This is a genomic window from Streptomyces sp. NPDC058464 (genome assembly GCF_042721035.1).
Lineage (GTDB): Bacteria > Actinomycetota > Actinomycetes > Streptomycetales > Streptomycetaceae > Streptomyces.
The window spans coordinates 114858-169945 of record NZ_JBHXMA010000002.1 but is presented as its reverse complement, the minus strand read 5'-3'; the positions used below and the strand labels follow the sequence as shown (position 1 = coordinate 169945).

Annotated in this window: 54 protein-coding genes, 1 pseudogene and 1 riboswitch (1 of these 56 only partly in view); of the genes and pseudogenes, 20 read left to right on the top strand and 35 right to left on the bottom strand. The window is 72.3% G+C overall.

Annotation, left to right across the window (positions count from 1 at the left end):
• Together ACFWPQ_RS03730 and ACFWPQ_RS03725 are read right to left on the bottom strand one after the other, a co-directional pair.
• A protein-coding gene (locus ACFWPQ_RS03730; protein WP_384029582.1) for a metallophosphoesterase crosses the window boundary here: on the bottom strand, nt 1–779 show its 5' portion. It extends 547 nt beyond the left edge of the window; only the first 779 of its 1326 coding nucleotides appear in the window; it begins with the start codon at nt 777–779; the stop codon falls past the left edge of the window.
• A gap of 27 nt (nt 780–806) precedes the next feature.
• Nucleotides 807–1046 (bottom strand): SCO4848 family membrane protein, encoded by a 240-nt coding sequence (locus ACFWPQ_RS03725; protein ID WP_384029580.1) that lies wholly within the window; start codon nt 1044–1046, stop codon nt 807–809.
• A 205-nt stretch (nt 1047–1251) separates the two neighbouring features.
• On the opposite strand from ACFWPQ_RS03725, the gene ACFWPQ_RS03720 reads away from it, so the two are divergent.
• Nucleotides 1252–2514: a D-alanyl-D-alanine carboxypeptidase family protein gene (locus tag ACFWPQ_RS03720; RefSeq protein ID WP_384029578.1), complete on the top strand. Its 1263-nt coding sequence runs from the start codon at nt 1252–1254 to the stop codon at nt 2512–2514.
• Here ACFWPQ_RS03720 and ACFWPQ_RS03715 read toward each other — a convergent pair.
• The 4 genes from ACFWPQ_RS03715 to ACFWPQ_RS03700 are packed head-to-tail and all read right to left on the bottom strand — an operon-like array spanning nt 2462 to nt 5302.
• The gene (locus tag ACFWPQ_RS03715) at nt 2462–3367 is read right to left on the bottom strand and encodes a YihY/virulence factor BrkB family protein (protein ID WP_384029576.1); all 906 of its coding nucleotides are present in this window, start codon (nt 3365–3367) and stop codon (nt 2462–2464) included. The two genes, ACFWPQ_RS03720 and ACFWPQ_RS03715, sit on opposite strands and share 53 nt — an antisense overlap.
• Nucleotides 3355–3780 carry a GtrA family protein gene (locus tag ACFWPQ_RS03710; RefSeq protein WP_384029574.1) on the bottom strand — a complete coding sequence of 142 codons (426 nt, stop codon included), beginning with the start codon at nt 3778–3780 and terminating at the stop codon, nt 3355–3357. Before ACFWPQ_RS03710 ends, ACFWPQ_RS03715 begins: the two co-directional genes overlap by 13 nt.
• Nucleotides 3777–4775, bottom strand: coding sequence for a decaprenyl-phosphate phosphoribosyltransferase (locus ACFWPQ_RS03705; protein WP_384030066.1), 999 nt, complete (start codon nt 4773–4775; stop codon nt 3777–3779). Before ACFWPQ_RS03705 ends, ACFWPQ_RS03710 begins: the two co-directional genes overlap by 4 nt.
• A gap of 29 nt (nt 4776–4804) precedes the next feature.
• A complete protein-coding gene (locus ACFWPQ_RS03700; RefSeq protein WP_384029572.1) occupies nt 4805–5302 on the bottom strand; it encodes a phosphatase PAP2 family protein in 498 nt (165 codons plus the stop codon).
• A gap of 150 nt (nt 5303–5452) precedes the next feature.
• Here ACFWPQ_RS03700 and ACFWPQ_RS03695 point away from each other — a divergent pair, with 150 nt between their 5' ends.
• Complete coding sequence (locus ACFWPQ_RS03695) at nt 5453–6862, top strand: FAD-binding protein (RefSeq protein ID WP_384029570.1); 1410 nt, start codon at nt 5453–5455, stop codon at nt 6860–6862.
• 15 nt (nt 6863–6877) lie between these two features.
• Nucleotides 6878–7633: a decaprenylphospho-beta-D-erythro-pentofuranosid-2-ulose 2-reductase gene (locus ACFWPQ_RS03690; protein WP_384029568.1), complete on the top strand. Its 756-nt coding sequence runs from the start codon at nt 6878–6880 to the stop codon at nt 7631–7633.
• A 103-nt stretch (nt 7634–7736) separates the two neighbouring features.
• Here ACFWPQ_RS03690 and ACFWPQ_RS03685 read toward each other — a convergent pair whose 3' ends face one another.
• The 3 genes from ACFWPQ_RS03685 to ACFWPQ_RS03675 form a co-directional block, all read right to left on the bottom strand.
• Complete coding sequence (locus ACFWPQ_RS03685) at nt 7737–8315, bottom strand: 2'-5' RNA ligase family protein (RefSeq protein WP_384029566.1); 579 nt, start codon at nt 8313–8315, stop codon at nt 7737–7739.
• 130 nt (nt 8316–8445) lie between these two features.
• A complete protein-coding gene (trpS, locus tag ACFWPQ_RS03680; RefSeq protein ID WP_361283224.1) occupies nt 8446–9459 on the bottom strand; it encodes a tryptophan--tRNA ligase in 1014 nt (337 codons plus the stop codon).
• A 100-nt stretch (nt 9460–9559) separates the two neighbouring features.
• Entirely contained in the window at nt 9560–11014 is a 1455-nt protein-coding gene (locus ACFWPQ_RS03675; RefSeq protein ID WP_384029564.1) for a glycine hydroxymethyltransferase, read from the bottom strand.
• 32 nt (nt 11015–11046) lie between these two features.
• Nucleotides 11047–11137: riboswitch (ZMP/ZTP riboswitch) on the bottom strand.
• Nucleotides 11138–11241: 104 nt separating this feature from the next.
• Between ACFWPQ_RS03675 and rocD the strand changes: the two genes are divergently transcribed.
• The gene (gene rocD, locus ACFWPQ_RS03670) at nt 11242–12447 is read left to right on the top strand and encodes an ornithine--oxo-acid transaminase (RefSeq protein WP_384029562.1); all 1206 of its coding nucleotides are present in this window, start codon (nt 11242–11244) and stop codon (nt 12445–12447) included.
• A 75-nt stretch (nt 12448–12522) separates the two neighbouring features.
• Here rocD and ACFWPQ_RS03665 read toward each other — a convergent pair whose 3' ends face one another.
• The gene (locus ACFWPQ_RS03665; protein ID WP_384029560.1) at nt 12523–12924 is read right to left on the bottom strand and encodes a hypothetical protein; all 402 of its coding nucleotides are present in this window, start codon (nt 12922–12924) and stop codon (nt 12523–12525) included.
• Nucleotides 12921–13562 carry a TetR/AcrR family transcriptional regulator gene (locus ACFWPQ_RS03660; RefSeq protein ID WP_384029558.1) on the bottom strand — a complete coding sequence of 214 codons (642 nt, stop codon included), beginning with the start codon at nt 13560–13562 and terminating at the stop codon, nt 12921–12923. The genes ACFWPQ_RS03665 and ACFWPQ_RS03660 overlap by 4 nt, the downstream gene beginning before the upstream one ends.
• A gap of 378 nt (nt 13563–13940) precedes the next feature.
• Between ACFWPQ_RS03660 and ACFWPQ_RS03655 the strand changes: the two are divergent.
• Both ACFWPQ_RS03655 and ACFWPQ_RS03650 read left to right on the top strand, forming a co-directional pair.
• Nucleotides 13941–14879, top strand: a pseudogene (locus tag ACFWPQ_RS03655) (hydrolase); the annotation flags it as partial.
• A gap of 115 nt (nt 14880–14994) precedes the next feature.
• On the top strand, nt 14995–15822 hold the full coding sequence (locus ACFWPQ_RS03650; RefSeq protein ID WP_384030064.1) for a DMT family transporter: 828 nt from the start codon (nt 14995–14997) through the stop codon (nt 15820–15822).
• Between the two features lie 99 nt (nt 15823–15921).
• Here ACFWPQ_RS03650 and ACFWPQ_RS03645 read toward each other — a convergent pair whose 3' ends face one another.
• Complete coding sequence (locus ACFWPQ_RS03645; protein ID WP_384029556.1) at nt 15922–16446, bottom strand: CGNR zinc finger domain-containing protein; 525 nt, start codon at nt 16444–16446, stop codon at nt 15922–15924.
• 144 nt (nt 16447–16590) lie between these two features.
• Here ACFWPQ_RS03645 and ACFWPQ_RS03640 point away from each other — a divergent pair, with 144 nt between their 5' ends.
• On the top strand, nt 16591–17460 hold the full coding sequence (locus tag ACFWPQ_RS03640; protein WP_384029554.1) for an alpha/beta fold hydrolase: 870 nt from the start codon (nt 16591–16593) through the stop codon (nt 17458–17460).
• Between the two features lie 42 nt (nt 17461–17502).
• Here the strand turns inward: ACFWPQ_RS03640 and ACFWPQ_RS03635 are convergent, their stop codons facing one another.
• A complete protein-coding gene (locus ACFWPQ_RS03635) occupies nt 17503–18291 on the bottom strand; it encodes a DUF3050 domain-containing protein (RefSeq protein ID WP_384029552.1) in 789 nt (262 codons plus the stop codon).
• Nucleotides 18292–18500: 209 nt separating this feature from the next.
• Between ACFWPQ_RS03635 and ACFWPQ_RS03630 the strand changes: the two genes are divergently transcribed.
• Genes ACFWPQ_RS03630 through ACFWPQ_RS03605 form a run of 6 tightly spaced genes read left to right on the top strand, consistent with a single transcriptional unit; the run spans nt 18501 to nt 26416 of the window.
• Nucleotides 18501–19088, top strand: coding sequence for a hypothetical protein (locus ACFWPQ_RS03630; RefSeq protein ID WP_384029550.1), 588 nt, complete (start codon nt 18501–18503; stop codon nt 19086–19088).
• A gap of 30 nt (nt 19089–19118) precedes the next feature.
• Nucleotides 19119–21335 (top strand): aminodeoxychorismate synthase component I, encoded by a 2217-nt coding sequence (pabB, locus tag ACFWPQ_RS03625; protein ID WP_384029548.1) that lies wholly within the window; start codon nt 19119–19121, stop codon nt 21333–21335.
• Entirely contained in the window at nt 21332–22843 is a 1512-nt protein-coding gene (locus tag ACFWPQ_RS03620; RefSeq protein ID WP_384029546.1) for an AMP-binding protein, read from the top strand. Before pabB ends, ACFWPQ_RS03620 begins: the two co-directional genes overlap by 4 nt.
• Nucleotides 22844–22866: 23 nt before the next feature.
• Entirely contained in the window at nt 22867–24426 is a 1560-nt protein-coding gene (locus tag ACFWPQ_RS03615) for a class I adenylate-forming enzyme family protein (RefSeq protein ID WP_384029544.1), read from the top strand.
• Entirely contained in the window at nt 24423–25601 is a 1179-nt protein-coding gene (locus tag ACFWPQ_RS03610) for an FAD-dependent monooxygenase (RefSeq protein WP_384029542.1), read from the top strand. Before ACFWPQ_RS03615 ends, ACFWPQ_RS03610 begins: the two co-directional genes overlap by 4 nt.
• Nucleotides 25602–25630: 29 nt before the next feature.
• Nucleotides 25631–26416 (top strand): aminotransferase class IV, encoded by a 786-nt coding sequence (locus tag ACFWPQ_RS03605; protein ID WP_384029540.1) that lies wholly within the window; start codon nt 25631–25633, stop codon nt 26414–26416.
• Between the two features lie 146 nt (nt 26417–26562).
• Here ACFWPQ_RS03605 and ACFWPQ_RS03600 read toward each other — a convergent pair whose 3' ends face one another.
• On the bottom strand, nt 26563–27051 hold the full coding sequence (locus ACFWPQ_RS03600; protein WP_384029538.1) for a carboxymuconolactone decarboxylase family protein: 489 nt from the start codon (nt 27049–27051) through the stop codon (nt 26563–26565).
• Between the two features lie 64 nt (nt 27052–27115).
• Entirely contained in the window at nt 27116–28552 is a 1437-nt protein-coding gene (locus ACFWPQ_RS03595) for a PLP-dependent aminotransferase family protein (protein ID WP_384029536.1), read from the bottom strand.
• A 47-nt stretch (nt 28553–28599) separates the two neighbouring features.
• Here ACFWPQ_RS03595 and ACFWPQ_RS03590 point away from each other — a divergent pair, with 47 nt between their 5' ends.
• Nucleotides 28600–29097, top strand: coding sequence for a carboxymuconolactone decarboxylase family protein (locus tag ACFWPQ_RS03590; protein ID WP_384029534.1), 498 nt, complete (start codon nt 28600–28602; stop codon nt 29095–29097).
• Nucleotides 29094–29804, top strand: coding sequence for an isocitrate lyase/phosphoenolpyruvate mutase family protein (locus ACFWPQ_RS03585; protein WP_384029532.1), 711 nt, complete (start codon nt 29094–29096; stop codon nt 29802–29804). The genes ACFWPQ_RS03590 and ACFWPQ_RS03585 overlap by 4 nt, the downstream gene beginning before the upstream one ends.
• 33 nt (nt 29805–29837) lie before the next feature.
• Here the strand turns inward: ACFWPQ_RS03585 and ACFWPQ_RS03580 are convergent, their stop codons facing one another.
• From ACFWPQ_RS03580 to ACFWPQ_RS03550, 7 genes are all read right to left on the bottom strand, one after another.
• Nucleotides 29838–30527 (bottom strand): DUF2637 domain-containing protein, encoded by a 690-nt coding sequence (locus ACFWPQ_RS03580; RefSeq protein ID WP_384029530.1) that lies wholly within the window; start codon nt 30525–30527, stop codon nt 29838–29840.
• Nucleotides 30528–30549: 22 nt separating this feature from the next.
• Nucleotides 30550–30729, bottom strand: a complete 180-nt coding sequence (locus ACFWPQ_RS03575; RefSeq protein WP_361283186.1) for a hypothetical protein — start codon at nt 30727–30729, stop codon at nt 30550–30552.
• Nucleotides 30730–30943: 214 nt separating this feature from the next.
• The gene (locus ACFWPQ_RS03570; protein WP_384029528.1) at nt 30944–31765 is read right to left on the bottom strand and encodes a hypothetical protein; all 822 of its coding nucleotides are present in this window, start codon (nt 31763–31765) and stop codon (nt 30944–30946) included.
• A 337-nt stretch (nt 31766–32102) separates the two neighbouring features.
• On the bottom strand, nt 32103–32453 hold the full coding sequence (locus ACFWPQ_RS03565) for a hypothetical protein (RefSeq protein ID WP_384029526.1): 351 nt from the start codon (nt 32451–32453) through the stop codon (nt 32103–32105).
• Nucleotides 32443–34224, bottom strand: coding sequence for a hypothetical protein (locus ACFWPQ_RS03560; protein ID WP_384029524.1), 1782 nt, complete (start codon nt 34222–34224; stop codon nt 32443–32445). Before ACFWPQ_RS03560 ends, ACFWPQ_RS03565 begins: the two co-directional genes overlap by 11 nt.
• A 110-nt stretch (nt 34225–34334) precedes the next feature.
• Nucleotides 34335–34895 carry a DUF664 domain-containing protein gene (locus tag ACFWPQ_RS03555; RefSeq protein WP_384029522.1) on the bottom strand — a complete coding sequence of 187 codons (561 nt, stop codon included), beginning with the start codon at nt 34893–34895 and terminating at the stop codon, nt 34335–34337.
• A 10-nt stretch (nt 34896–34905) separates the two neighbouring features.
• Nucleotides 34906–35859, bottom strand: a complete 954-nt coding sequence (locus tag ACFWPQ_RS03550; RefSeq protein ID WP_384029520.1) for a LysR family transcriptional regulator — start codon at nt 35857–35859, stop codon at nt 34906–34908.
• Between the two features lie 95 nt (nt 35860–35954).
• On the opposite strand from ACFWPQ_RS03550, the gene ACFWPQ_RS03545 reads away from it, so the two are divergent.
• Entirely contained in the window at nt 35955–37358 is a 1404-nt protein-coding gene (locus tag ACFWPQ_RS03545) for an MFS transporter (protein ID WP_384029518.1), read from the top strand.
• A 40-nt stretch (nt 37359–37398) separates the two neighbouring features.
• Nucleotides 37399–38085 (top strand): siderophore-interacting protein, encoded by a 687-nt coding sequence (locus ACFWPQ_RS03540; RefSeq protein ID WP_384029516.1) that lies wholly within the window; start codon nt 37399–37401, stop codon nt 38083–38085.
• 69 nt (nt 38086–38154) lie between these two features.
• On the opposite strand, the gene ACFWPQ_RS03535 is transcribed toward ACFWPQ_RS03540, so the two are convergent.
• The 7 genes from ACFWPQ_RS03535 to ACFWPQ_RS03505 form a co-directional block, all read right to left on the bottom strand.
• Nucleotides 38155–39144 (bottom strand): malate dehydrogenase, encoded by a 990-nt coding sequence (locus ACFWPQ_RS03535; protein WP_362562976.1) that lies wholly within the window; start codon nt 39142–39144, stop codon nt 38155–38157.
• 342 nt (nt 39145–39486) lie between these two features.
• Nucleotides 39487–40524 carry a DUF2690 domain-containing protein gene (locus ACFWPQ_RS03530; RefSeq protein ID WP_384029514.1) on the bottom strand — a complete coding sequence of 346 codons (1038 nt, stop codon included), beginning with the start codon at nt 40522–40524 and terminating at the stop codon, nt 39487–39489.
• Between the two features lie 345 nt (nt 40525–40869).
• Entirely contained in the window at nt 40870–41340 is a 471-nt protein-coding gene (locus ACFWPQ_RS03525; protein WP_384029512.1) for a helix-turn-helix domain-containing protein, read from the bottom strand.
• Nucleotides 41341–41764: 424 nt separating this feature from the next.
• Nucleotides 41765–42448 carry a response regulator gene (locus ACFWPQ_RS03520; protein ID WP_384029510.1) on the bottom strand — a complete coding sequence of 228 codons (684 nt, stop codon included), beginning with the start codon at nt 42446–42448 and terminating at the stop codon, nt 41765–41767.
• On the bottom strand, nt 42445–43608 hold the full coding sequence (locus ACFWPQ_RS03515) for a sensor histidine kinase (RefSeq protein ID WP_384029508.1): 1164 nt from the start codon (nt 43606–43608) through the stop codon (nt 42445–42447). Before ACFWPQ_RS03515 ends, ACFWPQ_RS03520 begins: the two co-directional genes overlap by 4 nt.
• A gap of 261 nt (nt 43609–43869) precedes the next feature.
• Nucleotides 43870–44298, bottom strand: coding sequence for a DUF3017 domain-containing protein (locus ACFWPQ_RS03510; protein WP_384029506.1), 429 nt, complete (start codon nt 44296–44298; stop codon nt 43870–43872).
• Nucleotides 44288–45142, bottom strand: a complete 855-nt coding sequence (locus tag ACFWPQ_RS03505) for a bifunctional methylenetetrahydrofolate dehydrogenase/methenyltetrahydrofolate cyclohydrolase (RefSeq protein WP_089099330.1) — start codon at nt 45140–45142, stop codon at nt 44288–44290. Before ACFWPQ_RS03505 ends, ACFWPQ_RS03510 begins: the two co-directional genes overlap by 11 nt.
• 229 nt (nt 45143–45371) lie before the next feature.
• Between ACFWPQ_RS03505 and ACFWPQ_RS03500 the strand changes: the two genes are divergently transcribed.
• Nucleotides 45372–45959 carry an RDD family protein gene (locus ACFWPQ_RS03500; RefSeq protein ID WP_384029504.1) on the top strand — a complete coding sequence of 196 codons (588 nt, stop codon included), beginning with the start codon at nt 45372–45374 and terminating at the stop codon, nt 45957–45959.
• An 85-nt stretch (nt 45960–46044) separates the two neighbouring features.
• Here ACFWPQ_RS03500 and purH read toward each other — a convergent pair whose 3' ends face one another.
• Nucleotides 46045–47628, bottom strand: coding sequence for a bifunctional phosphoribosylaminoimidazolecarboxamide formyltransferase/IMP cyclohydrolase (purH, locus tag ACFWPQ_RS03495; RefSeq protein ID WP_384029502.1), 1584 nt, complete (start codon nt 47626–47628; stop codon nt 46045–46047).
• Complete coding sequence (gene purN / locus ACFWPQ_RS03490; RefSeq protein WP_384029500.1) at nt 47625–48254, bottom strand: phosphoribosylglycinamide formyltransferase; 630 nt, start codon at nt 48252–48254, stop codon at nt 47625–47627. Before purN ends, purH begins: the two co-directional genes overlap by 4 nt.
• Nucleotides 48255–48587: 333 nt before the next feature.
• Between purN and ACFWPQ_RS03485 the strand changes: the two genes are divergently transcribed.
• Nucleotides 48588–49343 (top strand): hypothetical protein, encoded by a 756-nt coding sequence (locus ACFWPQ_RS03485; RefSeq protein WP_384029498.1) that lies wholly within the window; start codon nt 48588–48590, stop codon nt 49341–49343.
• 58 nt (nt 49344–49401) lie between these two features.
• Here the strand turns inward: ACFWPQ_RS03485 and ACFWPQ_RS03480 are convergent, their stop codons facing one another.
• Entirely contained in the window at nt 49402–51120 is a 1719-nt protein-coding gene (locus ACFWPQ_RS03480; RefSeq protein WP_384029496.1) for a DUF6350 family protein, read from the bottom strand.
• A 96-nt stretch (nt 51121–51216) separates the two neighbouring features.
• Here ACFWPQ_RS03480 and ACFWPQ_RS03475 point away from each other — a divergent pair, with 96 nt between their 5' ends.
• Nucleotides 51217–52059: an RNA polymerase sigma factor gene (locus tag ACFWPQ_RS03475; RefSeq protein ID WP_384029494.1), complete on the top strand. Its 843-nt coding sequence runs from the start codon at nt 51217–51219 to the stop codon at nt 52057–52059.
• A 161-nt stretch (nt 52060–52220) separates the two neighbouring features.
• Here the strand turns inward: ACFWPQ_RS03475 and sucD are convergent, their stop codons facing one another.
• From sucD to ACFWPQ_RS03460, 3 genes are all read right to left on the bottom strand, one after another.
• A complete protein-coding gene (gene sucD / locus ACFWPQ_RS03470) occupies nt 52221–53105 on the bottom strand; it encodes a succinate--CoA ligase subunit alpha (RefSeq protein ID WP_089099337.1) in 885 nt (294 codons plus the stop codon).
• A 27-nt stretch (nt 53106–53132) separates the two neighbouring features.
• Nucleotides 53133–54314 carry an ADP-forming succinate--CoA ligase subunit beta gene (gene sucC, locus ACFWPQ_RS03465; protein WP_384029492.1) on the bottom strand — a complete coding sequence of 394 codons (1182 nt, stop codon included), beginning with the start codon at nt 54312–54314 and terminating at the stop codon, nt 53133–53135.
• A gap of 449 nt (nt 54315–54763) precedes the next feature.
• Nucleotides 54764–55087 carry a hypothetical protein gene (locus ACFWPQ_RS03460; RefSeq protein ID WP_384029490.1) on the bottom strand — a complete coding sequence of 108 codons (324 nt, stop codon included), beginning with the start codon at nt 55085–55087 and terminating at the stop codon, nt 54764–54766.
• Nucleotide 55088 lies beyond the last annotated feature (1 nt).

Sequence of the window (55088 nt, the reverse complement as noted above, 5' to 3'; positions counted from 1 at the left end):
AGGTCCCCGACCACCGCGATGAGGTCGGGCTGGGTGGCGTTGATCGTGTCGACGACCCGCTGCGCGAAGCCGCGGCCGAGGACGGGGCCGAGGTGGATGTCGCTCACGACGGCGATGCGGTAGCCGTGGGCGGCGCGCGGGAGTTTGGCCAGGGGGACGGTGACGCGTTTCACGCGCGGGCCGCGGAGGACGCCGTAGGTGCCGTAGCCGACGGTGGCCGTCGCTGCGGTGGCGGCTGCGCCGCCGACGACGCGGGAGACGAAGAGGCGGCGGGTCGGGGTGGGGGTGGGGAGAGCGGGACTTTCGGTGCGGGTGAGTTGTTGGAGGGGTACTTCTGTCTGTGGTGACAGTTGCTCGCCGTCGTGGCTGGTCGCGCCCACGCGGCGGTAGCCGCAAATCGAATACAGCCCCGCGCCCCTTTCGGGGCGCTCAGGTTCGGGGCGATCGAGTTCGGGGCCCTCCGTAGTGCGGCGTTTCAAGATACGGGTCAGCAGAGGCCGTACCGCCTCGCCCGCCACCACCGCCAGCAGCAGGTAAAGGGACAGGACCATCCACAGGAAGCCCGGCCAGGCGAGGGCGCGCTGGAGTACGAACGGCGCGTGGCCCACCTCTGCGAACAGGGCCGCGAACATCAGGACCGGGCCGACGACGAACAGGGTGGTGCCCAGTTGGCGCGGCAGACCCCACCCCGTGGTCGTGTCGCGCACCAGGCGGCGCCACAGGTACCAGTAGAGGGCCGTCACCACGGCCAGGGCGAGGAACCCGAAGACGATGATCACCCTGCCGTGCCTCTTCCTCTGCCGTTGCTATGACGTGCGGCGCAGTGCGCGTACTCCGCGCAACCCGATGACCCCGATGACCGTCCCCAATACGAAGGACACGACGGCCAGCGTCAGGTGGATCCAGAAGTACGCCGTGGGGTGGCCGTCGTCGAAGGCGAGTCCGCTGCCGTCCTTGACGAGGTTCTTGACGAAAGTGATCCAGATGAACCAGCTCCACACCCCGAACACGAGCAGGAACCAGGAGACCGGACGGCTGAGTTTCACAGGGACAGACCTTTCGTCACCACGCCGGGCGCCCACAGCCAACCGAACTGGCCGGGGGTCCGGCCCGTCGCGCAGCGACAGTAAGCCGCCGCGTCCCCCGGGTGAGCACAGCATGCGTTCAGTATCTCCGGGCGCTGTCCGGTTCCGGATCCGGGGTGGGGTCGGTGATGGGACTTCGGCCTCCCGGGCAGGTACGTTCTCGTCCGTGTCCGCTCCGAAGCCGAAGGCCAGCCGTGTGCTGCTGGTCACCTCCGCCGCCCTGATGTCCCTGTCGCTCACCGCGCCGGCCGCGCTCGCCGCGCCGACCCCCTCGACGACTCCGTCGGCCACTCCCCCGGCGGACATGTCGACGGTGGGCGGTACCCGGCTGGGGCAGCCCGGCACCCAGGTGAACCCGGCCGCCGGGGTGCCGGCGCTGCCGAAGGACATCACGGGCCGTTCCTGGATCGTCTCCGACGCCGAGTCGGGCGAGGTGCTCGCGGCGCACAACGCGCACTGGCGGCTGCCCCCGGCGAGCACCATGAAGATGCTGTTCGCGGACACCGTGCTGCCCCGGTTCCCGAAGTCGACCCCGCACAAGGTGGTGCCGGCCGACCTCGCCGGTATCGGCGCCGGTTCCAGCATGGTCGGGATAAAGGAGGGCCAGACCTACACGGTCCGCGACCTCTGGCTCGGCGTGTTCCTGCGCTCCGGCAACGACGCCGTGCACGTACTGTCCGCGATGAACGGCGGGGTCGAGCAGACGGTCAGGGACATGCAGGACCACGCCGACGAGTTGCAGGCGCTGGACACCCATGTGGTGAGTCCGGACGGCTACGACCAGCCGGGGCAGGTGTCGTCGGCGTACGACCTGTCGCTGTTCGCGCGGTCCGGGCTGCAGAAGAAGGACTTCCGGGAGTACTGCTCGACCGTGCGGGCCAGTTTCCCGGGCGACACGACGAAGAACGCGAAGGGCAAGTCGGTCCGCGGGTCCTTCGAGATCCAGAACACCAACCGGCTGCTGAGCGGTGACACCGACGTCCCGGTGTACCAGGGCATCGCGGGGGTGAAGAACGGCAACACCACCAACGCGGGCGCCACCTTCACCGGGGTCGCCGAGCGCGACGGCCGGGTGCTGCTGGTCACCGTGATGAACCCGGAGAAGAAGGAGCACAACGAGGTCTACAAGGAGACCGCCAAGCTGTTCGACTGGGGTTTCCAGGCGGTCGGCAAGGTGACTCCGGTGGGTGAACTGGTGCCGCCCAAGGGGGCCGTGACCTCCAGTGCCGCGCCGTCCGCCACCGCCGTCGGCAAGGACGACGGCACGAGCTCGAAGCCCGTGGCCGCGGCCTCCGCCGACGGCTCCGGCGGGATCGGGGTGGCGCTGGGGATCGCGGGCGGCGCGGTGGTGCTGCTGGTCGGCGCGGCGTTCCTCGTCAACCGCCGTTGGCCGCTGCCGGATCTGGTGCGCCGACGGACTCGTCCCTGAACTCGGCGGTGGTCTCCTCCGCGGTCCAGGCGGCGGAGTACAGGACGATCCTGGCCGTGAAGTTGATCCACAGCAGCAGGGCCACCGGGACGCCGAACGCGCCGTACATGCTCTTCCCGGCGACCCCCTGGATGTAGCCGCTGAGCAGGAGCTTGAGGAGTTCGAAGCCGACCGCGCCGATCAGGGCCGCGACCAGCAGGCGGCGGCGCGGCGGTTCGACGCCGGGCAGCAGGGTGAGGACGTAGAGCAGGAGCAGGAAGTCGGCCGTCACGGCGACGGCGAACGCGGCGGTGCGGAGCAGGAGGCTGCCCCAGCTGTGTTCGGCGATGCCGAGCTGCCGGGACGTCCAGCCGACCGCCGCCGAGGCGACGGTGGAGACGGCGAGCGTGACGAGCACCGCGCCGCCGAAGCCGATCAGGATCAGCCCGTCCTTGGCCTTGGCCAGGATCGGGTTCTTGTCCATGTCGGGGAGCTCCCACACCGCGCGCAGGCAGTCCCGCATCTGGCCGACCCAGTTGATGCCGGTGAACAGCAGGACCGCACCGGCGATGAGACCGACCGTGCCGGCGTTCTGGACCAGGGAGTGGATGTCCAGCTGGTCGGAGATGCCGGGCACCTGGTCGGCGATCTTGTTCTGGAGTTCCTGCTGCCGGGACTCGCTGAGCGTGGCGGCCCCGATCGCGGCGCCCACGGTCAGCAGCGGGAAGATCGAGATGAAGCTGATGAAGGTCATGGCTGCGGCCAGCCGGGACCACTTCACCCGGTCGAGCCGCTCGTAGGACCGCCACACGTGCGTGGTCATCAGCCAGCCCACGAGGGGGCCGACGACGGGGAGTCTTCTCAGCCAGTCCATGATCCGACTCTGCCCCCTCCGCGGAACACCAATGTACGGGTACCCCAGAAGCGCAGGACCGTGGCCAGCGCCATGCCGACGACCGCGCCGGAGACGGTGTCGGCGCGCTGTGAGGTGAGGCCGAGACCGTAGTGGCTGACGGCGAGGCAGAGCAACTGGACCAGGGCGCCGGCGAGGTTCACGGCGACGAAGACGGCGTAGGGGCGCACCCCGCTCGCCCGTGTGTGGCGGTAGGTGCCGCAGGCGTTGCCGAGGTAGGCGACCGTGCAACCCGCCACGAAGGACAGGGACTTGGCGGTGAGCGGGTCGAGGGCGGCCGGGCCGCGCAGCCAGCTGAAGAGGCCGAGGTCGGCGGCGTAGGCGAGCAGCCCGACCGCCGCGAAGCCGATCAGCTCGCGCTGCTGAGCGGTCACCAGTGGGTCACGGCGAGGCCGTACATCGCCAGCCAGGCCAGGCCGATCAGGGCGAGGGCGCGGTCGCGCAGGACGACGTCCTCGGGTTCGCCCGCGGTGCCGCGGTCGGCGAAGACGGCGTACCGCAGGATCGCCAGGATGAAGGCGACCATGGACAGCTGGCGCCAGGGCAGCAGGCCGGCGGCGGGCCCGCGGTGGCCCTCCAGCGCCCACAGGCAGTAGGCGAGGACGGCGACCCCGGCGGCCAGCTGCCAGACGAAGCGGAGGTAGCCGGTGGTGTACTCGGTGAGCAGCGCTCGGGTGGCGCCCGCCTTCCCGGCCATCTGCACGGCCTCGGAGTAGCGCTTGGCCGACACCATGAAGAGCGCGCCGAAGCCGGTGGTGATCAGGAACCAGCGGGACAGCGGGATGCCGAGGGCGACCCCGCCGATCATCGCCCGCATCAGGAACCCGGTGGTGACGACGACGAGGTCGACGACGAGGACGTGCTTCAAGGCGACGCAGTACGCCAGTTGCATGCCCAGATACGCGACCAGGAGGACGGGGACCAGGGGCGGGGTCAGCCGGATCGCGAGCAGGGGGCCCAGGACCGCGAGGACGCCGCCCACGGCATAGGCGACGGGGACCGGGACCTGCCCGGCGGCGACCGGGCGGCGGCACTTGACGGGGTGGGCGCGGTCGGCCTCGGCGTCCCGGGCGTCGTTGATCAGGTAGACGGCGGCGGCACAGGCCGTGAAGAGGACGAAGGTGAGGGCGAGGCGGGCGAGGGCGGGCCCGGAGAACAGCCGGCCGGCGGCGGCCGGGGCGGCGATGACGAGGGTGTTCTTGACCCACTGCTTGGGGCGGGTGGTCCGCAGCAGGCCGCGGAGGACGCCGGGGAGGGTGACGGGGGCCCGGGGTGGCGCGGACGGCCGGGCGGAGTGGGCGCGCTGCTCGTGCAGAGTCGTTTCAGCAACACCCTCGGCGGGACCTTTCGCGGGGGGCGTCCCGGCCACGCCTTCCGCTGCGGCGTGCGCGGTCTCGGTCACGCCCTGCCTCCGCTCATCCAGCGCGCCCCGGCTCGGGCCGTGAGCGCGCCCAGGGCCGCGCCCGCCGCCACGTCCGTCGGGAAGTGCACGCCGACGACCAGCCGGGACAGGCACATGGCGGCCGCGAGGGGGCCGAGGGCGGGCACGCCGAGCGCCCCGAAGGCGACGGCGGCGGCCGCGGCGGAGGTGGCGTGCGAGCTGGGGAAGGAGTGCCCGCCCGCGGTGCGCATCCGGGGCCGGACATGCGCGGGGCGCGCCCGGCGCACGACCCGTTTGACGCCCATGCTGCCCAGGTGCGCGCCCGCGACGAGCGCCGTGCCGCGCAACCAGGCGCCGCGCCGCACGCCGTCCACGGCGGCCCCGGCGAGGCCCGCCGCGAGCCAGAGCGCCCCGTGCTCACCGGCGAGGGAGAGACCGCGCGCGGCCGACGCGACGCGCGGATCGGCACCGCAGGCGTGCAGCGCGGAGAGGATCCGGTGGTCCATGTCGTCCATTGGACTCACTGTTCACCTTCGCCCCGCCAAAGCTACGACCATATTGAGCGACATTCCGATAATCACCCGTTTCGGGGAGTCAGGTGATCTTCCGTAACCAATCCCCCATAGCGCTCATAACACCCATACGGCAGCGATACGGTCGCCCTTATGCCCGTCACACCCGGAAGGCCTGAAGGTCCCGCAGGTCCCGTAGGCCCCGCCGCGCCCGAGACCACCGTCTCCGTCACCGGCTGGGGCCGCACCGCACCCACCGCCGCCCGCCTGATCCGTCCCCGCACCTACCAGGAGGCGGCGAACGCGATCCGGACCTGCGGGGCGCGCGGCGGTATCGCGCGGGGCCTCGGGCGGGCCTACGGCGACGCGGCGCAGAACGCCGGCGGTGCCGTGCTCGACATGACCGGCCTCGACCGCATCCACGCCGTCGACGCCGACGGCGGCACCGTGCTGTGCGACGCCGGGGTCTCGTTGCACCGCCTGATGGAGGTGCTGCTGCCGCTCGGCTGGTTCGTCCCGGTGACCCCGGGGACCCGCCAGGTGACGGTGGGCGGCGCGATCGGCGCCGACATCCACGGCAAGAACCACCATGTCTCGGGATCGTTCTCCCGTCACGTGCTGTCCTTCGAACTCCTCACCGCCGACGGCCAGGTCCGCACGGTGAGCCGCGGCACCCCGCTGTTCGACGCGACGGCCGGCGGCATGGGTCTGACCGGAGTGATCCTCACGGCGACCGTCCGCCTCCTCCCCGTCGAGACGTCGTACATGCGCGTCGACACCGAACGCGCCACCGACCTCGACGACCTGATGGCCCGGCTGACCGCCACCGACCACCGCTACCGCTACTCGGTCGCCTGGATCGACCTGCTCGCACGCGGGGCGGCGACCGGGCGCGCGGTGCTCACCCGCGGCGACCACGCACCCCGGGAGGCGCTCGGCGCACGCACCCGCGCCGGTCGCGCCCCCCTCGCCTTCCGCCCCCGCAGCCTCCCGCCCGCCCCCGCCTTCGTCCCCGACGGCCTCCTGGGCCGCACCACCGTCGGCCTCTTCAACGAACTCTGGTACCGCAAGGCGCCCCGCGCCCGGGTCGGCCAACTCCAGCCGATCTCCGCGTTCTTCCACCCTCTGGACGGCGTCCCGCACTGGAACCGCGTCTACGGCCGGGCCGGTTTCGTCCAGTACCAGTTCGCCGTCGGACACGGCCGGGAGGACGCCCTGCGCCGGATCGTGGCCCGGATCTCCGAGCGCCGCTGCCCGTCCTTCCTGGCCGTCCTCAAACGCTTCGGCGACGCCGACCCCGGCTGGCTCTCCTTCCCCGTGCCCGGCTGGACCCTCGCCCTCGACATCCCCGCCGCGCTGCCCGGCCTCGCCGCCTTCCTCGACGAACTCGACGAGGAGGTGGCGGGCGCCGGCGGCCGCGTCTACCTCGCCAAGGACGCCCGGCTCCGCCCCGACCTGCTCAGCGCGATGTACCCGCGGCTCCCCGACTTCCGCGCCCTGCGCGCCGAACTGGACCCACGCGGGGTCTTCGTCTCCGACCTGTCCCGCCGTCTCGGTCTCTGAACCTCAGGAGTTGCAGTGAAGGACGCCTTCGGAATGCCCCAGTCCCTGCTCGTCCTCGGCGGTACGTCGGAGATCGCGCTGGCCACCGCACGCCGGCTGATCGCCCGCCGCACCCGCACGGTCTGGCTGGCCGGCCGCCCCTCCCCCGCGCTCGAACAGGCCGCCGAGCAGCTGCGCGCCCTGGGACCGGACGTCCACACCGTCGCCTTCGACGCGCTGGACCCCGAGTCCCACGAGACGGCCCTCGGCAAGGTCTTCGCCAACGGCGACATCGACCTGGTCCTGCTCGCCTTCGGCATCCTCGGCGACCAGGCCACCGACGAACGCGAACCGGTGAACGCCGTGCGCGTCGCCCAGACCAACTACACCGGCGCGGTCTCGGCCGGCCTGGTCAGCGCGAGGGCCCTGCAGGCGCAGGGTCACGGCTCCCTGGTGGTCCTCTCCTCGGTCGCCGGGGAACGGGCCCGCCGCTCCAACTTCATCTACGGCTCCAGCAAGGCGGGCCTGGACGCCTTCGCGCAAGGGCTGGGCGACGCGCTGCACGGGACGGGCGTGCACGTCATGGTCGTACGGCCGGGGTTCGTGCGGTCGAAGATGACAAAGGGGCTGGAGGAGGCGCCCCTCGCCACCACCCCGGAGGCGGTGGCGACAGCGATCGAGATCGGCCTGCGCAGGCGCTCGGAGGTGGTGTGGGTACCGGGCACGCTGCGCGTGGTGATGTCGGCACTGAGGCATGCGCCGCGCAGTGTTTTCCGGAGGTTGCCGATCTGACTTCCGGCTACTGGGAGGCGCCCCGTTCTTTTGGGGGCGCGGGGCTGTGTTCGATGTGCGGCTGCCGCCGCGTGGGCGCGACCAGCCCCCACCGGCCGGCAGACTACCGACTGGCGATGGACCCCCGCTCCACATGCCCCACCTGAGGCGGCACGACGGAGCCCCCGAAGACGAAGTCACGCAGCTTGCGCCACACACCGTCCGCACCCTGCTCGTACAACGCGAACCCCATGCACGCCCACTCGGCCTCGAAGTCCGCCAGCTCGGCGAACGCCCGGTCCATCGCGGCCTCTTCGATCCCGTGGGCGACGGTCACGTGCGGGTGGTACGGGAACTGCAGCTCCCTGGCGAGCGGCCCCGCCTCGTCCCGCACCCGTGCCTGCAGCCAGGCGCAGTCCTCGCCCCCCTGGACGACCCTGACGTAGACCACCGGCGACAGCGGCCGGAACGTACCCGTACCGCACAGCCGCATCGGGAACGGCCGGCCGTCCGCGGCGACCTCGCTCAGGTGGGCTTCCACCGCGGCCAGCGCCTCCTCGGCGATCTCCGCCGGAGGCAACAGCGTGACGTGCGTGGGGATGCCGTGGGCCGCGGCGTCGCCGAAGCCCGCGCGCCGCTCCTGGAGCAGGCTGCCATGAGGCTCCGGGACCGCGATCGACACGCCGATCGTTACGGTCCCCACGTCATCTCCCGTCGGTCGTGGTGGGCGGACGCATGTCGGGTTCGTACCCGGGCGTCCGGCTATCGACTGTACGGCCACGGCCGCCTCCCGGGCAGCCGTGGCCGAAGTGATGTGCAGCGCTTCGCTTCGCTCAGTGCTTGGCGGGCAGGAAACCGACCCTGTCGTAGGCCTGCGCGAGGGTCTCGGCGGCGACGGCACGGGCCTTCTCCGCGCCCTTGGCGAGGATCGAGTCGAGGGTCTCCGAGTCGTCCAGGTACTGCTGGGTGCGCTCGCGGAAGGGGGTGACGAAGTCGACCATGATCTCGGCGAGGTCCGTCTTGAGCGCGCCGTACATCTTGCCCTCGTACTCCTGCTCAAGCTCGGCGATCGACTTGCCGGTGAGGGTGGAGTGGATGGTGAGGAGGTTGGAGACGCCCGGCTTGTTCTCGGCGTCGTAGCGGATCACCGTGTCCGTGTCGGTGACCGCGCTCTTGACCTTCTTCGCGGTCGCCTTCGGGTCGTCGAGGAGGTTGATGAGGCCCTTCGGCGTGGACGCCGACTTGCTCATCTTGATCGACGGGTCCTGGAGGTCGTAGATCTTCGCCGTCTCCTTGAGGATGTACGGCTTCGGGATCGTGAAGGTCTCGCCGAAGCGGCCGTTGAAGCGCTCGGCGAGGTCACGGGTGAGCTCGACGTGCTGGCGCTGGTCCTCGCCGACGGGCACCTCGTTGGCCTGGTAGAGCAGGATGTCGGCGACCTGGAGGATGGGGTACGTGAACAGGCCGACGCTCGCGCGGTCCGTGCCCTGCTTGGCGGCCTTGTCCTTGAACTGGGTCATCCGGCTGGCCTCGCCGAAGCCGGTGAGGCAGTTCATGACCCAGGCGAGCTGGGCGTGCTCGGGGACGTGGCTCTGCACGAAGAGGGTGCAGTGGTCGGGGTCCAGGCCGGCCGCGAGCAGCTGGGCGGCGGCGAGCCGGGTGTTGGCGCGCAGGTCGGCGGGGTCCTGCGGGACCGTGATCGCGTGCAGGTCCACGACCATGTAGAAGGCGTCGTGGGACTCCTGGAGGGCCACCCACTGGCGGACGGCGCCGAGGTAGTTGCCCAGGTGGAACGAGCCGGCGGTGGGCTGGATGCCGGAGAGCACGCGAGGTCGATCTGAGGCCATGTTCACCATTCTCTCAGAGAGCTCGGGTGGATTCGGTGCGTGGGGAACCGCGGACCGCGGGGGCTGGTCGCGCAGTTCCCCGCGCCCCTCACGGGGCGCTTCAGCCCAGGTCGATCTCCGGGTACAGCGGGAAGCCGGACACCAGGTCCGTCGCGCGCTGGGCGATCTCCTGGGCCACCTTCTCGTCCAGGACGTGGGAGGCCTTGCTCGGCGCGCCCGACTTCGTCGTGCCCGGTTCGGTCGCCGTCAGGACGCGGTCGATCAGGCCCGCGACCTCGTCCATCTCGGCCGTGCCCAGGCCGCGCGTGGTGAGCGCCGGGGTGCCGATACGGATGCCGGAGGTGTACCAGGCGCCGTTCGGGTCGGCGGGGATCGCGTTGCGGTTGGTGACGATGCCGGAGTCGAGCAGGGCCGTCTCGGCCTGGCGGCCGGTGAGGCCGTACGACGTCTCGACGTCGATCAGGTTGAGGTGGTTGTCGGTGCCGCCGGTGACCAGGGTGGCGCCCCGGCGCATCAGGCCCTCGGCCAGCGCGCGCGAGTTGTCGACGATGCGCTGGGCGTAGTCCTGGAAGGCGGGCTGCCGGGCCTCGGCGAGGGCGACGGCCTTGGCGGCCATGACGTGCGGGAGCGGGCCGCCGAGGACCATCGGGCAGCCGCGGTCGACCTGGTCCTTGAGGGAGTCGTCGCACAGGACCATGCCGCCGCGCGGGCCGCGCAGCGACTTGTGGGTGGTCGTGGTGACGATCTGGGCGTGCGGGACCGGGTCGAAGTCGCCGGTCAGGACCTTGCCGGCGACCAGGCCCGCGAAGTGCGCCATGTCGACCATGAGGGTCGCGCCGACCTCGTCGGCGATCTCCCGCATGATCCGGAAGTTCACCAGACGGGGGTACGCGGAGTAGCCGGCGACGAGGATCAGCGGCTTGAAGTCGCGGGCCTGGGCGCGCAGCGCGTCGTAGTCGATCAGGCCGGTGGCCGGGTCGGTGCCGTAGGAGCGCTGGTCGAACATCTTGCCGGAGATGTTCGGGCGGAAGCCGTGGGTGAGGTGGCCGCCGGCGTCCAGGGACATGCCGAGCATCCGCTGGTTGCCGAAGGCCTGCCGCAGCTCGGCCCAGTCGGCCTCGGAGAGGTCGTTGACCTGGCGGGCGCCGGCCTTCGCGAGGAAGGGGACCTCGACGCGGTCGGCGAGGACGGCCCAGAAGGCGACCAGGTTGGCGTCGATGCCGGAGTGCGGCTGGACATAGGCGTGCTGCGCGCCGAACAGCTCGCGGGCGTGCTCGGCGGCGAGCGCCTCGACGGTGTCCACGTTGCGGCAGCCGGCGTAGAAGCGGCGGCCGACGGTGCCCTCGGCGTACTTGTCGCTGAACCAGTTGCCCATCGCGAGCAGGGTCGCCGGGGAGGCGTAGTTCTCCGAGGCGATCAGCTTGAGCATCTCGCGCTGGTCGGCGACCTCCTGGCCGATGGCGTCGGCGACGCGCGGCTCGACCGCGCGGATCACGTCGAGGGCGGCGCGGTAGGCGGTGGACTCGGTGGACAGGGGCGCAGACGGGTCAGACATTCGGGACCTCCGGACATGGCGTTCGGCATTCACGGTTCGGCCCAGGCGCACGGCACTCGGTCACGACACGGGCCGCTCCCCGATGGTCGGTCCCATCCCAGCGCGCCAGTCACGGCCCGTGGATCACATTACCGGGCACGCCGGGCCCGAGGGCCGTGGCGTCCACCAGTCGGGCAGGGACAGAGGGTAGGAAAGGGGGCAGTCCGAACGCGTTCCCTGGAGTCGCCGTGACCACTACGGAAGCCCTCATCGCCGCCGCCGACGCGCACGGCGCGCACAACTACCACCCGCTGCCGGTGGTGATCGCGACGGCCGACGGCGCCTGGATGACGGACGTCGAGGGGCGCCGGTACCTGGACTTCCTGGCCGGCTACTCGGCGCTGAACTTCGGGCACGGCCACCCGCGCCTGGTCGCGGCCGCGAAGGCCCAGCTGGAGCGGGTGACGCTGACGTCGCGGGCGTTCCACCACGACCGGTTCGCCGCGTTCTGCACCCAGCTGGCAGAGCTGTGCGGGATGGAGATGGTGCTGCCGATGAACACGGGCGTGGAGGCCGTGGAGACGGCGGTGAAGACCGCCCGGAAGTGGGGGTACCGGGTCAAGGGCGTGCCGGCGGAGATGGCGAAGGTCGTGGTGGCGGGCGGCAACTTCCACGGGCGTACGACGACCGTGATCAGCTTCTCCACTGATCCGGAGGCGCGGGCGGACTTCGGGCCGTACACGCCCGGCTTCGAGATCGTGCCGTACGGGGACCTGACGGCGATGCGGGCCGCGGTGACCGAGAACACCGTCGCGGTGCTGCTGGAGCCGATCCAGGGCGAGTCGGGGGTGATCGTGCCGCCGGAGGGCTATCTGGCGGGGGTGCGGGAGCTGACCCGGGAGCGGAACGTGCTCTTCGTCGCCGACGAGATCCAGTCGGGGCTGGGCCGCACCGGGCGGACGTTCGCGTGCGAGCACGAGGGGGTCGTACCGGATGTGTACGTGCTCGGGAAGGCGCTCGGGGGCGGGGTGCTGCCGGTGTCGGCGGTGGTGGCGAGCGCGGAGGTGCTCGGGGTGTTCCGGCCCGGGGAGCACGGGTCGACCTTCGGGGGGAATCCGCTGGCCTGTGCGGTGGCGCTGGAGGTGATCGCGATGCTGCGGACCGGGGAGTTCCAGGAGCGGGCGGCCGAGCTGGGCGAGCTGCTGCACCGGCGGCTGGCGGAGATCGCGGGCAGTGGACGGGTGACGGCGGTGCGGGGGCGGGGGCTGTGGGCGGGCGTGGACGTGGATCCGGGGGTGGGCTCGGGGCGGGCGGTCTCGGAGCGGCTGTTGGAGCGGGGAGTGCTGGTGAAGGACACGCACGGGGTGACGGTGCGGGTGGCTCCGCCGCTGGTGGTGGCGGAGGAGGATCTGGAGTGGGGGGTCGAGCAGTTGTGGGGGGTGCTGAGCGCCTGAGCACCCGAGCGTCTGAGCGTCTGAGCGGAACCGTGCCCCGAAAACGCTTGGCGGGCGCCGCGGAGGCCGGCGGAACTACTCGGAGGGGCTCGGCGCGGGGCTGTGCACCGGCTGTCGCCGGATCCTGAGGAACAGTGCGGGTCCGGCGACGAGGACGAGCAGGCCGGCGGCCAGCAGGAGCCACGGGTCGAGCAGGCCGTCGGTGCAGCTGCTGGCATTGGCCGAGGTGGTGCAGTAGGTACCGGGGCCGTGCCGGTCGAGGTAGGCGAGCAGGAACAGGGGCAGGCTCGCACCCGACAGCAGGCCGGGCAGGCTGCGCCAGGTGTCCCGGCGCGTGGCCAGCGCAACGGTGCCGGCCGCGGCGATCGGCAGGATGAAGATCCCGACCGACAGCGCGGTGAGGAGGGCGAGCAGGTAGCAGGCTCCGGTCAGAAGCCATCCGGTGAAGAGCAGCCAGGCGCGTGTGTTGCCGGTCATGCCTTCTTCTTTCGTTTGAAGATGTCGAGAAGGGAGGCGATCTTCCCGGCGCGGTCGAACAGGGTCAGTGCGGGCTCGCGTTCCTCTTCGAGGCCGGCGAGCATCTCCAGGCCCAGGTACAGGGCCACGATCGCGTGGGCGAGTTCCTCGGGGGGCAGCAGCCGAGCGGCGGGCGAGCCCGCGAGGGCCTCGCGGACGCTGTCGGCGGCGAAGGTGCGCCACGGACGGATCCGGGCGGCGACTTCCGGGCGGAGCCCGGGGGTGAACTGGGCGGCGGCGATCATCTCGACGAGCACGGTCACGTGCCCTTGGTCCAGGTCCTCGTCGAAGACCGCCCTGGCGGCCCGGACCAGGTCGCCGATGGTCTTGGACTCGTCGACCATGGCCTGGTAGCGGGCGTTGCGCGCGTCGCTGACCGCGTCCAGGGCCGCCAGGTGCAGCTTCGCCACCGAGCCGAAGTGGTAGAAGACCAGCGACTGTTGGCAGTCGGCCCGCCGGGCGATCTCCCGCGCGCTGGCCCCGGCGAAACCCTCCTCGCGCAGTGCGGCGACGGCTGCGGCGACCAACGCCGCCCGCGTCGCCGCCGAGTTGGGGCCCCCGGACGGCTCTACCGACCGCTTCCCTCCGGCTCTGGCCACGCCGCATCCCTTCGACTGAGCGATCGGTTTGAGCAACTGCTCAAACGGTAGGGGTGACCGGAAGCGCCGGACAAGAGACCTAAACCAGCCATGATCGACACCGGAGTGCCGCGAACGACTTGTCATGCACAGGTAAGAAAATCATGTGAAGTCACCGGGGATCCTGTCGGCGCACCGCGTCCCGCCGGTACCGTCCAGCTGTCCGTAGGTGAACGATCAACTGCGGACTCTACGCGCGCAGAACGCCTCCCCTCCGGCAGAACCGCATTTCCCTGTACGTCGATCCACGTCGCGTTCTACGCGCGCAGAACGACTCTTGACGCACCACCCGCACCGCCGCCATCCCTCTCGCACCCCCCACCGATGGAGGAATGACAGATGCCCGGCTTCGCCATCCCGCGCCGCAAACTCACCACGGCCCTGGCCGTGCTCGGCCTGCTCACCGCCGGTGCCGCCGTCCAGGCCACCAGCGCCGCGACCCCCGCCCACGCGGCCACCACCTACAAGGTCCTGTTCGACGACGGCCACGCCGAGGAGGCCGGCAACGCGGACTGGATCATCTCCACCAGCAAGCCCGACCCGCTCTCCCAGGACTCCTCCCCCTCCTCGGACAAGGACTGGACCGGCGCGCTGTCCTCGTGGGGCATCGCCCTGCAGAAGACCGGCAACTACAGCCTGAAGACCGCGACGAGTGCTCTCACGTACGGGGGTTCGTCGTCCACCGACCTGTCGAAGTTCAACGCGCTCGTACTGCCGGAGCCCAACACCAAGTTCACGACCGCCGAGAAGACCGCGATCATGAACTTCGTGAAGGCCGGCGGCGGGCTGTTCATGATCTCCGACCACACCGGGGCCGACCGCAACAGCGACGGCTACGACGCGGTCGAGATCCTCAACGACCTGATGACCAACAACAGCGTCGACTCGACCGACCCGTTCGGCTTCTCGATCGACTCGCTGAGCATCAGCTCCGGTTACCCGGCCGCGATCAGCGACAGCAGCAACAAGGTCCTGCACGGCTCCTTCGGCACCGTCACCAAGAGCCTGATCGCCAGCGGCACGACCGCCACCCTCAAGCCGTCCGACAACTCCGCGGTCAAGGGGCTGCTGTACCGCAGCGGTTACTCCGGCAACACCGGCGCCTTCTTCGCCACCAGCACCTTCGGCAGCGGGCGGGTCGCGTTCTGGGGCGACAGTTCCCCCATCGACGACGGCACCGGCCAGTCCGGCAACACGCTGTACGACGGCTGGAACGACAGCGGCGCCACCAACGCCGCCCTCGCCCTCAACGCCACCGCCTGGCTGGCCGGCGCGAGCTGACGCTGCGCGGACAAGCAAGGAGCGGGTCCGGGGGCGCCCCCGGGCCCGCTTCTTACTCTCCGCCCGATCACCGCATGCCCCCCTCCCCTACAGTCCCTTTGTGCTCTTCGGAATGGTGTGCGCCCTCGCGGCCGCGATCTGCTTCGGTACGGCGACGGTCCTGCAGGCGATGGCCGCGCGTGCGGCCGGTGACGGCGCCGGCGGGGAGGCCGCCTTGCTGCTGCGGGCCGTGCGGCAGTGGCGGTACGTCGTCGGACTGGGGCTGGACGGGCTCGGGTTCGTGTTCCAGATCCTCGCGCTGCGGTCGCTCCCCATCTACGCGGTGAGCGCGGCCCTCGCGTCGAGCCTCGCCGTGACGGCGGTGGTCGCGGCGCGGCTGCTGCGGGTGCGGCTGAGCGGGGTCGAGTGGGCCGCGGTGGGGGTGGTGTGCGCGGGGCTCGCGATGCTGGGGCTGGCGTCGGGGCCGGAGGGGGACCGGGCCGGGACCATGACGCTGAAGTGGGTGATGCTGGGGACGGCCGTGGGGGTACTGCTCCTCGGCCTGGCCGGCGGGCGGCTGACCGGCAGGGGGCGGGCGCTGGTGCTCGGCCTCGGGGCGGGGTTCGGGTTCGGGGTGGTGGAGGTGTCGGTGCGGCTGATCGACACCCTGCGGCCGGCCGACCTGCTCGCCAACCCCGCGACCTATGCGCTGCTGATCGGGGGCGGCGGCGCCTTCATGCTGCTGACGTCGGCCCTCCAGCGCGGCTCGGTGACCACGGCGACGGCCGGCATGGTCATCGGCGAGACGATCGGCCCGGCTGCGGTGGGGGTGGTGTGGCTCGGGGACCGTACCCGGGAAGGGCTGGCCTGGCTCGCGGTGCTCGGTTTCGCGGTGGCCGTGGCGGGGGCGCTGGCGCTGGGCCGGTTCGGGGAGGCGCCGGTCACGGCCGAGGAGGAGTGAGGGGCGAGGGGCGAGGGGCGAACCTCGTCCGGGCCGTCTGGGGCGTCGGGGCCGTCCGGGCCGTCTGGGGCGTCCGGGCCGTCCGGGCCGCCGGGGGCGTCAGTCGGCCACGGCGTCACGGGTGCGCTGGTAGTGGCGTCTCGCCTTCATGCGGTTGCCGCAGACGGCCATCGAACACCAGCGGGCCTGGTTGGTCCTGCTGCGGTCGACGAGGAACAGCCGGCACTCCGGGTTGGCGCACGGCCGCAGCCGGCCGGGCATCGTCTGCTGCACCGCGCTCCACGTCATGATCACCTCCGCCGCCATCCTGCGGTCCGCGGGCGCGTCCAGCTGCCATGAGACCCCGGCGGGCGAGAGGTGCGGGCGGGAGATGACGTCTTCCAGGAGCGGGGCCAGGGCGGTGGCGGGCCGGCTGCCGCGTACGACGTCCTGAAGGATGTCGCGGGCGGCCACGAGAGTGCGGAGTTCGGCCGCGGTTCCGCTGCCGCCGTGCGCCCGCTGCCAGGCCCGGGCCTCCTCCGGATCCGCCAGCCGGTCCTCGGCGACGCCGTTGACCACCGGCGTGCTGTTGAGGAGCGCCAGCAGCAACGCCTCCTGCTGGTCCCGCTGTTCACGGTCGGCCACCGTCACCCCTCCTAACCGGATCGATTCATTTGACAGGTTACACGAGCAGCCCCTCACCTAACCCCTTCGCCCGACTTGACAGGTTATATAGGGCGTGCTCGACTGGAAATATAACCACTCAGGATCGATAGAAGGGTTAGGGACATGGAGCTCGCAGTCCACCACCGCACCGCCACCGTCGACGGCCTCGAGGTCTTCTACCGGGAGGCCGGCGACCCGCAGGCACCCGTCGTCGTCCTCCTGCACGGCTTCCCGACCAGCTCGCACATGTTCCGCGGCCTCCTCCCGGCGCTCGCCGACCGCTATCACGTGATCGCGCCCGACCACATCGGGTTCGGCCAGTCCGCGATGCCCTCCCCGCGGGACTTCCCCTACACCTTCGACGCGCTCGCCGACGTCACCTCCGGCCTGCTCCGGCACCTCGGTGTCGACCGGTTCGCGATGTACGTGCAGGACTACGGCGCCCCCATCGGCTGGCGGCTCGCCCTCCGGGCCCCGGACCAGGTGAGCGCGATCATCACGCAGAACGGCAACGCCTACGAGGAGGGGTTCGTCAAGCCGTTCTGGGACGCCGTCTTCGCCTACACCACGAACCCGGGGCCGGAGACGGAGGCGCCGATGCGGGGCGCGCTCACCCTCGAGAGCACCCGCTGGCAGTACCTCAACGGAGTCGCCGACCCGACCCTGGTCAGCCCGGACAACTGGGTCCACGACCAGGCACTCCTTGACCGCCCGGGCAACGACGAGATCCAGCTCAGGCTCTTCCGCGACTACCCCACCAACGTGGACCTCTACCCGCGGGTCCACCAGTACTTCCGCGACTCGCAGGTCCCGCTGCTGGCGGTCTGGGGCGCGGGCGACGAGATCTTCGGCCCCGCGGGTGCGGAGGCCTTCCGCCAGGACCTGCCCGACGCCAAGATCCACCTCCTCGACGCCGGCCACTTCGCCCTGGAGAGCCACCTCGGCACCATCACCGGGCACATCCGCGACTTCCTCGGCCGCACCCTCGCCTGACACACCACCGGGCGCGGCCGCGCCCCCCGTCCCCGCCCGCGCTCACCCCATCGCCGCGACGATCCCGTCCCACAGCCGGGACCTGGCCTCCAGGGCGACGAGGACGGTCTCGGTGGCCTCGTGCCAGCGCCGGTCGTCGGTGCCGCACAGGTCGGCGACCATCTGGAGGGCCATGGGGGTGTGTTCCTCGCCGTCGACCTCGATGTGGCGGGCGAGGTAGTCCCGGAAGAGCGGGAAACGGTCGGTGCCCTCCTCGCTGATGACCTGGTCGAACATGTCCGGGATCAGGTCCTCGCGGGAGAAGGCGAAGGCGGCGGCCCGGCAGTGCAGCGGGCGGTCGGCGATGATCCCGAAGGTCGTGCGCACGAACTCGGCCGCCGGGGCCGGGACCCGGGCCACCCGCAGGGCCGCGGGCACGTCGTGACCCTCGGCGAGGAGCGCGACGAAGGTGTCGAGGGCGGTGGTGTCGGCCGCCGCCTCCGTCATGGCCGCGCGGTACAGCTCGAAGTGGCTGGTGAAGCCGCCGTCCAGGGCGTCGCTCTCCTCGACCAGCACGATGTCGTTGACGAGCCGGCGGGCCACCGCGGAGCCGCGGGGCACCCAGGGGACGTCGACGCAGGTCAGCTCGTGCTGGAGCGACTTGAGCAGGGACATGAAGTCCCAGACCGCGAACACGTGGTGGGCCATGAAGACGGCCAGGTTTTCCCGGTCGGATATCCGCTGGTAAAGCGGGTGCGCGGTCACTTCTTTTCGCGCCGGTTCGATCACGGAACGCGCTTGATCGATTGCCTGTCGACCCTCTTCGGTCAAATTCCAGACGTACCTCGACATGGCGTCCTCCTTCGTTCTTGGACGGCGATCGTGCAACTTTCACGGCCGACCCGGCAAGCACTTTCCGGAATTACGGAGGAGTTACCGGAAGTAGCCGACGGCAGACCACGGCAAGCTCACAGAAAGCGCTATAAAGAGTCACGATCCGGACAACCAAAAAACTCGTTGAATCTTTGAACGCGACTTGTGTCCATTCCGTAAAGGACACCGTGACCAGTAATCCCGTCACCGTCACCGTGGCCTATCACGTGATGCCGGGTCGCGAGACCGACTTCCACTCGTGGGGGTGGGCCATGCTGGGCGCGAGCGCCCGCCGGCCGGGGTTCCTCGGTGGCGGCGTCCTAGTCGACCAGGAGGCGGAATGGCATGTCGTGTATCGGTTCGCCACCGAAGACACCGCTCTGGCCTGGGAGAACTCCCCAGATCGCGGAGAGTGGGAGATCCGCGCGGACGGCATCGCCCGGCCCACCGGGCGCCGTAGCGTACGGGGGTCGAAGGAGTGGTTCGACTCGCTGGCCGGGCCGCCGCCCGTGCCACCGCCGCCCGTCCCTCCGGCGAAATGGAAACTGTGGTTCATCAACATGAGCGCGGTGTTTCCGCCGGTCCTCCTCTTCAACATCATCGTGATTCCGCATCTCAGCGGACTCAATCCACTCATCCGCACCCTGGTGCTCTGCCTCTGCGTGACAGCGCTTGTCACGTGGATTCTCATGCCGCGACTTCAGCGTTTCTTCAAGAAATGGCTGTATCCCCCGCTCCAGGCGCTGCGCGGGCGGCACAAACGACGGGCCGCATAGGCCCGGGAACGACCCGAGGGAGGTGGGCGGGTGAAGACCCTGCTCATCGACAATTACGACTCGTACACCTACAACCTGTTCCAGCTGATCGCCGAGGTCAACGGCGAGGAACCGGTGGTGATCCGCAATGACGAGCCGGCACCGCCCGCTCTCGCGGGGTTCGACAACGTGGTGGTGTCTCCGGGGCCGGGGCATCCCGGAGACAGCCGTGACTTCGGCATCAGCGCCCGGCTGATCGCCGAGGCGACCGTCCCCGTCCTCGGGGTGTGCCTGGGCCACCAGGGCATCGCCCTCGGGGAGCGGGCCCGGGTGGTGCCCGCCCCGCAGCCGCGGCACGGGCACCTGACCAGAGTGCGGCACGACGGGCGGGACCTCTTCGAGGGGCTGACCCAGGACTTCACCGCCGTCCGCTACCACTCCCTCGCGGTGCACGAGCCGCTGCCCGCCGCCCTGGAGGCCACCGCGTGGGCCGAGGACGGCGTCCTGATGGGGCTGCGGCACCGCGAACGGCCGCTGTGGGGCGTGCAGTTCCACCCGGAGTCGGTGCTCACCGAGTACGGCCACCGCATGCTCGTGAACTTCCGCAACCTGACCGCCCGCCGCGCCCGCCGGGCCCGTACCAAGAACACCGCCGTCCCGCCGACCGAGGCGGCGATCCCCCGGCCGAGGCCCGCGGCGAGCGCGGTGGACACGGTCGGCACGGTGGGCACGGCCGTCCCCCGCCCCCGTCCCCGCCCCGGCATCCCCCGCCCCCGCCCCCGCCCCGGCGAGGTGCCCGCCTACCGCCTGCACACCCGCCAGGTCGCCGGCGCCGTCGACACGGAGGCCGCCTTCGGCCGCCTCTTCGCCGCCTCGCCCCGCGCGTTCTGGCTGGACAGCTCGCTCGTCGAGAAGGACCGCGCGCGCTTCTCCTTCCTGGGCGACGACAGCGGCCCGCTCGCCGAGTTCGTGCGCTACGACGTCACGGCCGGACGGTGTGTGGTCGAGCGGGCCGGACGACCGCCGCGCAAGGTGTCCGCGAGCGTCTTCGACTACCTGAAGCGGCAGCTGAGCAGTCGCCGGGTGGACGCGGACGGGCTGCCCTTCGACTTCACCGGCGGCTATGTCGGCTACTTCGGCTACGAGACCAAGGCCGACTGCGGCTCCCCGAACCGGCACCGCGCCGAAACCCCGGACGCCTGCTGGCTGTTCGCGGACCGCCTGATCGCCGTGGACCACGAGGAGGACGTCACCTACGCGGTCTGCCTGGCGGAGGACACCCCGCAGGCCGCACGGGCGGCCGCGGAGTGGCTGGCGGACACGCTGGCCCAGCTCAGCTTCCTGGCGCCGGACGCGCCCCGGCCGGCCCCGCCCGTCGCAGCGGAGCCGGACCTGGAGGCCGCCGAGCCCTGGCTGGTGCGCGACCGGGCCGCCTACCTCGCCGACATCGAGGCCTGCCGACGGGAGTTGCGGGCCGGCACCAGCTACGAGGTCTGCCTGACCGACGCGGCCCGGCTGCCCGCCCCGCCCGACCCGTACGCCTTCTACCGGGAGCTGCGCCGCGTCAACCCGGCGCCGTACGCGGCCCTCCTGCGCTTCGGCGACCTGGACGTGGCCGGTTCCTCGCCGGAGCGGTTCCTGCGGATCAACCGGGACGGGGTCGCCGAGGCGAGGCCCATCAAGGGAACCGCACCGCGGGGGGCGACGCCGTTCGAGGACGAGCGGCTGCGGGACGCGCTGGCGGCCGACGCCAAGACCCGCGCCGAGAACCTGATGATCGTCGACCTGCTCCGCAACGACCTGGGCAGGGTCTGCCGTACCGGAACCGTCCGGGTCCCCCGTCTCATGGCCACCGAGTCCTACGCGACCGTGCACCAGCTGGTCTCCACCGTGACCGGACGGCTGCGGGCCGGGACGGACGCCGTGGACTGCGTGCGCGCCTGCTTCCCGGGCGGGTCGATGACGGGCGCCCCGAAGCTGCGCACGATGGAGATCATCGACTCGCTGGAGACCGAGGCCCGGGGCGTGTACTCGGGGGCGCTCGGCTACCTCGGGTGCAGCGGCGGCGCGGACCTGAACATCGTCATCCGTACGGCCGTGATCGCGGACGGCCGGATGCAGCTGGGCGCGGGCGGGGCGATCGTCCTGGACTCCGACCCGGCCGCCGAGTACGACGAGATGCTCCTGAAGACGGCCGCGCAGATGCGGGCGCTGCGGGAGCACACGGCGCCGGTCGCGGCGGACGCCGTGGAGGAGGCCGCCCGATGACCCAGGCACCCGCCGTCACCACCACCGCCAACCTCGCCGCCCGGCTCACCGGTCTCGCCCGGCGGCACGGCTGGGACGACCGCCCCGCCTTCCACCAGGGGCACCGCGCCTGGACCCATGGCGAGGTGCACGATCTCGGGGCGCGGACCGCGACGGTCCTCGCCGGGCACGGCGTCGGCCCCGGCGACCGGGTGGTGCTCGCGCTGCCCGACTCGATCGCCTGGGTGGTGGCCTTTCTCGCCCTCGCCCGGCTCGGCGCGGTGGCCGTCCCGGTCAACCCGGAACTCCCCAGGGCCGACCACGCGTTCATGGCCTCCGACACGGAGGCGGTGCTGTGCCTGACGGGACCCGGTCTGGAGGACCGCTTCGCCAGACAGGTCCGCCTCGGCGCGGACCAGCTGCTCGCGCTCGCCCCCGCCGCCGCACCGGCCCCCGCCCACCCGGTCGACGCGGACAGCCCGCTGTACGTCCAGTACACGTCCGGGACGACGGGCAGGCCCAAGGGCGTCGTGCACACTCACGCCCACCCCGCCGCGTACCACGACCTGATCGGGCGGCGGCTGCTCGGGATCACCGAGGACGACGTGACCCTGTCGGTGTCCGGGCTGTACTTCGCGTACGGCTTCGGGAACGCCTTCGTCTTCCCGCTCTTCTCGGGCTCCAGCGCCGTCCTCGCGGACCGGCGTCCGAACCCGGCCGCCGTGGACGAGCTGATCACCCGGCACCGGGTGACCCTGCTGTACTCGGTGCCGTCCGCGTTCGCCGCGCTGGTCGCCGACCGTGGCAGCGGGCACCAGGCCTGCTTCACCTCCGTACGGGCCGCCGTGTCGGCCGGCGAGGGACTGCCGACCGGTCTCGGCGACCGGGTCACGGAGCTGCTGGGGGGCGCACCGGTCCTCGAACAGATCGGCTCCACCGAGGCCGGGCACGCCTTCTGCGCCAACAGCCTGGCCCACGACCACCCGGGCACCGTCGGCCGTCCCGTCCCCGGCTTCGAGGTGGAGCTGCGCGACCGCGACGGGCGGGTGGTGCCGGACGGCCACGAGGGCGAGCTGTGGGTGCGCGGGCCGACGGTGACGCCCGGCTACCTGAACCGGCCCGAGGACACCGCGCGCACCCTCGTGGACGGCTGGCTGGCCACCCACGACCGGGCGGTCCGCGAACCCGACGGCGCCTACCGGCACCTGGGCCGCAGCGACGACATGGAGATGGTCGGCGGGATCACCGTCTCCCCGCTGGAGGTGGAGGCCGTGCTGCGCACCCATCCCGGGGTGCGCGAGGTCGCGGTGGCGGCCGTGCCGGACGCGACCGGCACCGGACGGCTGCGCGCCTTCGTCGTCCCCGCCGCCACCCCGGCGCCGGACGGGCTCCCGGACGAACTGCTGGCGCTGGCCCGGCAGCGGCTGGCCGCCTTCAAGGTCCCGCGCAGCGTCAGCCTGCTGCCCTCCCTGCCCCGCACGTCGTCGGGGAAGCTCCGCCGCCATCTGGTCCGCCGGGGCGCGTGGTGACCACGACTGAAAGGACCGTCTCCATGCAGGAATCGCAGGAGTCCCTCATCGGCGACCGCGGGTTCTACCTCGGCCCGCTGTTCCGGCGGGCGGCCCAGCGGCACGGCGGGGTGTTCGTCACCCTGGACCGGCCCCTGGACACCCACCCGGACCTCGGCGTCCGTCTGAGCTATGCGGAACTGGCCGACGCGGTCGAGGAGTTGTCGGCCCGGCTGTGGGCCGCCGGGGTGCGGCCCGCCGAGCAGGTCGTCGTGCACAAGACCGACAACGTCGACATCGTGCTGCTGACCTGCGCCGTCTCCCGGATCGGCGCGGTGCCGGTGCTGCTCTCGCCCGCGCTGTCCGGCGAGGTGGTCGGCAAGCTGCTCCCCAGACTGCAGCAGCCGTGGCTGGTCACGGACGGGGCCAGGCTCAAGGACCTGGAGGTCGCCGGCCTGGTCCGGCAGACCCTCACCGTCGACAGCGTGCCCGGCGTGGTGTCCCTCACCGAGCACACCGGCGCGAAGGTCCCCGCGCCGATCCGGCTGCACCCGCGCGAACCCGCCCTGATCACCCACAGCTCCGGCACCACCGGCGTCCCCAAACTCGCCGTGCACTGCCCGCAGACCATGTGGAACCGGCTGGTCCCGCAGCAGGCGATGGGCTGGCCCACCCGGGGCGAGGTCGCGGCCCTGCACATGTCCTTCGTGCACTCCCGCTTCTACCACCTGCTCGGCGTCCTGCTGCACTACGGCAGCCCGCTGCTGCTGATCACCGACCCCGACCCGGCGAAGGTCGGCCCGATGCTGGCCCGGCACCGCCCGGGCATCGTCGAGACCCACCCCAACACCTTCGTGCTGTGGGAGGAGCTGGCGGACGCGCCCGGCGCCCCGCTGTCGCGCGTCAGGTCGTACGGCTCGACGTTCGACGCCATCCACCCGCGGACGGTACGACGGCTCCTCGACGCCTCGAAGCGCCGTAACCCGTGGCTGCTGCAGCTGTACGGGCAGAGCGAGACCGGACCGGTCGCCTTCCAGTGGTTCACGCGGCGGAGCGCGGCCCGCGCGGACGGGCGGCGGGTCGGCATCGGGATCCCGGGCTTCACCCGGGTCCGCGTCACCGGCCCCGACGGCCTGCCCGCCGCGCCCGGCACCCCCGGCCGGATCGAGGCCCGCACCCGGGGCCGCATCCTCACCTACCTCGGCGCCCGCGAGCAGTACGAACGGCAGCTGGACGGCGAGTGGTGGCAGATGGGCGACATGGGATACCTGAGCCGGCTGGGCGCGCTGTACCTGATCGACCGGGAGATCGACCGGATCGACTCCGTGCACAGCAACCTGGAGGTCGAGGACACCCTCATGGACCGGCTGGAGGAGCTCCGCGAGGTGGTCATCGTGCCGGGCGCGGACCGCGAGCCGGTGCCGGTGGTGTGCGTGCGCGGGGAACGGCCGCTGGACCCGGAGCGCTGGCGGGCGGCGACCGCCGACCTGCCCGCGATGGCGGAGCCGAGGCAGTGGCGGTTCGAGGAGCTGCCGATGACGGCGACCTGGAAGGTGAAGCGGGTGGAGATCACCCGGATGCTGGCGGAGGGGGTCCGCGCGTGACCCCGGTCGTCGTGGTCGGCGCCGGTCCGGTGGGCCTGTCGGCGGCGCTGGCGCTCCGCGCGCACGGCCTGCAGGCCATGCTCCTCGAAGCGGACCCCGAGGAGCGCGAACGGCCGGGCAGCCGGGCCCTGTTCGTGCACCGCGAGACCCTCGCACTGCTCGACGCGATGCGACCGGGACTCGCCGCCGAGATCACCTCGTACGGCCGGACCTGGCACACCAGAAGAACCCTGTACCGGGGGCGGGAGGTGTACTCCCGCACCTTCCCGCCCCCCTCCGGCCCACCGCCCTTCACCAGCCTGCGCCAGCTCGACACCGAACGCTTCCTGCGGGAGGCCTGCGCGGCGGCGGGCGTGGAGTTCGTGTGGAACGCACGGGTGATCGGCGTCCGCACCACCGCCTCGGGCGTGTCACTCAGCTGCGCCGACGGCCGGGAGCTGACGTGCGGGCACGTGATCGCGGCGGACGGCGCCCGCTCCGCCGTCCGGGCCGGGCTCGGCATCCCCATGGAGGGCACGCACGGCGAGGGCTTCCACGTGGTCGTCGACGTGGCGGACCGGCCCGGCGCCGAACTGCCCCTCGAACGGGTCTTCCACTACGAGCACCCGGCCGTCGGCGGCCGCAGTGTGATGCGGGTGCCGTTCACCGGGGGCTTCCAGGTGGACCTCCAGTGCCATGCCCACGACCGGGTGGAGGAGTACGGCACCGCGGAGGCCGTCCGCCGCTGGCTGCCCGGGGTGGTCGGCGAGGGACACGAGGAATACGCGGACCGGATCCTGTGGGTGTCGACGTACCGCTTCCTGCGCAAGGTCGCGGCCTCCTTCACCGACCCGCACCGCCGGGTACTGCTCGTCGGGGAGGCCGCACACCTCTTCCCGCCGTTCGGGGCGCGGGGCATGAACAGCGGGATCGCCGACGCGGCAGCGGCGGCGGAGGCCGTCGCGACCGGCACGGTGGCGGACTTCGCGGCGGTACGGCGGGCCGCGGCCCTGTTCAACAGCGAGGCGGCCGGGGCCGCCCTGGACCATCTGCGGCCCCGGCGGCGGATCGTACGGCTGCGGCAGCGCGCGGCGGCGGCGCTGGCGCCGGTCCTGCCGTCCTGCGGATCCTGGCTGGAGCACGCGCCGTACGGGCCGCGGGGCGGGGCAACGGCGTCGGCGGGCCGGAAATACTGAGCGCGGCGGAGAAGGAGCAAGGAGGCGTCATGACACGACCGGCCGTGACCGAAGGCCTGCTGACATGGTCGCCGCGCGCCGGACTGCGGCCTGCAGGGGACGCGGACGAACCATTGCTGGTCGCGGACTCCTGGCTGGTGCGGGACGGCAGGGTGCGCGGCCTGGACCGGCACCGGGACCGCTTCGTGCGGTCCTGCGGCGAGTGCGACGGACCGCCGGCCCACCGGATGCTGGAGTTCTGGCGGGACATGACGGCCGCGCTGCCCCGCACCGGCGCGTGGTTCCCCCGCGTCGAGCTCACGCCCCACCACGTGCGGTTGCGCCTGCGGCACGCGCCGCCGCTCGGCTCCACGGTCGAGGTCTGGGCGGTCGGCCGGCCCGATCCGCGTACCGTGCCCCGCCGCAAGGGCCCCGACCTGGACACCCTGGCCCGGCTGCGCGCCCGGGCGGTCGAGGCGGGGGCCCAGGAGGCGGTGCTGGTGGGCCCGTCCGGGGTGGTCCTGGAGGCGGCCACCACCAGCGTCCTCTGGTGGGAGGACGACACCCTGTGCCTGCCGCCACCACGGCTGCCCGTGCTGCCCGGGGTGACCCTCGCACTGATCCAGGAGCGCGCGGAGCGCACCGGCATCCCCGTCGCCCACCGGGAACGGACCCTGGCCGGCCTGGCGGACCACGAGGTGTGGCTGGTGAACGCCCTGCACGGCATCAGACCGGTGACGCGTTGGGTGGGCGGCCCGTGGAACGCCGGTAAGGCGGTACGGGCACCTGAGTGGCGGGAGTGGCTGGACGGGGAGGCGATGACGCCCCTTCTTTAGGGGCGCGGGGCTGTATCGATATGCGGCTCCGCCGCGTGGGCGCGACCAGCCCCCACCCCACCCGCAGCCGAAAAACAACCGCCCCCCTGCGACGCAAATGAAAACCGGCCCGGCAATATCTCACCGGGCCGGATATCAGGCTTCTTTTATTCGGCCCGCTTGGGCTGATAAGCCCCCGGCACCATCCGCGTCGCAATGGCGATCCGGTTGTACGCGTTGATGACGGTGGCCGCCCAGACGAGCGCCGCGAGCTGCGCCTCGTCGAAGATCCCGGCGGCCTCGGCGTAGACGTCGTCCGGCACGTGGCCGTCGGCGACGAGAGTGACCGCCTCGGTCAACGCCAGTGCGGCACGCTCCCGTTCGGTGAAGAAGGGGGTCTCCCGCCACGCGTTCAGGGCGTAGATCCGCTGCTCGGTCTCGCCCTGCGCGCGAGCGTCCTTCGTGTGCATGTCGAGGCAGAACGCGCAGCCGTTCAACTGGGAGGCGCGTATTCTGACCAGCTCGAGGATTTCCGGTTCGACCTTGGCGTCCTGGGCCGCGGTGACGGCGGCGGCATGGAGGGAACCCATGGCCGAGGAGACGTCCGGGGTGATTTTCTTGAGGGCCACGCGGGAAATCTGATCGCCATTGCTCATGGGGATGACTATAGCCTCCGGAATTGAATTAAGGAGGCGATCACGGGAGCCGCCGCCGGGGAATTCAGGCGGCGCCGGTCACGGCCGGGTCGGACAGCACCGCGCACAGGATGTCCAGCGCCCCCGACCAGGCGTGGTCGGGCGGGGTGCCGTAGCCGAGGACGAGGGCGTCCGGGGGTGCGGTGGCCGCGTCGGGGTGGCGGTGGCGCGGGGTGAGGCCTTCGAGGGCGAGGCCGCGGGCCGCGGCTGCCCGGATCACCCGGCGCTGGGTGCCGGGCGGCAGCCGCAGCACGACGTGCAGGCCCGCCGCGATGCCGGTGACCCGGATCGCCGGGGCGTGCTCGGCGAGGGCCCGGACGAGGGCGTCCCGGCGCCGCCGGTAGCGGGAGCGGGCCGCGCGGACGTGCCGGTCGTAGGCACCGGAGACGATGAACTCGGCCAGCGTCAGCTGGTCCAGCGCCCCGCAGGTGTCCACACCGCCCTTGACCGCCGTCACCTCCCGGGCCACGGCCGGCGGCAGCACCATCCAGGCCAGCCGCAGCGCCGGCGCCAGGGACTTGCTGGCCGTGCCCAGGTAGACGACCTCGTCGGGGGCGAGTCCCTGGAGGGCGCCGACGGGCCGGCGGTCGTAGCGGAACTCGCCGTCGTAGTCGTCCTCCAGGACCAGGCCGCCGGTGCGGCGCGCCCAGTCCACGACGGCCGCCCGCCGGTCGTGGTGCAGCGGTACGCCCATCGGGAACTGGTGGGAGGGCGTCAGCAGTACGGCGGCCGCTCCCGGGGCCGGCTCCCGGGTGTCCGTGCCGAGTTCGTCGAAGGGCAGCGGGGCCTGGCGGAGACCGGCCGCGGTCAGCAGCTGCCAGTGCTCGTCGAGGCCGTACGACTCCACGGCGACCGTGTCCGCCCCGCGGGCCCGCAGCAGCCGGCCGAGCAGGCTCAGGCCGTGGGCGAACCCGGCGCAGATCACGATGCGTTCGGGGTCGGCGCGGACGCCCCGGGCGCGGGCGAGGTAGGCGGCGAGCTCGGTGCGCAGTTCGGCGCGGCCGCGTGGATCGCCGTAGCCGAAGGCCTCGTTGGGGGCGGCGGTGAGGGCGCGGCGGGCGGCCCTGAGCCACTCGGTGCGGGGGAAGGCGGAGACGTCGGGGAAGCCGGCGCGCAGGTCGTAGACGGGCCGGTGGGCGGCCGTACCCGCGGGGGTCTCCGCCTGCCGCACCGGCACCACACCCGTCGCGACCCGGGTGCCGGAGCCCTGCCGGGCGGTGAGCCAGCCCTCGGCGACCAGGTCGGCGTAGGCGTCGGCGACGGTGTTGCGGGCGATGGCCAGATCGGCGGCGAGCGAGCGGGAGGAGGGCAGCCGGGTGCCGGGGAGCAGCCGGCCGCTGTGCACGGCCTCGCGCAGGGCGTCGGTCAGGCCCCGGCGCAGGCCCGGACCGGCGGCCGGTTCCAGGTGGAGGTCGATGCCCAGCGTGGCCCGGGCAGGGCGGGTGGCCCACGTTTTCTCCATGGAAATGGACCATACCCCTGGGCTGCCTGGCACCTAGTGTCGGCATCATGAGCAGCCAGGAAAACGCCGAGTACGCCCCCGAGCACACCCCCCGCCTCCCCTGGGCCCAGCACGCGCCCGAGGTCTACAGGGCGATGGTCCGGCTGGACGGAGCCGCCCGTAAGGGGCTGGACGCCAAGCTGTTCGAGCTGGTGAAGATCCGCGCATCGCAGCTCAACCACTGCGCGTACTGCCTCGACATGCACACCAAGGACGCGCTCGCGGCGGGCGAGAGCATCCAGCGCATCGTCCAGCTCAGCGCGTGGGAGGAGTCGAAGCACTTCTACACCGAGCAGGAGATCGCCGCGATCGAGCTGACCGAGGCCGTCACCGTGCTGACCGACGGCTTCGTGCCGGACGAGGTCTACGAGCGGGCCGCCAAGCAGTTCGACGAGGTGCAGCTGACGCAGCTGATCGCCTCGATCATCGTGATCAACTCCTGGAACCGGTTCGCCGTGACGACCCGGATGGTCCCCGGGCACTACACGCCGGGCCAGCACGGATGAGCAAGGCCGGCACCTTCCGGGCCCTGCACCACGGGCGCCCGCCGGGAGACCCCCTGATCCTGCCCGGCCCGTGGGACGCGGCGAGCGCCCGGGCCCTGGTGGCGGCCGGGTTCCCGGCGCTGGCGACGCCCAGCGCCGGGGTCGCGGCGAGTCTGGGGTACGCGGACGGCGAGACCCCGGCGGCGGAGATGTTCGCGGCGCTCGCGCGGATCACGCGGGCCGTGGACGTGCCGGTGTCCGCGGACGTGGAGGACGGCTACGGGCTGGCGCCGAAGGAGCTGGTCGAGCGCCTGCTGGAGGCCGGGGCGGTCGGCTGCAACCTGGAGGACTCCGCCGGGGGCGTCCTCAAGGACCCGCACGAACACGCCGAGTGGCTCGCCGAGGTCCGTTCGGCCGCCGGTGACCGGCTGTTCCTCAACGCCCGCGTCGACACCTTCGCACGCGGGGTCACCGACCCCGGCCGGGCGATCGAGCGGGCCGCGCTGTACGTCGCGGCCGGCGCCGACTGCGTCTACCCGATCGACGCCCCGACCGCCGTACTCCCTCTTCTCCGCTCCGGCATCGAGGGCCCGCTGAACATGTACGCCCGGCCGGACGGCGCGAGCCCCGCGCCCGCCGAACTCGGCGAACTCGGGGCCACGAGGATCACGTTCGGCCCGGGACTGCTGCGCCTGGCACTGCGCTCGGTCCAGCGGGTCCTGGCCTAGGACCCGGCCGGTCCTGGCCCTTTCGTGCTCAGGTCAGGACGTGGCGCTCGCCGATTCGGCGGGCACGGCGTGCCGGGGCCGGCCCCTGGTCGAGATCTGACCGACGAGCTCCCAGAAACAGACCAGGGCGGTGACGGGCGGGATCCCGAAGATCACTAACGACAACAGCGCATGGGAGGAGTGGCTGACGCACAGCCCCACGGCCACGACGGAGGCGACCAGCACCACACACCAGGACCGGCGCGCGCTCCGGCGCTGCGCGGTGGCCCGCAGGACGGACAGCGCCGCCACGAACCACGGGCCGTAGACCGTCAGCGGCCAGTACTGCGCCAGCCCGCCGGGGAGCACCGACGAGGCGATGCCGCGCAGCTGCGCGTAGGAGTAGCAGACGGACCAGGCCAGCATGGACACCGCGCACACCGAGACCGCCGCGATCAGGAGCGTGATGTGGGTGACGCTCCGGCCGCCGTCGAGCAGGTGCGAGTCGTGGCGGACCCGTCGGCGGCTGGCCCGGCGCTGAGCCGGCACGTCCACCAGGGTGGGGGCCGCGGCCACACCGGTCGGGGCGGACAGTATCTGCGCCAGCTCCTCCACCGGGTCCCAGTCGTTCGCCGCGACCCCTGGCTCCGGGACACCCCAGGTGTGGTCGTAGAGACCGGGATGGTCGTAGAAGCCGGTGTGGTCGTAGAGCCCCGGACCCGGGTCGTGCTGAATCCCGTCCATCGATTAACCTCCGCACCCTGTCTCAGAACGCCGCGTACAGATCCGCCAGGGTCCGCCGATATTCGTTTTCCATCGCATTGATTCTCTTCAGGAAATCATCGAGCAAGTCCGAGCATGAGGTGATATCCATACCACCGGGCCAGCGCAGCACGGTTGTCGGATGATCTTCGGCTGCGCACCAGTCCAATCGCGTCACGGTCACCTAACGACCGTCGCACGGGGCGGGACTTGGAGCGTTCGGGGGAATTCAGTCACCCGGAAGAGAAGTTATAGAATACTTACCGATTCACAGTTGAAGAAATTTTGAATATGCGGGCGATTACTCTCCGTGAATATTGAAACTAAAGGAACGACGATGTGACCGGTGCGACGGCCGGTGCGACGGCCAGTGCGACGGCCAGTGCGAGGCCGGTGCCTCAGTCCGCCGCCGGATCCGCGTCGCAGGCCGTGTCCGGCGGGCAGAACCAGTCCACCGCCGTCGTCAGAGCGGCCAGCTCGTCGTCGCGGCCGTCGGAGTCGGGGCCGTAGGAGGCGATGGCGTAGACCCTGCCGTCCTGCGCGACGAACCGCTCGTCGTAGACGTGCCAGGTGCCGACGTCCGGCTCGCCGCTGATCGCCCCGGCCAGGTACTCCAGGCGGGCGCCGGTGAACGGGCCGTCGACGAGGTCGGTGAGGCCGAGCTCCTCGAAGCCGTCCGGCTTGGGGGTCCCGTCGGAGAGGTAGAGCTCGAAGGAGGCGTCCGGGGAGTCCTCCGCGACCTGGTAGACCTGCAGCCGGTGGGTGCCGTCGGGGCTGCGGTAGTTGACCACGTCGAATCCGTACGAGGAGGCGGCGGTGGAGCGCGTCCAGCCCTCGGGGACGGCGGTCCGGAAGCCCTCGGTGTCCTGACGCAGCTCGTATCCCGCCGACGGTGACGGCGACGGTGTCGGTGACGGTGAGCCGGGCTCCGTGGGCGACCCGGTGGTCTCGGTGCCGGTCAGCACGGAAGGGGTCGGGGTGACCGAGGCGCCGGCCGCGGCGGGCCTGTGCCCGTCCCCCTTCCCGACCACCAGCGTCAGCACCAGGCTCACGGCCACACCGACGACGGCGGCCCCGACGACGACCGACCACACGACCCTGCGACCGGGCCACCGCCCCGCCGTCGCCACCCGGCCCGGCTCGACGGGCGCCCACCCGGCACCGGACGCCCAGGAGGCCTCGCCCCCGGCGGACCCCGACGGCACGGGCGCCGTGGGCATCGTGGGCGCCCCGGGCGCTGCCACGGACGGCTGCACCGGCTCCGGCACCCCCGGCCCCACGGCAGCCGCCCAGCCCCCGCCCCCGTCCGACCACCACTCGGTCGCCGGGGCGGGAGGCACGGCCGGGACCGGTGGCGGAGGTGTTGCCGCGGCCGGTGGCGGCGCCGGCGCGGTCGGCGTGGGTATCGGCACACTCGGCGGCGGTGCCGGCACGCTCGGCGGCGGTGCCGATGCCGGCGCCGGTGCCGGTGCCGGGGTGGGACGGGCCGGGCCCTCCTCCCAGCGTTGGGTGTCCTCGTTCCAGTGGCGTGATCCCCCGTTGGTCATGGCCGCCCTCTCACAGTCCGAGCAGGCCGGCCAGGGCGCCCGCCGAGGCCAGGACGTTGAGCAGGGCCTGGGAGTCGGTGAGCAGGGCGCGCAGGCGTTCCCGGCGGGTGGGGCCCGCCTGGCCCGTGCGGGCGATCTCCTCCTCGGTCTCGGCGAGTGCCGCGCCCAGCGCCGCCGTCTGCTCGGTGCCCCGCACCCGCTCCAGGTCGGCCCGCAGCTCCCGGATCGCGGCGAGGAGTTCCTCGTCGGCCCGGTCGCCCCCGGTGCCGTGGTGGTGGCTCTCGGCATGCGCGTGGCTGCCGATGGCGAACGTACTCCCCGTCACGTTCCCCATGCTGACCTGCGGTTCCTCACCGGCCATGGGTGTCGGCCCCCTTCTCCTGTACGACGCTGGTGGCGGTGGCGTGGCTGCCGACCGCGAACGTGGAGCCCTCGACCCGGCCGATGCTCACGTCGTTGCTGACATTGACGATCTTCTGGACGAACTCGCCGGTCTCGTACCCGGCGTCGGCGAGCGCGGCCCGTACGCCGTTCGCCACCCGGTCCTGGATGCTCCGCAGATAGCGGGCGACGTCCATCTCCTGGAAGTGGGATCCGACGTCCACCGAGGCCAGTTCGCGCACGGACAGCGCGGGCCCCTCGGGCAGCGCGCCCGCGTGGCCGCCGGTCAGCAGCCGCCAGACGTACACCGCGCCCCGGCCGAGCTGGACCAGCGAGCGGCCCACGGAACCGGGGACCAGGACGAGCGCGGCGGCCGTCTTGCCCACCCAGTTGTTGTTCCGGAACCGGTGGGCGACGCGGTCCGCCTCCTTGAAGTCCGCGCGGACCGGGGTCAGTACGTGCGGGGCGATCTCCAGGACGAGCATCCGGCCCTGGGTGTGGATGCGCACGAACACCGTGACGACCAGCTCCTCATCCCAGCCGTCGACCCGGATGCGCAGGAAGTGCCGGCGCTTCTCGGCGCCCTCCTCGACGGCCCGCGCCCGGTGCTCGGCGAAGGCGTCCGGGGTGTAGGGCGCCTGGTCGCGGCTGAGCAGCCCCTCGGCCGGGAGGAACACGCACTCGTCGATCTCCAGCTGGCGCAGCCGGTCCCGGACGCCGGGTCCGGCGTACTCGGCGGGGATGCGGAGCCGTTCGAGCAGCGGGCGGATCCGCTCCAGGACGGCGCGGTTGCTGAGCGGCTGCTGCTCCTTCTTCAGCTCGTCGCGCCGGAGTTCGACGGCGAGCACCCAGGTGCTGTAGGCGGTGCCGGCCCCGCAGAACGGATCGGTCTCGTTGTACATGATCAGCGGGGCGTGCTGTTCGGTCCGGATGCGCTGCCTGATCCGCTGGAAGCGGGGGCTCTCGGCCTTCTCCGCGGGGTCGTTCGCCGCGTCGGGGAAGCGCTGCGGGGAGAGTTCGCCGGCCAGGGCCCGGCTGAACCGGGTGCGCTGGGCGTGCCCGCACAGGGCGATGCCGGCCAGCACGGCGAGCGCGAGCCAGGCGTGCCAGGGCTTCGCGAGACCGCCGAGGTCGCCGCTGCCCGGGACCAGCAGGTCGGCGTAGCTGGTGGAGTCCGAGTAGCTGGAGCCGTAGTAGCCGTCGTCGGAGCCGTACGACTGGTACGACGTGCTGCCGCTGTCCGAGCCGCCGCCGAACGCGACGACCAGGGTCAGGATCAGGGCGGTGGTGAAGAACGCCCGGCCCCACCAGCGGACCAGGAAGGCGCCGATCGCCCGGTACAGCGGCGGCACCACGGTGAGCCCCTGGATCCAGGGGGCGACGGCGAGCGCGATGCCGGGCAGCAGGAACAGGGCGAGCAGCCAGCCGCTGAGCGGCAGCCCGACCGCCCACAGCCCCAGGATCGCGGCGGCCCACAGCAGTTCCTGGCGGCGGGCGCGCAGGGCGTGGGCGAGGACGCGGGCGGCGTCGAAGCCGAGCGAGGGGGCCACGAACCGCTGTTCGTTGAGGTCGAGTTCCTCGATGACCCGGTCCCGGTAGGCAGGGTCCAGATAGGTCCCCGCGCACAGCAGCCGGGTCGCCTCACTGGCGTACGGCGGCACCCCCGGCTGGGCGGGCGGGGCCGGTTCGGGCGTCGCCCGCTGCGGCTGTTGCGGCTGTTGCGGTTGCTGCGGCACGTAAGCAGTGCTCACGCGATCCCCCGATGCGTGTGAAGTGTGTTGTTGGACGTCGAGTTGACAAACCATCAGCATAGGGGGACGGCGGTGACCAGCGGAACGGAAATGTCGGAAGACGCCGCTGGTCAGAAGTCGGCCGGCGGGTCCTCCCCCACGCGCCCGTCGATCGACTCCCGGATCAGGTCGGCCTGTCCGACGTGCCGCGCGTACTCCTCGATCATGTCGGTCAGCAGCCGGCGCAGGCTGGGCCGCGCGCCGGTGCGGGAGACGTAGGCGATCAGGGCACCGGCGTCCCCGTCGGCCGCCGCCCGGCGTATCGCGGCCCGGGACCGGGCCACCGCCGCCTCCCACAGCGCGTACAGCTCCTCGGGGCTGTCGGCGGCGGCCGATCCCCACTCCCAGTCGGGCTCGGCGTCCCAGTCCACCGCGTCCCACGGGGCGGGGAGCTTCTCCCCCAGCAGCCGTACGGTGAAGTACTGGTCCTCCACCAGGGCGAGGTGTTTCAGCAGCCCGCCGAGGGTGAGGGCGGAGGGCGCGAGCCGACGGCCGAGCGCCGCGGCGTCGAGTCCCTCGCTCTTCCAGGCGAAGGTGCGCCGCTGCCGCTCCAGGGAACCGATCAGGGTGTCGAGTTCGGTTCCGGCGACGGGCGGTTCCCACCAGACGGCCGACCGGGTGTCATCAGTCATGCCCCGAAGGTTACGGTCCGCCACTGACAACGTCCCCGGAACCGCCGCCGACCAGCAACTCCCTTACGCAGCGCCGCAGCCAGGCGTGCGCCGGGTCGGCGTCGTGGCGCGGGTGCCAGGCCAGGCCGAGAGGGATCGGCGGCAGCGGCAGCGGGACCTCGAAGGTGGTGAGGCCCAGGGCGGTGGCCAGCGGGACCCCCCAGGAGCTGATCAGACCGATCAGGTCGGAGTCGCGGAGCACGAAGAGGGAGGCCGGGAAGGTGCCGACGGTCCCCACCACATGGCGTTCCAGGCCGAGTTCCGCCAGTGCGGCGTCGACGGGGCCGTGCAGCTTGCCGCGCCGCGAGACGTTCAGGTGACCGGCCGCGGTCGCGTACCGCTCGGGCGTCACTTCGCCGGCCAGCAGCGGGTGTCCGGAGCGTACGACGCCGAGCATGCGGTCCTCGTGGAGCCGCTCCACCCGCACCTCGGGCGCGGTGGTGTCGATCGCGCCGACCTCCAGGTCGGCGGTGCCCTGCCGCAGGTACGGCAGGTCCACGTGGGCCTCGGCGAGGAAGCGGATGCGGATGCCGGGCGCCTCCGCGGCGGCCCGGGCGAAGAGGGTGGCGGCCTGGGTGCCGGCGATGGCGTCGGAGCCGATGATCGTGAACGTCCGGGAGACGGTCCGCAGATCGGTGTCCCGGCCCGGCGCGAACAGCGCCCGCGCCCGTTCCACCACCGCGCTCACCTCGGCGCGCACGGCCAGGGCGTGCGGGGTCGGCACCATCCCGCGTCCGGCGCGCACCAGCACCGGGTCGCCGAGCGCCCGGCGGATCCGGCCGAGGGTACGGCTCATGGCCGGTTCGGACAGGTGCAGCCGCCGCGCGGCCCCCTGCACGCTCTGCTCCTCCAGGAGGACGTCCAGTGCGACCAGCAGGTTCAGGTCGAGGCTGCCGGGAGAACCGGTGGATTGCGTCATACGCATTCGCCCCTTGCAAAGGTTGCACTGGAAAGCAGGCCAGCGCCGACCCTACGGTGACAGGGCATCCCACACCACCCACCAGCTCCCCGGGAGGAGCCGTGCCCTCGCACGCCCTGAAACGCCCCGTCCTGCTCGTCCTGTGCGCCTGCGTGCTGGTCGCGCAGAGCATGGTGGCCGCCATCAACCTGCTCATCCCCGAACTGGCCGCCTCGTCCCTGCACCCCTCGCACAGCGAGATCCTGTGGACCGTCGACGCCTACGTCATCGCCTTCGCGGCCCTGCTCGTCCCGGCCGGCGCGCTCGGCGACCGGTACGGCCGCAAGGGCGCCCTGCTGGCGGGCCTCGCCCTGTTCGCGGCGGGCGCGGCCACCAGTGCGCTCGCGCCGGATCCGGCCGTGCTCATAGCGGGCCGCGGCCTGTCCGGCGCCGGGGCCGCCCTGATCACCCCGGCCACCCTGTCGATCCTGGTCCACCTCTCCGCCCCCGAGCAGCGCGCCCGCGCCCTCGCCTCCTGGACCCTGGCGCTGGGCCTGGGCGGCGCGGCCGGCAACCTGGGCGGCGGCCTGGTCGGTCAGTTCCTGTCCTGGCGGGCCCTGTTCGCCGCGATGGTCCCGCTGGCCGCGCTGCTCGCCCTGGCCGTCGCCGTCGTCACCCCGCGCACCGAACGCTCCGCGCGCAGCAACCCGGACCCGCTCGGCACCCTGCTCCTGACGGCGGGCCTGGTGGCGGTGCTGTTCGGCATCATCGAGGGCACCACGTACGGCTGGACGTCGGCGCCCATCCTCGGCTCCTTCGCGGCGGGCGCCGTCCTGACCGCCCTGTTCACCGCGCACGCCCTGCGCGCGCCGCGCCCCCTCTTCGACCCGCGCGTCTTCGCCTCCGCCCGGCTGCGCTCGGCGTCCCTCGGCACGGCGGCCGGCTTCTTCGGCCTCTTCTCCCTCTTCTTCGTCAACTCGCAGTACCTGCAGGGCGTGAAGGGCTACGACGCGGCCGTGACCGGCGTCGCCATCATGCCGCTGACGATCGGCATGGCCCTGGTCCCGAGGCTCGCCGCCCGCTGGGCGGGCCACCCGCGCGCGGTCGTCGGCGCCGGGCTCGCCCTGATCGGCCTCGGGCTGCTCGGCGCCTCCACCGTCGACGCGGCCACGCCGTACTGGACGTACGCCTGCTGGCTGCTGGTCATCTCGGTGGGCACCGGTCTGTCGATGCCGGCCCTCACCCTCGGCGTGGTGAGTTCGCTCCCGCCGCACCAGGCGGGTCTCGGCTCCGGGCTCGGCACCACGGCCCGCGAGACCGGCGCGGCCCTCGGGGTCGCGGTCACCGGCACGGTCCTGTCCGCACACGGCGACCTCGCCTCCGGGATGGGCCCCGCCCTGCGTACCGTCGCGCTGCTGGTCCTCGCGGCGACGGCGATCGTGGTGGCCGGTCACGGCCGCCGCACCCCGACACGCACTATCGCGTCCGAGCCGGAACGCGTACTATCGCGTTCTACCGGCGCCTGAGCAACTCCCCGCACACTACGGCCCGTTGAGGAGCCCCCCGATGCCCGCCCTCCTGAACCCCGTCCTCGACCTGCTGACCCTGCGCGGCACCGTCACCGAGGCCGAACAGATCACCGCCCGGATGCGCCGCCTGCGCATCGACGGCGACCAGCTCGCCGGCCTCGACGTCCGGCCCGGCCAGCAGGTCCGGGTCCTGGTCACCGGCCTGACTCTCCGCACCTACTCCGTCTGGCGTTACGACCCGTCCGGCGTCGTCGAGCTGTGCGTCCTCGACCACTCCGAGGGCGGACCGGGCGCCCGCTGGGGCCGCACCGTCGAGGCGGGCGAGCAGGTACGGCTGCGCAAGCCGGAGGGCACCTTCACGCTGCGCCCCGACGCCGCCCACCACGTCTTCGTCGGCGACGAGACGGCCGCGGTCGCCTTCGGCGCCATGCTCGCGGCACTGCCCGAGGAGGCCCCGATCTCCGGGTGCGTCGAGACGGAGACGGCCGCCGACCGGCTGCCCCTCCCCCACGCGGAGCGGCTCGACTGGCTGCTCAGGACCGAGACCTCGCTGCCGGAGGCGGTACGGCGGCTCGCTCCCGAACCCGGCGGTGTGGCGTACGTCGCCGGGGAGGCACGGGCCGTGCAGGCGGTGCGGAAGGTGCTGGTCCAGGAGGCGGGTTGGGACCGGCGCGCGGTGCTCACCAAGCCGTTCTGGACACCGGGGAAGCGCGGGATGGAGTGACACCGCGGGCACGGCGACGGGCCCCGCTCCGGAGGGATCCGGAGCGGGGCCCGTCGGGGTGCGGGAGGCTCAGATGAGACCGAGGGCGCGGACCGCGTCGCGCTCCTCCGCCAGCTCCTGCACCGACGCGTCGATGCGGGCGCGGGAGAACTCGCTGATCTCCAGGCCCTGGACGATCTCGTAGACGCCGTCCTTGGTGGTGACCGGGAAGGAGGAGATCAGGCCCTCCGGGACGCCGTAGGAGCCGTCCGACGGGATGCCCATGGAGGTCCAGTCGCCGTCGGCGGTGCCGTTGACCCAGGTGTGCACGTGGTCGATGGCCGCGTTGGCGGCGGAGGCCGCGGAGGACGCGCCGCGGGCCTCGATGATGGCCGCGCCGCGCTTCGCGACGGTCGGGATGAACTCCTCGGCCAGCCACTTCTCGTCGTTCACGACCTCGGCGGCGTTCTTGCCGGCGACCGTGGCGTGGAAGATGTCGGGGTACTGGGTGGCGGAGTGGTTGCCCCAGATCGTCAGGCGCTTGATGTCGGCGACCGTCGAGCCCGTCTTCTTCGCGAGCTGGGTCAGCGCGCGGTTGTGGTCGAGGCGGGTCATCGCGGTGAAGCGCTCGGCCGGTACGTCCGGCGCGGCGGCCTGGGCGATCAGCGCGTTGGTGTTGGCCGGGTTGCCGACGACCAGGACCTTGATGTCGTCCGCGGCGTGGTCGTTGATGGCCTTGCCCTGCGGCTTGAAGATGCCGCCGTTGGCCTCCAGGAGGTCACCGCGCTCCATGCCCTTGGTGCGGGGGCGGGCGCCGACCAGAAGGGCGACGTTGGCGCCGTCGAAGGCGACGTTCGGGTCGTCGGAGATGTCGATGCCCTGGAGCAGCGGGAAGGCGCAGTCGTCGAGCTCCATCGCGGTGCCCTCGGCGGCCTTGAGCGCGGGGGTGATCTCCAGGAGGCGGAGCCGGACCGGCACGTCCGCGCCGAGCAGCTGGCCGGAGGCGATGCGGAAGAGCAGGGCGTAACCGATCTGGCCGGCCGCGCCGGTGACGGTGACGTTCACGGGAGTGCGGGTCATGGCGTTCTCCGTATGACAGCTGGCGGTGGGCGTCCTTGCCCTGGGTGCCCTGGGGTGCGGACGTACAAATGATCGATCTCTTGGTATCAAGAGATCCACCGGTCAGGCTATCGCGCATCAAGGATGCCGGAGGGCGAGGGGTCGGTGTGGCTCACCCCACAAAACTCCCCCCGCGAAAGAGGCGGCCGCCTGCCCGGGAGAGGTGGGACAGGACGGCCGCCACTCGGGGGTACCGGATTCCGGACTCCCGTGGGGGGATACCTTCCGCGTGCCCAGGAGAGCGGCCCGCATTCCTGCGTGCCGCCGGTTTCTTCGCCGGACAGGCTGCCGTGGTCACGCTTCCTACGTCGTGCACCCCTGCTGCCCCGAGGCCAGCGTCGCGCACGCCTTCGCCTGTGCCGCGTCCCGCACCGCCACCATCGGCGTGTACGCGATCGTGTCGCCGGCGGCCGTGATGGAGCCGCGTTCCGTGCTGGTGCCGGCCGTGACCCGGACCGAGTCGCCCTGCGCGGCCCCGGTGATACGGCCCCACGCGGCGCCGCAGGTCCTGCTGTAGCGGACCTCCAGGGTGGTCGCGCCGACCGCGACGGTCTTGGCGGTGGTCACGAGGTCGCCGCTGCACCCCATGGCCTCCGCGTCCTTGCCGGTGCAGCCGGCGCCCGCGCACTTCACCCCGGCCGGGAGCCGGCTGCTGGTGCCGGTGGAGGGGGTGGCCGAGGCGCCGCTGCCCTGGTTCTTCTTCCCGTCGCCGTCGCCCCCGGTGAGGAAGAGGACCGCGGCGATGACCACGGCCACGCCGACGACCCCGGCGAGGAACATCGTCAGCCGCCGCCTGCCGCCGCCGGGCGGGGCCGCAGGCGTGGCCGGGCCGCGGGAACCCGCGCCCTCCCGGCGGTTCGCGTCGGGTGCCGTCGGCTGGGGCGGGATGGTGGGCGAGACACCCGCCGGCCCGGCGATCCCCGGCATCGCCACGGCGCTGCCCGCCCGGCGCGGCGCCTTGCCGCCGGCGGTGGTGGTCGTGGACGTGGCGGGCGGCGCCCCGAACTCCCCGAGCGCGGCCCGCGCCTGGGAGATCCGGATCGCCTCCATGGTCATGTCGTGGCGCATCTCCGAACGGCTCCAGGCCCGTTCGGCCAGCTCCCACATGGTCGTGAGGTGGACGGGATCGGTGTCGGTGACCTCGGCGAGCGCGACGACCGCGCCCTTGGGCGCCAGCAGGCGGCCGTTGAGATAGCGCTCCCAGGACGTCTTGGCGTAGCCGGTGCGGTCGGACAGTGCCGCGACGCTCAGCCCGCCGCGGTCCACGAGCCTCCGCAGCTGGGTGGCGAACTCCTTGACCTGCGGATCGAGTTCATCCGGCAGGGCTTTCCAACGAGGCATTGCTTCCCCCCTCTTTCCCCCGGTCCTCTTTCCCCCGGTTCGGTGCCGTGTCTTCCCCCGCGCTCCCCGCGCGCGGTGCCCCCGCGCCGGTCCCCGTTCTGGCTACCCACCGGAATGCGGCGACCCCGGCGGACAGTCCCCGAGCAGGGGGCGCACAGGAGCACTGACCCGTCCGGCATGCACCGTCGCACGCCGCCCGCCGTACGGTCCAACGGGCCGTCGACTCGTCCAGATTGGCCACGTTAGCCCGGCTGTGAGTCGGCTTCGTGACATATCCGCGAACTTGTCAACACATCGACACACCGGTCATCCAGCCGTGACCTCACAGGCCACAGAGCGCTCAGCTCACCCGAGAGCCACGGCACCGACGACCGCCACCAGGAGCAGCGCGAGCAACAGCAGGACCGCGTACAGCAGCAGACGGCCGTGCGCGCGGGACGCCGGGTCCGGCTCCGGCCGGTCCCACCACGGGAGGGTCGGGTCGTCCTCGTACCCCTCCGCGTCCCCGGCGCCCGCCGGGCGGTCCGGCCCGGTCGCCGGGCGCGGCCAGGCCTGGACGGCGAGTTCCCAGCGCACGGCGTGCCGTTCGGCGTCGGCGCCGGCCAGGCCCGCGACCCGGCACAGCGCGACGACGGCCTGGCGGGGCGGCGGCTGCACGGCGTTGAGGTAGCGCTGCCAGGAGGACTTGCTGTACGCGGTGCGGGCACCCAGCGCGACCAGGCTGAGGCCGGTGTCGTCCTTGAGGAGCCGCAGCTGCTCCACGAAGTGCCGCACCTCCGGCGGGAGTCCCTCCGGCAGCGGCTGCCAGCCGCCCATCACGCACCTCCACGGCCTGCCCCGTTGCCAGTTCGTTGCCAGTTCAGAGCGGGTGACGACGGCGGGCGGCCCGACGGTTCCCGCAGGCTGTGGCAGTACGGGCGGCCCGTAGCGGAACTGTCACCTCTCTGCCACAGCCGACGGACAGCCGTTGAACAGCCGCGCCACGGTGGGAAGGCTGATTCAGGACGGCGGTCCGTCCTGCTCGGGGGAGGGGACGGGCCGCCTTTCGGACAGACCACGGACCGGACCACCCGACAGACCACGGACCGGACCACGGACCGGACCACGGACCGGACCACGGACCGGACCACGGACCGGACCACGGACGGGACCACCGGACGGGATCGCCGGGCGGACCAGCGACCGGCCCGCCGACAAGACCGCCGCCCAGGCCGTCGTCGGTTCACCGGTCGGTCACCGGTCAGCTCGCGGGTCCGCCCGGCGTCACCAGCCCCGTCTCGTACGCCACCACCACCGCCTGCGCCCGGCTGCCCAGGTCGAGCTTGGTCATGGTGCGGTTGAGGTGGGTCTTCACGGTCGCCTCGCTGATGTAGAGGCGGTCGGCGATCTCCAGGTTGGACAGCCCGCGCGCGGTGAGCTTGAGGACCTCGACCTCGCGGGAGGTCAGCACGTCGAGGTCGGGCGGTGGTCCGGCGTCGGGGCCGAGGCCGGGGCCGTGCCGGTGGGCGAAGGCCTCGACCAGGCGCCGGGTGACGCTGGGCGCGAACAGGGCGTCACCGCCGGCCACCGCGGTGACGGCGGCCAGCAGCCGTTCGGGGCCGGAGTCCTTGAGGAGAAACCCCGAGGCGCCGGCGCGCAGCGCGCCGTACACGTACTCGTCGAGGTCGAAGGTGGTGAGGACGAGGATGCGGGGCGCGGGACCCTCCGCCCGGGCGAGGATGCGCTCGGTGGCCTCGATGCCGTTGACCCCCGGCATCCGGATGTCCATGAGGACGACGTCGGGCCGGGTCTCGGCGGCCAGCCGCACCGCCTCCGCACCGTCCCCCGCCTCACCGGCCACCTCGAATCCGGGGGCCGCCTCCAGCAGGCCCACCAGGCCGGCGCGGATGAGGAACTGGTCGTCGACCACGAGCACTCTGGTCATCCGGTACGGTCGTCCCCCCGCCGTGCGAGTGCGGCCGATGTCGGCAGGGTCAGCTCGACCGCGAAGCCGCCCTCGGAGCGTGGGCCGACGCTGATCGTCCCGCCGTAGAGCTTGGCCCGCTCACGCATGCCAATCAAGCCATGTCCGGCGCCCGTTGACACTCTGTCCGAATTCACCCCCTCTCCGTCGTCGAGGACGGACACGGTCAGCTCGTGGGGCCCGTACCGGAGCAGCACACGCGCGTGGGCGCGGCCGGCGTGCTTGAGGACGTTGGTCAGCGCCTCCTGGACGACGCGGTAGGCGCACAGCTCCACGCCGGGCGGCAGCGGCCGGGGAGCGCCCTCGACCACGAACTCGACGGGCAGTCCGCCGGCCCGCACCCTCTCGACGAGCTCGACCAGCCGGTCCAGCGTCGGCATGGGGGCGCGCTCGGCGGCACGCGGATCCTCGTCCCTGAGCACCTGGAGCATGCGCCGCAGCTCGTCCAGGGCCTCCCCGCTGGTGTCGGCGATGGTGCCGAGCGCCCCGCGCGCCTTGCCCGGATCGGACTCGAAGACGAACCTGGCGAGCCCCGCCTGCACCGAGATCACCGACATGTGATGGGCGACGACGTCGTGCAACTCCCGTGCGATCCGCCCGCGTTCCTCGACGACCGCGCGCCGGGCCCGCTCGGTCTGCTCGGCCCGCAGATGCCGGGTGAGCGCGGCGGACCGCTGCGCGAGATGCCCGAACCAGACCAGCACCGAGCAGTACAGCAGTGCCTGCATGACGACCGACGGCATCGAGGAGTTGTCGGTGACGATCCCCGCGTACAGCCACATGCCGGTCATGCAGGCCGCGCAGCCGACGGCGACCCGGACCGGCCGTACCGAGGCGATGGTGTACAGCGCGAGCATGGAGCCGAAGGTGCACACCACGGGCCAGAAGCCGAGGCTGACGTAGACGATCGAGGCGCCCTGCATGACGGCGAAGACCGCGACCGGCCACCGCCCGCGCAGGGCGACGGGCAGCTGCGCCAGCCCGATCAGCGCGTACGCCCGCGCGTCCAGCTGCGGCCACCCCTGTGTCGGCGACTCACGCCCCAGCAACACGGCCATCACGACCGTCATGCACGCGATCAGCGTGTCGACGGCGAGTGGGGGCGGGTTCCGCGGTCGCATCGCCGCAGCGTAACGCGGGGCCCGCGGAGAGCGAGTCAATCGCCCGACGTACCGCGGAAGTTGTAGGGGGTTCAACCGGAGGTGGGATTCGCGAACGGACCCGGATCCCTACCTTCGAACCGGGGGGAGGAGGCCCGCACCCACCGGGGGAGGTGCGGGCCATGCCCTGCTCTTTTTGGGGGCGCGGGGCTGTATCGGATCTGCGGCTACCGCCGCGCGGGCGCGACCAGCCCCCGCGCGCCCGCAGCCGACGACGAATCCTCAGCTCTTCATCGTGAAATGCAGCGTGTCCTTCAAATAAGGGATCACCAGCCACGGCTTCGGCTGCGCCATCAACGCCAGCAGCACGATCGCCAGCCCCAGCACCCCGTACGTCGCGATGTCCGTGAACCGCGACCGGACCGCCAGCATCCCCACGCTCGGCAGTATCCACCGCATCACCGCCCCGGCCAGCAGCGCCGCCCCGATCAGCAGCGCCCCGATCCGGAACTGGTCCAGCGAGGTCAGCAGCAGCCCCACTCCGACGCTCGCCAGTACGACCAGCATCGGCCACTGCCGGGCCGGCGCCGGCAGATCACCCGACGCGGCCCTGCCGCCCCCTTCGGGGCGCGCGGTGTCCCGGGTGAACAGCGGGAAGCGCCGGGTCGCCCGGCGCCCCGCGCCCTGCTCGTGACCGCGGTCAGCCGACACTGCGCTCCGCCGCCTCGACCACGTTGACGAGCAGCTGCGCCCGGGTCATCGGCCCGACACCGCCGGGGTTCGGGGAGATCCATCCGGCGACCTCGGCGACCCCGGGGTGCACGTCGCCGACGATCTTGCCCTCGGCGTTGCGGGAGACGCCGACGTCGAGGACGGCGGCACCCGGCTTGACGTCCTCGGGACGGATCAGGTGCGGGGAGCCGGCGGCGGCGACGATGATGTCGGCGCGCTTCAGATGCGAAGCGAGATCCCGTGTACCGGTGTGGCACTGCGTGACCGTCGCGTTCTCGCTGCGCCGGGTGAGCAGCAGCGGCATCGGACGCCCGATGGTCACGCCCCGGCCGACGACCACGACCTCGGCGCCCTTGATCTCGACGCCGTGGCGGCGCAGCAGGGTGAGCACGCCGTTGGGGGTGCAGGGCAGCGGCGCCGGCTCGCCGAGGACCAGCCTGCCGAGGTTCATGGGGTGCAGGCCGTCGGCGTCCTTGTGCGGGTCCATCAGCTCGAGGATGCGGTTCTCGTCGATGCCCTTGGGCAGCGGGAGCTGGACGATGTAGCCGGTGCAGGCGGGGTCGTCGTTGAGCTCGCGGACGACCGCCTCGATCTCCTCCTGGGTCGCGGTGGCCGGGAGTTCGCGCTGGATGGAGGCGATGCCGACCTGCGCGCAGTCGCGGTGCTTGCCGGCGACGTACTTCTGGCTGCCGGGGTCGTCCCCGACGAGGATCGTGCCGAGGCCGGGCGTGACGCCCTTCTCCTTCAGCGCCGCCACGCGGGCGGTCAGATCGGACTTGATCGCGGCTGCGGTGGCCTTGCCATCGAGAATCTGGGCGGTCATGGCTCCATCCTCGCGGATAGCGGCCTCCCGGTTCCAGTCGGGTGTGCGGTCATGATCAATGATGTTGCACTTGCACAACACATCGCGAATCGGGGTGGACAACAACACGCCCGTACTAAACGATGAGCGGCGCAGTATCGCGGTCCGGTGGGGGGCAAACCGCTCAGATCATGACGTACCTCCGTCCTTGTCCGCGTCGTCCCCGCAGGATCAACGGAGGAAGACCGTCATGAGTTTCGGCTCGCCCAACAACCCCTATGGTCAGCCGCAGGACCCGCAGCAGGGCCAGCCCGGCTACGGCTACCCGCAGCAGCCCGGCTACCAGCAGGCCCCGCAGGGCGTGCCGCCGCAGGGCTACGGCTACCCCCAGCAGCCGGGCTACCCGCAGCAGGGCGGTTACGGCTACCCGCAGCAGGGGTACGGCGCGACTCCGCCGTACGCGAACTGGGGCCAGCGTTTCGGTGGCACCGTCGTCGACGGCCTGATCTTCCTGGTGCCGTACATCATCGTGATCGTCGGCCGGAACAACGGGGCGATCAGAGCGATCGGCCTCCTCGCCGTCCTCGGTGTCGCCATCTGGCAGCTGATCATGGAGGGCCGCACCGGCCAGACGGTCGGCAAGAAGGCGCTGGGCATCCGCCTGGTCAAGGAGGCCACCGGCCAGCCGATCGGCGTCGGCATGGCGTTCGTCCGCCGTATCGCGCACATCCTGGACAGCCTCGCCTGCTACCTGGGCTGGCTGTGGCCGGCGTGGGACTCCAAGCGCCAGACGTTCGCCGACAAGGTCTGCGGCACGATCGTGATCCGCAGCAACTGAGGCGTTCACCGGTAGGTACTCCAAGGGCCGTGTCCCCCGCGCAAGGGGACACGGCCCTGGTGTTTCCGCGCTGTCTGCCGGTGACTCAGTGGAAGAAGTGCCGCGTGCCGGTGAAGTACATCGTCACGCCCGCCTTCTTCGCGGCCTCCACGACGAGCTCGTCACGGACCGAACCGCCCGGCTGCGCCACGGCCTTGATGCCTGCCGCGGTGAGGATCTCCAGGCCGTCGGGGAACGGGAAGAAGGCGTCCGAGGCGGCGTAGGAGCCGCGTGCCCGCTCCTCGCCCGCCCGCTCGACGGCGAGCTTCGCGGAGTCGACGCGGTTGACCTGGCCCATGCCGACGCCGACCGAGGCGCCGTCCTTGGCCAGCAGGATGGCGTTGGACTTCACCGCACGGCAGGCCTTCCAGGCGAAGGCGAGTTCGGCCAGCTCCTCGGGGCTGAGCGCTTCGCCGGTCGCGAGGGTCCAGTTGGCCGGGTCGTCGCCGTCGGCCTGGAGCCGGTCGGTGACCTGGAGCAGCACGCCACCGTCGACGGGCTTGACCTCGACCGGGTTGGCGGGGGCGCCCGGCGCCTTCAGCACCCGGATGTTCTTCTTCTTGGCGAGGGCCTCCAGGGCCCCCTCCTCGTAGTCGGGCGCGACGATGACCTCGGTGAAGATCTCGGCGACCTGCTCCGCCATCTCCTTGCTCACCGGCCGGTTGACGGCGATGACCCCGCCGAACGCCGACAGCGGGTCGCAGGCGTGCGCCTTGCGGTGCGCCTCGGCGACGTCCGCGCCGACCGCGATGCCGCAGGGGTTGGCGTGCTTGATGATCGCGACGCACGGCTCGTCGTGGTCGTACGCGGCACGGCGCGCGGCGTCCGTGTCCGTGTAGTTGTTGTACGACATCTCCTTGCCGTGCAGCTGCTCGGCCTTGGCGAGGCCGCCGCCGGAGGCGTCGACGTAGAGGGCGGCCGGCTGGTGCGGGTTCTCGCCGTAGCGCAGGGTGTTCTCACGCTCCCAGGTGGCACCGAGGAAGTCGGGGAACGGCGAGTCGTCGACGGGCGCGTACTCGGAGGCGAACCAGCTCGCGACCGCCACGTCGTAGGACGCCGTGTGCTGGAAGGCCTCGGCGGCGAGCCGCTTGCGGGTGGCGAGGTCGAAGCCGCCGTCGGAGACCGCGGCGAGGACGTCGGCGTACCGGGCGGGGCTGGTGACGACGGCGACCGAGGGGTGGTTCTTGGCGGCGGCGCGGACCATGGAGGGGCCGCCGATGTCGATCTGCTCGACGCACTCGTCGGGCGTGGCACCGGAGGCGACGGTCTCTCGGAACGGGTAGAGGTTGACGACGACGAGGTCGAACGGCTCGACGCCGAGGTCCGCCAGCTGCTGCCGGTGGTCCTCCAGGCGCAGGTCGGCGAGGATGCCGGCGTGGACCTTGGGGTGCAGGGTCTTGACCCGGCCGTCCAGGCACTCCGGGAAGCCGGTGAGCTCCTCGACCTTGGTGACGGGGACGCCGGCGGCGGCGATGCGGGAGGCGGTGGAGCCGGTGGAGACGAGTGCGACACCGGCCTCGTGCAGTCCGCGGGCGAGCTCTTCGAGCCCGGTCTTGTCATAGACGCTGACGAGCGCGCGACGGATGGCCCGCTTGCCGCTCTCGGCCGTGACAGTGCTCTCGGCGGTCACTGGATAACTACCTTTCGTCCCTCAATGCGATAGCCGTTGCGGGCGATCCGCCCCACGACCTCGACGAGCAGCCTTCGCTCGACGTCCTTGATGCGCTCGTGCAGAGCGCTCTCGTCGTCCTCGTCCCGGACCTCCACCACGCCCTGAGCGATGATCGGCCCGGTGTCGACGCCGTCGTCGACGAAGTGGACGGTGCAGCCGGTGACCCTGGCGCCGTACGCGAGCGCGTCCCGTACGCCGTGGGCCCCGGGGAAACTGGGCAGCAGGGCGGGGTGCGTGTTGACGGTCCGCCCCCCGAACCGCGCCAGGAACTCCTTGCCGACGATCTTCATGAACCCGGCGGAGACGACCAGGTCGGGCTCGTGGGCGGCCACGGCGTCGGCCAGCGCCCGGTCCCACTCCTCGCGGCTCCCGAAGTCCTTCACCCTGGTCACGAAGGTCGGGATCCCGGCCCGCTCGGCACGCGCGAGCCCCTCGATGCCGGCACGGTCGGCGCCCACGGCGACGACCTCGGCGCCGTATGCCTCGACGCCGTTCTCCGCGATCGCGTCGAGGAGCGCCTGCAGGTTGGTGCCGGATCCGGAGACCAGCACGACGAGGCGCTTGGCCACGGGCTTGGCGGCCACGGTGGGGGCCCTTTCTCGGGGGAGCGTCGGTACGGCGGCCGGACTCGTACCCGCTTTGTACATTCGTACGAGTGCATCGCGCCCCGGGATACGGGGAAGTCTACGAAGCGGCCGACCGTCAGCAACGATACCGGCACACCGGGCGGCCCCCACGGGACGGGGGCGTGGCCGGAAGGTAGCGTCTGGGAGGTACCGAGGCGGGAACGCGTCCGGGATACGGCGCGTTCACCGGGTAGGCAGTCGTTTCGGTTGCTCTGCCGATCACCCGCAGCCAGCCGTCGTATCCATCAACTCCGTTCTGTTCATCTTGATCTAGGGGAAGACGCTCACTTGATGCCGGACCGCAGCCTGGGACTTCGCATGCTCCCCCCGCAGTCGGTACAGGGAGGGACGCGTTCCGCCGTGCTGCTGCGGGAGCGGCCGGCCTCGCCGCCGGACGCGCCCTCCGACCGGCCGAAGGGCGACCAGCAGGACGACAACCCCTTCGCCCCACCGCCCGAGGGCACGCCGGACACGCCCTGGCGGCCGCGCCGCCCGGCCGGTGACGACGATCAGGGTTCGGGGGCGCCCTGGGGCAGCCAGTGGAGCGACCGCCAGCCCGGCCGGCAGCCCGGCGGGTTCGGCGAGCGTCCCGACGGCGGCCCGGGCGGCGGCGGTCAGGGCGGTCCCGGTCCCGGCGGTCCTGGCGGCCCCGGAATGCGGTGGGACCCGACGGACCCGGCCCAGCGGCGGGCACGGTACGCCCTGCTGTGCGGCATGTGGGCCTTCCTCTTCGCGCTCTTCAGCTGGCCGTACGTGGCGCTGCTGCTCGGTGCCCTGGCGGTCTACTGGGGCATCAGCGCGCTCCGCGCCAAGCCCCGCACCCCCGACGAGGCCACCACCGGCCGCCCCCAGACGACGGCGGCGATCAGCGGTCTGGTCACGGCGTCCCTGGCGCTGGCCCTGGTGGCGGCGAACTTCACGGCCCAGATGGTCTACCGCGACTACTACACCTGTGTCTCGGACGCCCTCACCAACGAGGCCAAGCAGTCCTGCGACCACCTGCTGCCGCAGGAGCTGCGGAACGTGCTGGGCACCGGGAACAGCTGACGGGAGGAGACGGCAGGGTACGGAAGGTGACGGGCGGAGACCGGAGGGGACCGGGGAGTCAGGGGGCGTCGGTGTCCCCGGCGGCCGGTTCGGACAGCTTCCGCGGCGCCGTCCAGCGGGCCCTGCGGGCCGCCTCGTCCTGCCAGAGTCCGGGCAGCGGGTCTCCGGGCAGCACCTCGCGCGGCTCGGCCGGCAGTGCCTCGTACCGCTCGGACGCGTCGCCGTCGCCCTGATCGGGCCACAGCCCGACCACCACGACCTGGGCCGGGGGCGACCCTGAGGCCGGGGCCGGGGCCGGGGGCGTCGGGGCCCTGTGCGACAGCGTTCGGCGACCCTGCTTCCTCCGCTTCGGCTTCGGCCTCTGATCCGGCCTCTGCTTGTGCTTGCGCTTGTGGTTGTCCGCCGTGTGCCCCTCCCCCGGCTTCCTCGGCGCGAACCCCAGCCATGCGGCGAGCGAGGCGGCGCCCTCCCTCCGCCACGCCTGCAGCCCCAGGGCGCCCGGTACGCCCACCGCGAGGAGCCAGCCGCCGGCCGCCATGCCCGTCTGCCACCAGACCGGGCCGAAGCGGGTGAGTGCGGCGACGCCCAGCGGACCGCCGGCCAGCTCGGCCAGCGCCGCGAGCAGCAGCGCGCACAGCAGCGCCGCCAGTGCCGCCACCCCGGCCGTGCGCCCGGCCGGCCAGCGCCGCTTGGCCGCCCGCGCCGCCACGAACCACGCCACCGTCACCCCGGCCGTCACCGGCACCGCCCCGGCCAGCCAGTTCACGGGAGTTCCGGGACCGTGCTGCGGCACCGCCGCCAGCAGCGGGAAGGGCGGGAGCTGCGGTGCCGGATCGGAGGCCAGGGGGTTCACGAGATGCCCGGCGCCGAGTGCGAAGCCGGGGCCCGCGGCGTACGACGCCGACCACACCGCCGCGTTCGGGATCAGCGCGACGCAGAGGAACAGGACCGCGCACCGGCCCGACCAGCCCTCCGTCAGCTGCAGGAACGACGACCGCGCCGCGTCGCCGTGCCCCACCAGTGACGCCGCGAGCAGCAGCGTCCCGCCCCCGAAGAACACGACCGTCCCGGCCAGGGACGCGCGGACCGCCGTACCCCACCGCACCCGCGCGTCCCGCCCGAGCAGCAGCCGGCGTGCCGACCCGGGCAGCACCAGCACCAGGCTCAGCAGCGGTTCACGCGGACGGCCGTACGCCGTCCACACCCCGGCGCCCGCCGCGACCGCCGCGAGCAGCGGCAGACACACCGCCACCCACGGCCACTGGGGGCGCAGTTCGCCGCCGGACGCGTAGAGCGCGGCACACCCGCCGACGCCGAGGTAGCCGACGACGACCCCGGTCCACGCGGTACGGGCACGGACCGGCGGCGGTGCGCCGGCGCCGTCGCCGTGCGGCGCGTCGACCGCGTCCCGTGTACCCCGGTACACCAGCAGCGCCGGCAGCGCGGGCAGCAGCAACGGCGTCACCCCGACGGGTGCCGGTACCGCGGACAGTGTGTCGGTGCGGACCAGTTCGACGCCGTGGGCGAGCAGCCACAGCGCCGCCGCGACGTGCACCGCACCGCCCGGACCACTGTCGGGGTACGGCGAGCTGACCCAGAGCGCGATCACCAGCACGGCGAACGCGGCCAGGCCGAGCCCGGCCGCGAGCGCGCCGGCCGCCAGGCTCGCGGCCAGTCCTGGGGAGCGGTCGCGCACCCGGCCGAGCAGAGGCGACAACGACGGTCGGCGGGACGGCAACGACGGTCGGCGGGCGGTCATCCGAATCACGACCGCCATGCTCCCAACGACACGCGCTTTCCCGTCGTAACCGGTGAACAGCCGAAGTGTCGCTCAATATATGTTTATGTGCTTTTTCGAAGGGAGGTGCGCCCGATGACACAGAGCCCCGCCCGTACCGACGAGGCCGGACCGTCCCCGGCTCTGACGCCCGCTCAGGCCTTCGACGCGCTCTACGCGTTCTGCGCCCCGGCTCTGGTACGGCAGACCTACCTGCTCACCGGCCGCCGGGAGCTTGCGCAGGAGGCGGTCGAGCGGGCCTTCCAACTCGCCTGGCAGAACTGGCCGCAGGTGGCTCGCGACCGGGACCCGGCCGGCTGGGTGCGGGCGGTGGCGCACGAGTGCGCGCTCTCCCCCTGGCACCGCTTCCGCCTGCGCCACCGCCACCCCGAGCCCCCGCCGGCCGACGCGGCCGACCGCGCGCTGCTGGACGCGCTGCTGAAACTGCCCACGACGTACCGCCGCACGCTCCTGCTGTACGACGGCATCGGGCTCGACCTGCCGGAGACCGCGGCGGAGACGGAGGCGAGCACGCCGGCGGCGGCCAGCCGGCTGACCCGCGCGCGGCGGCTGGTCGCCGGCCGGGTGCCGGAACTCGCCGACCCCGCCGCACTGCACCGCCGGCTCGCCGAACTGGCCTCGACGGAGCGGCTGCGGGCGGCCCAGCCGCCCACCGTGCGGACGTACGCCGAACGGCAGACCCGTTTCTGGACCCGGTCGGCGATCGCCTTCACGGCGACGATCATCGCGGCGACGACCCTCACGCTGCGGACGGCGCCGACACACTACGAGGCGCCGATCGGCCCGGCCCAGGCGATCAGCGGGGTCCCGGCGGAGGTGGGGATGGGGCCGTTGTCCGCCGGGGAGCGGGCGCTGCAGGCGAAGCTGCGGAAGTCTGCCGCCAACGGTCCGGAGAGGTTGGCACCGGTGGCGAGATAGCGGTCGTTCGGCCGCGGGCCGGTGGGGGCCGGTCGCGCCCACGCGGCGGCAGCCGCACATCGACACAGCCCCGCGCCCCTGAAAAACACAGCAGGCGAAACGCCGGTAGGCCCGCCCCCACCCCGGGGAACGGGCCTACCGACGTACCTCTATGGCGTTGTTCAGCCGGCGAGGATCTCGCGCGCCAGCTTCGCCGTCTCGGTCGGGGTCTTGCCGACCTTGACGCCCGCGGCCTCCAGGGCCTCCTTCTTCGCCTGGGCGGTGCCCGACGAACCGGAGACGATGGCGCCGGCGTGACCCATGGTCTTGCCCTCGGGCGCGGTGAAGCCCGCGACGTAGCCGACGACCGGCTTGGTCACGTTCTTCGCGATGAAGTCCGCGGCCCGCTCCTCGGCGTCGCCGCCGATCTCACCGATCATCACGATCAGGTCGGTGTCGGGGTCGGCCTCGAACGCGGCGAGCGCGTCGATGTGCGTGGTGCCGATGATCGGGTCGCCACCGATGCCGACGGCGGTCGAGAAGCCGATGTCACGGAGCTCGTACATCATCTGGTACGTCAGCGTGCCGGACTTCGAGACCAGGCCGATACGGCCCGGCTTGGTGATGTCGCCCGGGATGATGCCGACGTTGGACTGGCCGACGGTGATGATGCCGGGGCAGTTCGGGCCGATGATCCGGGTCTTGTTGCCCTTCTTGCCGGCGTACGCCCAGAACGACGCCGAGTCGTGCACGGCGATGCCCTCGGTGATCACGACGGCCAGCGGGATCTCGGCGTCGATGGCCTCGACGACCGCGTCCTTGGTGAACTTCTCCGGCACGAAGATGACGGAGACGTTGGCGCCGGTGGCCTCGATGGCCTCCTTGACGGTGCCGAAGACGGGTACCTCGGTACCGTCGAAGTCGACCTTCTGTCCCGCCTTGCGCGGGTTCACGCCGCCCACGACGTTGGTGCCGTCGGCCAGCATGAGCTTGGTGTGCTTCATGCCCGTGGCGCCGGTCATGCCCTGGACGATGACCTTGCTGTCCTTGTTGAGCCAGATAGCCATGGTGTGTTGTGTCCTCGTCCTGAGTGCTTACTTGGCGGCGTTTGCCAGCTCGGCGGCCTTGTCGGCGGCGCCGTCCATGGTGTCGACGCGCTGCACCAGCGGGTGGTTGGCGTCGGTGAGGATCTTGCGGCCCAGCTCGGCGTTGTTGCCGTCGAGGCGGACGACGAGCGGCTTGGAGACGTCCTCGCCGCGGTCCTCCAGGAGCTTCAGGGCCTGCACGATGCCGTTGGCGACCTCGTCGCAGGCGGTGATGCCACCGAAGACGTTGACGAAGACCGACTTGACGTCGGGGTCGCCGAGGATGATCTCCAGGCCGTTGGCCATGACCTGGGCGGAGGCGCCGCCGCCGATGTCGAGGAAGTTGGCGGGCTTGACGCCACCGTGGTTCTCACCGGCGTACGCGACGACGTCCAGGGTGCTCATGACGAGACCCGCGCCGTTGCCGATGATGCCGACCTCGCCGTCGAGCTTGACGTAGTTGAGGTTCTTCTCCTTGGCGGCGGCCTCCAGCGGGTTGGCCGCGGCCTTGTCGTGGAGCTCGGCCCAGTCCGCGTGGCGGAACTCGGCGTTGTCGTCCAGCGACACCTTGCCGTCGAGGGCGATGACGTCGCCGGAGGCGACCTTCGCGAGCGGGTTGACCTCGACGAGGAGGGCGTCCTCCTTGATGAAGGTGTCCCACAGCGTGACCAGGACGTCGGCGACCTTGTCGGCGACCTCGGCCGGGAACTTCGCCGCGGCGACGATCTCCTTGGCCTTGGCCAGGTCCACTCCGTCGATCGCGTCGATCGGCGTCTTGGCGACGGCCTCGGGGCGGGTGGCCGCCACCTCCTCGATCTCCATGCCGCCCTCGACGGAGGCGATGGAGAGGAAGGTGCGGTTCGCACGGTCGAGGAGGAAGGAGACGTAGTACTCCTCGAGGATCTCCGGGGCCGTCTCGGCGATCATCACCTTGTGGACCGTGTGGCCCTTGATGTCCATGCCGAGGATGTCCGTCGCCCGGGCGACGGCCTCGTCCGCGGAGGCGGCCAGCTTGACGCCACCGGCCTTGCCGCGGCCACCGACCTTCACCTGCGCCTTGACGACGGACTTGCCGCCCAGACGCTCGGTGATCGCGCGCGCCGCCTCAGGCGTGTCGATGACTTCACCGGCCAGCACCGGTACATCGTGCTTGGCGAAGAGGTCCCTCGCCTGGTACTCGAACAGGTCCACGCGCTTCCGTCCCTATCAGTGATCTCGCGGTTCGTTGGATGCGTGGGCGTGCCGCGAAGGGCAACGTGACGTCCGCATGGGTCACAGGGGAAGCGCACACGGTGTCCGAGCGCGCGGCATGTCCGTCTCGCAGGTTATCGCCGCTCGCTGAGGGTCTCTAAATCGGGAGTCACACCTGAGCGGTGATACCTGTCACATGATGCCGGGTAGCCCTGGTTTTCGTGGCACGGCGTGCCGTCTTGCGTGCGATGTGCGAGGCCTCACCGGGCTGGGGTTGGCCCGGTGAGGCCTCAGGCCCCGAGGACCTCCGGTTCTCGGGGCCGGGCGGCCGCCCCCGCCCCAGGGGGGAGGGCCGACCCGAACCGTGGGACTCCGGCCGGACGGACCGACGGCATTCGGCCGCCCGCACCGGGCCACCCACGGAGTCACAGAAGGCCGGTCACTCGGGCCTACGCCCTGCGGTCGGCCTCCGGGGCCACGGGGGTGACCGCCGAGGGGAAGGGGAGATGGCCGGGAGCGGTGTCCGTGAGCATGGTCGCCGCGCGGTTCTGGAGGGCCTGGGCCTGAGCTCGGGCGGTGGCCTGCGCCCTGGCCGTGGCGGTCGCGGCGCGGGCCGCGCGGGCGCCCTGGATGGCCTGGGCGCCGCGTATCCGGGCCGCCCGGCCCGGCGCGGCGGGCGGCTCCTCCGGGCCGGCCGCTGCGGGCCGGCCGAACGCCCACGCCCAGCTCCCGCCGGCGGCTGTGACCATGGAACGGCCGATGTATTCGTTCATA

Bases quoted from the DNA above. Each gene is read 5' to 3' on its own strand.
- ACFWPQ_RS03715 (WP_384029576.1), bottom strand. From the start codon at position 3,367: ATGGACTGGCTGAGAAGACTCCCCGTCGTCGGCCCCCTCGTGGGCTGG.
- ACFWPQ_RS03700 (WP_384029572.1), bottom strand. From the start codon at position 5,302: ATGGACGACATGGACCACCGGATCCTCTCCGCGCTGCACGCCTGCGGT.
- ACFWPQ_RS03695 (WP_384029570.1), top strand. From the start codon at position 5,453: ATGCCCGTCACACCCGGAAGGCCTGAAGGTCCCGCAGGTCCCGTAGGC.
- trpS (WP_361283224.1), bottom strand. From the start codon at position 9,459: ATGGCCTCAGATCGACCTCGCGTGCTCTCCGGCATCCAGCCCACCGCC.
- ACFWPQ_RS03675 (WP_384029564.1), bottom strand. From the start codon at position 11,014: ATGTCTGACCCGTCTGCGCCCCTGTCCACCGAGTCCACCGCCTACCGC.
- ACFWPQ_RS03665 (WP_384029560.1), bottom strand. From the start codon at position 12,924: ATGACCGGCAACACACGCGCCTGGCTGCTCTTCACCGGATGGCTTCTG.
- ACFWPQ_RS03650 (WP_384030064.1), top strand. From the start codon at position 14,995: ATGGTGTGCGCCCTCGCGGCCGCGATCTGCTTCGGTACGGCGACGGTC.
- ACFWPQ_RS03640 (WP_384029554.1), top strand. From the start codon at position 16,591: ATGGAGCTCGCAGTCCACCACCGCACCGCCACCGTCGACGGCCTCGAG.
- ACFWPQ_RS03635 (WP_384029552.1), bottom strand. From the start codon at position 18,291: ATGTCGAGGTACGTCTGGAATTTGACCGAAGAGGGTCGACAGGCAATC.
- ACFWPQ_RS03620 (WP_384029546.1), top strand. From the start codon at position 21,332: ATGACCCAGGCACCCGCCGTCACCACCACCGCCAACCTCGCCGCCCGG.
- ACFWPQ_RS03615 (WP_384029544.1), top strand. From the start codon at position 22,867: ATGCAGGAATCGCAGGAGTCCCTCATCGGCGACCGCGGGTTCTACCTC.
- ACFWPQ_RS03605 (WP_384029540.1), top strand. From the start codon at position 25,631: ATGACACGACCGGCCGTGACCGAAGGCCTGCTGACATGGTCGCCGCGC.
- ACFWPQ_RS03600 (WP_384029538.1), bottom strand. From the start codon at position 27,051: ATGAGCAATGGCGATCAGATTTCCCGCGTGGCCCTCAAGAAAATCACC.
- ACFWPQ_RS03595 (WP_384029536.1), bottom strand. From the start codon at position 28,552: ATGGAGAAAACGTGGGCCACCCGCCCTGCCCGGGCCACGCTGGGCATC.
- ACFWPQ_RS03590 (WP_384029534.1), top strand. From the start codon at position 28,600: ATGAGCAGCCAGGAAAACGCCGAGTACGCCCCCGAGCACACCCCCCGC.
- ACFWPQ_RS03585 (WP_384029532.1), top strand. From the start codon at position 29,094: ATGAGCAAGGCCGGCACCTTCCGGGCCCTGCACCACGGGCGCCCGCCG.
- ACFWPQ_RS03580 (WP_384029530.1), bottom strand. From the start codon at position 30,527: ATGGACGGGATTCAGCACGACCCGGGTCCGGGGCTCTACGACCACACC.
- ACFWPQ_RS03570 (WP_384029528.1), bottom strand. From the start codon at position 31,765: ATGCCCACGGCGCCCGTGCCGTCGGGGTCCGCCGGGGGCGAGGCCTCC.
- ACFWPQ_RS03565 (WP_384029526.1), bottom strand. From the start codon at position 32,453: ATGGCCGGTGAGGAACCGCAGGTCAGCATGGGGAACGTGACGGGGAGT.
- ACFWPQ_RS03555 (WP_384029522.1), bottom strand. From the start codon at position 34,895: ATGACTGATGACACCCGGTCGGCCGTCTGGTGGGAACCGCCCGTCGCC.
- ACFWPQ_RS03550 (WP_384029520.1), bottom strand. From the start codon at position 35,859: ATGCGTATGACGCAATCCACCGGTTCTCCCGGCAGCCTCGACCTGAAC.
- ACFWPQ_RS03540 (WP_384029516.1), top strand. From the start codon at position 37,399: ATGCCCGCCCTCCTGAACCCCGTCCTCGACCTGCTGACCCTGCGCGGC.
- ACFWPQ_RS03535 (WP_362562976.1), bottom strand. From the start codon at position 39,144: ATGACCCGCACTCCCGTGAACGTCACCGTCACCGGCGCGGCCGGCCAG.
- ACFWPQ_RS03530 (WP_384029514.1), bottom strand. From the start codon at position 40,524: ATGCCTCGTTGGAAAGCCCTGCCGGATGAACTCGATCCGCAGGTCAAG.
- ACFWPQ_RS03525 (WP_384029512.1), bottom strand. From the start codon at position 41,340: ATGGGCGGCTGGCAGCCGCTGCCGGAGGGACTCCCGCCGGAGGTGCGG.
- ACFWPQ_RS03520 (WP_384029510.1), bottom strand. From the start codon at position 42,448: ATGACCAGAGTGCTCGTGGTCGACGACCAGTTCCTCATCCGCGCCGGC.
- ACFWPQ_RS03515 (WP_384029508.1), bottom strand. From the start codon at position 43,608: ATGCGACCGCGGAACCCGCCCCCACTCGCCGTCGACACGCTGATCGCG.
- ACFWPQ_RS03505 (WP_089099330.1), bottom strand. From the start codon at position 45,142: ATGACCGCCCAGATTCTCGATGGCAAGGCCACCGCAGCCGCGATCAAG.
- ACFWPQ_RS03500 (WP_384029504.1), top strand. From the start codon at position 45,372: ATGAGTTTCGGCTCGCCCAACAACCCCTATGGTCAGCCGCAGGACCCG.
- ACFWPQ_RS03485 (WP_384029498.1), top strand. From the start codon at position 48,588: ATGCCGGACCGCAGCCTGGGACTTCGCATGCTCCCCCCGCAGTCGGTA.
- ACFWPQ_RS03480 (WP_384029496.1), bottom strand. From the start codon at position 51,120: ATGGCGGTCGTGATTCGGATGACCGCCCGCCGACCGTCGTTGCCGTCC.
- ACFWPQ_RS03475 (WP_384029494.1), top strand. From the start codon at position 51,217: ATGACACAGAGCCCCGCCCGTACCGACGAGGCCGGACCGTCCCCGGCT.
- sucD (WP_089099337.1), bottom strand. From the start codon at position 53,105: ATGGCTATCTGGCTCAACAAGGACAGCAAGGTCATCGTCCAGGGCATG.
- ACFWPQ_RS03460 (WP_384029490.1), bottom strand. From the start codon at position 55,087: ATGAACGAATACATCGGCCGTTCCATGGTCACAGCCGCCGGCGGGAGC.